We start from the raw sequence: 57,214 nt of genomic DNA, 5'->3' as shown, positions 1-57,214 counted from the left end.
CATTTGCATGGAGTAGCTGCAGTCGCTGATCAAGTACGGCTTTGCTGCCTGACAATAAAAAACAGGGAGTGAAGCGCTATGAAATATATCAATGCGGCCGCGGTTCTTCCCGCCTCGCTGGTGGAAGAGCTGCAGAATTACGTTCAGTCCGGATATCTTTATGTTCCGGCCAGGGAAGACCAGCACAGGGCCTGGGGCGAACGGAACGGAGGCCGGGAGGAACTGAGGAAACGCAACAAAGATATCCTTGATGCATGGCAGAATGGAGTGTCCATGGAGACGCTGGCGGACCAGTACTGCCTCTCTATACATGCCATACGGAAAATCATTTATCAGAAATAACGATTACTCGCACGCTCTGCGCACGAGTCACCGTGACAATCATGGAAGGACTGCGGAAAACAGTCCTTCTTTTTTTGTACAAAACAGTACAGAAGCGACTGGTAGATTGAGATTTCACGGAATTTCGGGTATCCTTAACAGAAAGGATAGAAAGAAAAAAACAGAAAGAAAAGAGGTTGTTACAGATGAACACTTACGAGACTGCGCGGATGGGATATGGGGAAGCCGATATCACACCGGATACTGTTGTTGAACTGGTCGGATTTTTCCGTCCGGACAATCACTCAAGGGGCATCCGCGACCCCTTGAAGCTCCAGACAATGGTCTGGGAATACGGGGGAGAAACGGCCTGTCTTATTACCCTGGACAGCCTTGGTTTTACCGTCCATTTGGCCAATGCCCTGCGGGGCCTCATTGCGGACCTGCTTCATACGGGAACCGATCACGTCATGACTGCATTTTCTCATACACATTCCGCCCCGAACGCCGCAGAGGAGCCTGAATACTTTGATTTCGTATGCCGCAGGGCGCAGAGTGCCGTAAAAGACGCTCTGAGCAGTCTGTCTCCTGCCTTGGCTTCATGGGGCATCGGAAAAAATACTGTGGGATTGAACCGCAGAACGGATTCCACCGACTTCGACAACCGGCTTGGAATCCTGTCTGTCACCGCACCGGAAAACGAATCTCACAGGGTGCTGCTGCTGCGGGTCACTGCCCATGCCAACATTCTCTCCAGCGACAATTATCTCATATCAGCCGACTACTTTGGCATTACAAGAGAGCAGTTGGAAGCGCGCTTCGGCTGCAAAATCATGATGATGCAGGGCGCCTCCGGAGACGTACGGCCTCGGTTTCATCAGGAAAACACAGAGTATCTGGAGATTCACGGCTTCGAGGCGGCGGCGAAGGGATTTTCAGAAGAGTATCAGAAAATATACCGGCTTCAGAGCCAAAAGGCCCTGGAGCAGACGGCAGAGGCTATCTGCCAGGCCGTGTCAGCCGTTCTTCCCACAATGGAAGCGGAGCCTGTCACTCATCTGACCATGAAGTCGGTTTTCAGCCATTTTACAGCGGATGTTCCCTCCCTGGCACAGGCGGAGCGGATTGCCGATGAGGCGCTTATGGAGGCCGGCATCGATGGAACCGACTGGCTCCGGGAAGTGAAACGCCTTAACGGCGAGGGTATTTCACAACAGTTTTCAGAGGTGGAAATACAGTACTTTTCCCTCAATGACGGCTGTCTGTGCGGGATTGCCAATGAAGCCATGTGCAGGATTTCCATTGACGCCATGGAGGCTGCCGGAACGCCGCTGCTCTTTTTAAACGGCTATACCAATGGCTGTAACAGCTACTTACCGACGGCCGGGGAGTATGAGAAAGGCGGCTATGAGGTGCTCTGGTCAAATCTCGTATATTTTCCATACCACGGCCGGGTCATGCCCTTTAACCGCGATACGGCCGGACAGCTTGTTGAGGAAGTGGTTCAGAACTGGAAAGATTAGCCTGTGATTATTCTGTATGTGGATAGAAACCGCTAAAATACTGATTCCATTCCCGCTGTTTCTGTAGTAGAATAAAGGATGGCGCCCTTGCGCACTACTGATACAAAACATTGATCAATGACTACGGAGCGGATTTACTATGGAAAAAAGCACGTCTTCGACCCTGATGACAGAGGGGTCCATCTGGAAAAAAATTATCGCATTTGCTGTTCCCTTATTTCTCGGGAACCTTTTTCAACAGCTTTACAATACAGCGGATTCACTGATTGTCGGCAATTTTCTGGGGAGCAATGCCCTCGCTGCCGTCAGTTCTTCCGGCAACTTAATCTTCCTCATGGTAGGTTTCTTCAATGGGATCGCAATTGGAGCCGGTGTGGTCATCGCCCGGTATTACGGCGCCGGGCGGCACGGTGACGTGCAGAAGGCCGTTCACACCACCATTGCCTTCGGCCTTGCCGCAGGGGTTGTGCTGACCGTGATCGGTGTGGTACTGGCGCCGATTATACTGGTGTGGATGGGAACTCCGGCCGATGTACTTCCGGAATCCACCGTCTATTTCCGAACGTATTTTGCAGGCTCACTGTCCTTCGTCATGTACAACGTGTTTGTCGGCATCCTGCAATCCGTGGGTGACAGCCACCATCCGCTGGTCTATCTCATTATATCGTCTCTCATCAACATCGTGCTGGATCTTGTGCTGGTGGGGATCTTTCACTTTGGAGTAGGGGCAGCGGCGTTTGCCACCATTATCTCCCAGTTTGTCAGCGCGTTTCTCTGTCTGCGCCGTCTCATGAGAAGTCCGGAGGAATACCGGGTCTGCTTAAAGAAAATCCGGTTTGACACAGGACTCTTGCGGCAGATCATCGCAAACGGTCTCCCGGCCGGTTTTCAGAACTCCGTTATTTCTCTGGCTAACGTGGTAGTCCAGTCCAATATCAACCGTTTCGGGAAAATGGCGATGGCGGGATGCGGCGCCTATTCGAAGATCGAAGGCTTCGGATTCCTGCCGATCACCTGCTTTGCCATGGCCCTGACCACGTTCGTGAGCCAGAATCTCGGCGCCGGACAGTATGAGCGGGCGAAAAAGGGAGCCAGTTTTGGCATTCTCTGCTCCATCATCACTGCAGAGCTCGTCGGCATTTTCATCTATGCCTTCTCGCCCCTGCTCATCTCCGCCTTTAACAATGATCCGCAGGTTATCATAAATGGAACGGCCCAGGCCCGCACGGTGACTCTGTTCTATTTTCTTCTGGCATTTTCCCACTGTATCGCGGGAATTCTCCGCGGCGCCGGAAAATCCACGGTTCCCATGCTGGTTATGATGGTCTGCTGGTGCATCATCCGGGTGACGTACATCACCGTAACCGTTCACTTTGTTCCGGATATCCGCGTGGTATTCTGGGCCTATCCGCTGACCTGGTTCTTAAGCTCGGTCGTCTTTCTCCGTTATTTCCTGAAGGGCAGCTGGGTGCATGGCTTTGAGCACTAGTGCCTCCCGGCGCGAATACCAGAGCGTGTCACATTTTTCGAAACACGGGTATGTACAGGATGAGTGTCACGGCCATGACCACGGCGCAGACAGCAATCAGTGCATTCGCCGCCGCGGCCGGGATATGTGGCACGAGAATGAGCACAAACATGACGACAAACAGCAGCGCCGTGCACACCTTTCCAAACCACATGGCGCCGTCAAGCTTCTTGCCCTCTCTCAGCTTCACCAGGCCCATAACCGCCATGAATCCCTCCTTGACGACAAAGAGTACCACCAGAACCGCCATATAAGGATAGCGGGTCCACAGGCATAAGAGAATGGCCCCGTGCGTCATCTTATCGGCAAACGGGTCCAGAAATTTGCCGAATTCCGTGATCATATTGAATTTTCGGGCAACCAGTCCGTCAAACATATCCGTGATGGACGATATTCCCATGACAGCCGCCGCGGCGTAATAGCCGCGGTCCGTCTCCGCATGGAGATAGAGATATACAAAGACCGGGATCATCAGAAGCCGGAAGTATCCCATAAGGTTTGGGATGGATAACAGTTCCTTTCTCGTATACTTTTTCATTTTGCATCACTCCTATCCGGCGATTTCGCATCGCCAGCCAGTAAATTTTGTAAAGATCTTCGGATCATGCACTCCATCTCACAGGGGCTTCTCTCCGGTTCCTCAAAAAGCCATTTCATTATAATATTCCATAAGCCTCCCATGTTAAAAAACAGACAGTACTCCAGCTCTTCTCCGCTCATGGTTTCTTTCCAGTACGATTGCAGCCGGCCGTAAATTTCGGGCCAGTACGTATTGGACACCTCGATGAGACAGCAGATCTTATCATCCCTGCATACAGACTGCAGAAATGTCTTATGCTCTTTCCAGAACGAAAAATACACCTCTGTGATATGCGCCGCAAAATAGGCGGTATCCCGTTCCAGATACCGGACATATTCCCTGCACAGGCGTTCGCAGCAGCTTCGAAACAGGTCTTCCTTTGAGGAATAATTTCTATAAAATGTCCGCCTTGATAAATCCGCCCGCCTGCATATTTCCACCACCGTGATCTCTTCGAATTTCTTTTCCTCCATCAGAGCCGCCAGCGCGTCCATCAGCCACGTCCTAGACTGCCAGACAACCGGATTGCTCGTCTCCTTCATCTCTCCACCTTCGTTTCTCTGATCCTTTTTACCGGATTATTTTCAGGGTGGCACACCGGCCCCCCTGATGTAGCACTTGCCCGCAGGGCCTTGACGCTGTCAGTTACCCGCATTATACTATGGAATACTTTCCGTTACAAGTACAGGAGGATGAATGACATGGAACCAATCCACGAAAATTTCTCGTACCGGCACGCGGTATCCGGTGGGGCAGACCCGGTCCCGGCCCTCATTTCCCACAGGAGGGAACGTCTGGCCGCGGACTGTTCCCGCTGCTGCGGCCTGTGCTGCACGGCGCTCTATTTTTCCAAAGCGGAGGGATTCCCTGACGATAAGGAAGCTGGGATTCCCTGCGCCCACTTATGTGAAGATTTCTCCTGCGAGGTTCACAGCTCTCTGTCCGGACGCCGCCTGAAGGGATGCATCAATTACGACTGCTTAGGGGCGGGGCAGACGGCCACAGAAATCGTATTTCAGGGGAAGAGCTGGCGGCAGCTTCCTGATCCGGAGGAAATGTTCCGCGTCTTCTTCCTTGAATTAAAGCTGCACGAGGCCATGTGGTATCTGGAGGAAGCCGCAATATTGCGCCCCGCATCCGCACTGCGCCCCCGTATCCATGCCGCGCTCACCGGCTTAGAGAAGCTGGCAGACGGTTCCCGGCAAGACCTCACGGAAGACGGGATCCGCGATAGGATCACTGCGGCCAACGATCTGTTGAAGGAGACGATCCGCCTGACGCTCGATTATGCGGCTTCTCAGAAGCTGCCTTCGAAAAAGGAAGGCATTTCGCGGTCTGCCCGCAGCCACACCGTCTCTTCCGGTAACTCTTCCCATAAAACTTCCGGGACGAATGGCGCGGGGCCCCTGCGCTTCCTCGGATATCATTTTCAGGGGGCAGACTTAAGTGCCATGGATTTTTCTTCTTCCTTTCTCATTGCGTCCGACTTGAGGGGATGCCGTCTCTTCGGAACGTGCTTTCTGGGAACCGACCTGCGGGATGCCGATCTTAAAGGCGCCGATTTAAGAGATGCCTTTTTCCTCACGCAGATGCAGATAAATGCCGCAAAAGGCAGCCGGGATACCCGTCTGCCTTCCTGGTTAAAGATGCCTGATCACTGGGAATCCGGCAGATAAATCGTAACATTTCCTGTTACAATAAGTCAGTCCTGTCCGCCGGAACATTTCGCCGCGTCAATGGCGAGTACGATCATCAGGCAGAGGAGCGCGTCCTCTTCCCTTACAATATCGAGAACGTACGTGTCTGAAAAGTGGAGAAATTCTTTACTGGCCGTCATGATCAGACTGCCTGCGCTGTCTTTTACACGATAGTCCCATTCCAGCCAGTCTCCGTCCACTGTCCAGCCGTTGCAGTCCAGCGTGAATTTGGGCTTTAAAAAGGTCAGTTCCTTGCGGATTTCTCCGATCTCCTGTCCGTTTATGTACATCAGAAATTTAGGCAGAAAGGTGAGCACTCTCTCCTGTACGGTTCCGATATGGTTATCGAAACGGTCATAGATTTCCAGCAAATGGCCCCAGCTTAATTTTCCCTTTACCGTATAGACCGTATTTCCACTCTCGTCATAGATGTCGTAACTGTCAAACCAGGAAAACAGCCGCTGTTTAAATAGTAATTGCATGATCGTTCCTCCCTGTTATGAGCACTCAGCGGTTTGGCCGCTTCGTGCAGTGCTGCTTTATGCCCCTTCATTCCGGGGGATAAATTTTGCCATGTAATACTCATCCGCGTAGGCGCCGCCGACACGCATGGAATTCTTTCTGAGCCCTTCGATTACAAAACCGCTCTTTTCATAGAGATGGACAGCGGCTTCATTGTCCTTTCTCACGGTCAGCTCCAGGCGGGTAATTTCCTGAGATACGGCCCATGCATCCAGGCGTTTGAACATCTCTGTGCCGATGCCCCGGCCGCGGTATCCGGCCCGGATTCCGACTACCACATATGCCGCATGGCGGATTCGGCGGCAGCGGCCCCGCTCGGCGGTCAGAACTCCCGCCATCGACTCCCCTTCCCTGGCAATCAGGAAGAAATCGCCTGCTGCCAAAGACTCCCTGATCATGGCCGCGGCGGCCTCCGGGTCATTTTTCCGTTCCCCCGGTTCCAGCATCATCATATCGGTCTCTAAATCCAGGGACCGCATCATTTCCACATATTCCCGGGCTCCTCCGGTCTGATCTGACGGTACTCCATCGATCCGTCCCCTCCATTTCCGCCATAAAGGCAGTTGTCCAATTCCTGTCTGTTTGTTCCCACAAGCAGTCGTCAGATGGACCCGTTAGCGAGCCATCTGACTCGTTGCCTGCGGATCCATCTGACGACTGCCGCGAGGGTCAAAAAGCCCGCTGCCTGCGGCGCTTTTTTGACTTGGCACGGGTCACAGCCACTCCGTCACCTTATCGACGAAGCAGACTCCGTCTAAATGATCCAGCTCGTGGCAGAAACATTTGGCCATCTCATCAATTCCGGTCAAAGTGACCTCTTCTCCATTTTCATCCAGCGCCTTCACGATTACGGTCTGGGGCCGAATGGTCCTTCCGTATTTCTCCGGAAAGCTTAAGCAGCCTTCGATGCAGTCCTGTTCCCCTGTCTGTTCCACAATCACGGGATTTACCAGCTTCATGAGCCCGGTTCCCATATCGATGACGACAAGGCGTTTTAAAATTCCTACCTGGTTCGCTGCGATTGCAGCTCCGTTAGGCGTCGCATGAAGCGTATCTGTCATATCGTTAAGGATTTCCCGGATCCGGTCATCCACCTCTTTCACTTCTTTGCATTTCTTTCTCAGTATCTCGTCTCCGTCGTAACGCATGTTTAATACTGCCATGATTCCACTCTCCTGCATTTATATTTTATTCGCTGCAGCGTCTGCCCATTTCAGAACGGCTTTCCCCATCGTTTCCCGGTCCATGGTGTCCACACGCAGTACGTCTGTATCGGAACGGTTTAAGAACCACTCCCGTTTCAGGGGAAGAAGATACTCCCGGTGAAAATCAAAAAATTCTCTGGACCGGCTCTTATCTCCCTCTTTCCGCGCCTTCAGAGTCTCCTCATCTGCGTCCAGGAACAGAATCCTGTCCGGCATACAGCGTCTCACCGCCTCCAGTTCCCTGCAGAGAGGTCCTTCGATATCCCAATTTTCGCCTATGGACTTCGGGTAATTCAGCGTGTAGAACTCGATCTCTTCCGCGCCGAAATCCATCAGTACCAGTTTATGCTCCTTTGCCGCTTTCCACCGCTCCACTTCATGATTCAGCCAAAGCCTCTGAATCTCCAGGTAATCCTCATAACAGTTCTTTATGAGGCCTCGGCGGTGTACCTCACTAATAACCGTTCCATTGTCCTCCCTGCTTAAAAAGATATCGGGACGGCGCTCCTTTACATACTGAACGGCCGTGGTTTTTCCCACGGCCATACAGCCCTGCAGCGATAGAATTACTGCCATATACCGTTCCTCCCTACAGCCAGATATCTCTTCCGTTCCATGTCACACTCTCTGCATCTCCGTCGTCGAGGCACCAGCCCAAAAGGCTGGCCACAAATCCAGGCGTAACAGGAAAATCTTCCATAACCGGCTCGTCGGCTTTCTCTGTATCCTGGCCTGCGTCAGGCTCCTTCCCGGCGCCCAGTTTCGGAATCCGGTACCGCTGCCAGCAGCCGCTCGTCGTTCTGTTCTTAAATACTCTTCCGATGGATACCAGATACCGCCGCTCCCCATGCTGTTCCGTGGGATAGAGCACAATCAGCCCTTTATCCTCCGACGCGATATGCAGTACGGGTCTGTCATAATCATCATCCCGCTTTACCCACCAGTAATAGGTGCTGTCCCCACAGACTAATGTTCTTTTATGCTTCTTTGCAATTGCCACAAAAAACCTCCCGGAATTTCTCCGCGCTATTCCAGCCGCTTTTCCTCCTGCTCCATCTAGTACTGCATTGCGTAAATAGCTGTGATATAGTGCCCGATATCTGCGTCAGGTGTGCGTCCGCGAAGCGACGGCGTAGTAGACCCTACGTCTAGCTTCGTGGGCGTGCTCCTGGCGCAGATAGCGGGTGCTATATCATAGGAATTTACGCAATGCAGTACTAGCGGCGGCACACAGCCAGGACAGGATACAGAATGACGGCCAGAACAAGGCCTCCAAGGCCCTGAATCAAATTCGACGGCACGCTGGCCAGGGCCGCTGCCATTCCATAAAAACAGGTTTCATAGAGCCAGTACCCGCATGCTACAAACACCATGTCAGTCAGCCCTCCGATCACCACACCGGCGGTCCGTTTTCCGGCCGTCGCTGAAAGTCTCCGAAATACAAGGCCGCAGCAAAAAGCGGTCAGCCCCTTAATCAGAAAGGTGGCCGGCACGTACAGCAGATATCCGCCCAGGAAATCCGCCAGCGCGGAACCAATTCCTGCGGCCAGGAGCCCCTGAACCGGTCCAAGAAAGATTCCCGAAAGAATCACCAGCGCATCTCCCGGATGGATATATCCGTTCGTACCCGGTGTCGGAATCCGGATCACCATCGTCGCTGTACATACCAACGCCATAAACAGCGCCGTCATCACCATTTTTCTGGTATTATTGTTCGTTTTCATACAAAGTCTCCCTTCCGGTTTTCAATGATAATGCACTTACTATAAACCGAAAATGGACTGTTTCAAATATCCAGTTTTTAACTTTTTAGCAATGCCAGTTTTATCTTCCAGCCACACGCCTGCTCCACCACTGTTTTATTGTATCATAAACATAAAATTCGTGAAAGACCTCATTCGGTGTTTCGATGTACTTTTGTCCTGAGTTGTTACAGTTCACGGCACTGGAAAAATTGCCTCTGTTCTGTGAATTTTATATATTTTTTGAAAAGGGGTTGAAGTATAAAAACACTTGCTACAATTAAGATAACGGCGCCGTAATAAAACGAAAAAGGACAAAAAAGCATGAACAATCTCATAGTAAAGCCTGTCGGCAAAGTTGTATTTCAGAATGAAATGCCACTCATTTTATTGGAAAAGCCTTATCGTTCCGCCCTGGAGGGACTGGATGGCTTCAGCCATATTCAGATCTTCTGGTGGTTCGATGCCTGTGACAATGAAGCTTCCCGCGGTGTGCTTAAGGTCAGCTCTCCCTACCGCAATTCGCCGGCGACGCTGGGCACCTTTGCCACCCGCTCCCCGGAACGCCCTAACCCTGTCGCGCTCTCAACGGCGCAGATTCTTCGAATCGATCCGGCGGCCGGCATCATCGGACTCAGCCATATCGACGCACGTGACAACACACCGGTCATCGACTTGAAGCCCTATACTCCCAGCCTCGACCGGGTGGCACAGCCCTGTGTGCCCGACTGGTGCGCTTCCTGGCCAAAAAGCCTGGAGGAATCGGCTGATTTCGACTGGTCTGGCGTATTTACATTCTGAGAGGTGGCGGCCATGAGTTTAAAAGACTATCTGATCAAAAAACCGGTTCTTGAAACAGAACGGCTGATTTTAAGGGAGCTCAGGCCGGAGGATACTGACGATTTGCGGGAGTGGCTGAGCGATCCCGGCCTGTACCTCTATTGGGGAAAGCGGCCCGGCAGACACGATTTAAACCCGGAACTGCTGTTCACAGCCGCCAATCAGAAACCAACGAAAAGCTTCCACTGGGGCATCGCGAACAAGAAAGACAATAAGGTAATTGGGGAATTCTGGGTCTACTTAATCGAGAACGACCGGATGGCCAAGGTCTCCTACCGACTCTCGCCTGCCTGTCAGGGAAATGGCCTCATGACGGAAGCCCTGAAAAGCGTGGTGGATTTCTGCTTCACTCGCACGGAGCTTCAGAGGCTCTGGACCGATGTGGACGTAAGAAACACCGCCTCCTGCAAAACGCTGGAAAAAGCCGGCTTCACACGGGAGGGCTGCATCCGGCAGGGAAAAATGGTCTCTTCCTGGTGCGACTACTATTTATACGGTCTGCTGAAAACAGACCTTCTCCCGGAACACGCCAGTCAGGCGTAACCCGATCTAAACAGATTACCGGACTCGCGCGCCGGGGCATGGCCGTTTCAGCAGCCATATCCCCTTAGGGCGTGGATTGCAGCAATTAACAGTACGGGCTTTCCTGTCAAACAAACAATGCCTGCGTCATACCTCCGCGATTCAACTCCGCGGTGCGGTATGATGCAGGCATATTCTATTCTTTGATTATGGAAAGCATGACGGAAATATCTTCAGCCGCCATTTCGGCCTTCGACTTTTCAATTAAAATATTTTGCCCGGTCATAATGTAGGAAGGCATAATCCGGATACCCTGATACCATATTTCACTCTTTCGTATCTTATAGGTGGACACCGACGGAATCACATTTTTCCCAGCGGCCTTTTTGCTTATCATGTTAAAGGCTTTTTTCGCCACATCACCCATCAGCATGATTACTTTCACATGGGGAAAGAGAGACAGCTCCCACTCCAGATACGGCAGACTTTTTTCGATGGTGCTTCTCTCAATGGCCGGGGCCGTCTTCGGCATTTTCACTGCATTTGTAAGGTAAATACCCTGCTCCAGCAGTTCTCCCGCATTGTTCACCTGTGCTCCGGCCTTCTGAAACAGCGGAATTGCCGTCGATAAATAGGCCGCCCCGTCACCGCCGTAAAAGTCATCAGCCGGGTTTGATGGCACCACTTCATTAATCAAAACCGCCCGGATTTGCTCGGGCTTCACCTCTAAATCCTGAAATACAAACGCCTCTTGATTACTATTTCTTTTTTCCATTTCTTCTCTGATATTCATCGTTTCTCCTCATAGTGATGCAGTGCAGACTTCAGTCTCTTTTCCACCTCTCGCTTCAAAGAAAGCGGACTCAACACGGTAACTTTATCTCCAAAGGACATCAGGAAGCCGTACAGCCACTCATTGTCCGGCATAACCGCCCGGACAGTAAGTTCCCCGTCACATTCCGTAACCACCCGGTCATCGAACACGTCATATACTCTGGAGGCCGCTTCCTTCGGGAAACGCAGAACCACAGAGACAGGCTCTCTTTCCTTCTCCCATCGTGTCAGATCCGGCTCTGTTCCTTCCGGTATGCGATCAAACAGGATCCCCGTCAGCACAATCTCCTTGATCCGCGATAAACGGAACAGCCGGAAATCTTCTCTGACCAGGCACCACGCATACAGATACCACGCCTTGTCCTTATAGATCAGCCTGTACGGATGGCAGTCTCGTTCACTGGCTATTCCATTGGAGCCATAGTACTTAAAATGGATCTGCCGTCTCGCCATAACCGCCTGTTTCAGCACGTTAAAATCCATCCGTTCCCTCTCCGGGTCGCTTCCCCAGCGGGAAACATCCACTTCGATCCAGCTCGTATCCGCCATCTGAAACGCAGCCCTCAGTTTCGATAAGACCGTCTCCATATCAGAATTCTGAACCGCCGCCAGACTCTGCAGGCCGAACAGAATATCCCTCATCTCCTCTTCCGAAAGCAGCGATCTCTCCAGCACAAATCGGTCCAGCAAACGAATTCCCCCGCTTCGCCCCGCCACCGAATAGACAGGCACCCCCGCCCCGCTGATCCTATCAATATCCCGGTAAATCGTCCGCACCGACACCTCAAACTTCTCCGCCAGCTCCGGTGCAGTGGCCTGTCCCTTTTCCATCAGATGGTAAATAATTTTGAACAGCCGGCTCTCTATCATTGCTATCACCTCGTTTTTCATCATATCAGACAAAACCTGACATGCTATGTCAGCAATATTATAACTGTACACTTTTAATTAATTATTTTATCTTTTGCTTTTATCTTTTGTTTTTTATCTTTTGTTTTTTATCTTTTGTTTTTTATCTTTTGCTTTTTATCTTTTGCTTTTTATCTTTTGCTTTTTATCTTTTACTTTTTATCTTTTCTAAATTCAAGATTTTTCTTAATCCGCAGTGTGTCCGTTCTGCCCCGGCAGACTCCGTTTTCTGTGACGTTTGCAGTCTGTTAGAAGCTGTAAATATGTGGGTTTTTTCGTTCTGCCGCAAAGTGCGGTTGTCTGAGCGCAGCGAGTTCCGAACTTTGCGGCAGGCTTTTAGAAAAATCCCACACATTTACAGCTTCTTACTGCCGAAACAGGAACAGAAAGCGGAGTCTGCCGGGCAGAACGGACACACCGCGGATTAAGAAAAATTACCTCTTGACCTTATCACAGTGGGAAGGTGTACAATACACTCAGAATCGGTTCTACACCTGACAACGCAATATCAGCACAACACTATTTCACTTTTGGGAGGTCCTATGTTTACCATTGGAGAATTTTCAAAATTCTGCTGCATTTCCGCGAGAATGCTGCGCCATTACGACCGCATCGGCCTGCTGCATCCGGCCGCCACGGACGAACAGAACGGGTACCGCTACTATGACAGCAGCCAGATCCCTACATTTCAGCGAATCGAAAAGCTGAAGCGATACGGCTTCTCACTGGCCGAAATCAAACGGCTGCTGACGCTTACGGAGGCAGAGTTAAATATCCAGATTCTGCTTCAGTACGAGCGCGTAAAAGAGCAGGCGGCCAGTCTGACGGAGACGCTCACCTGCATGGAACGGGATATCTCCCATTTTAAGGAGGGCATAACCATGAATCGGAACTATCACATCATTGTTATGAACACACCGGAGCAGCGCGTCTTCTCCGTTAAACGCACCATTGCCGTCAAGGCCCAGGACATTCACAGGCTCATCTCTGACCTCATGGCACAGGCAAAGGAACGCGGCCTGCACCGCGCGGGTCCCTGTCAGCTGGTCTACATGGGAAATGAATTCAACGAAGACAGGATGGAGGTGGAAGCACAGCTTCAGGTAGCGGAAGCTCATCCGGACACGAAGCTTCTGCCGGAATCCCTCTGTGTCACCGCGATCCATCAGGGGCCGCTGGAGGAGGTACACATCGGGTATCAGGCGATCTGTCAATATCTGGACCAGCATCCGGAATACCAGCTTACCGGAATCAGCATTGAGCGGTATCTAAAGGATGAGAATACGGTCTCTTCTGCGGAAGAACTGGAGACAGCGATCCTGTTTCCGGTAGAAAAAGCGTAGTCCAATTCCATCATCAATATAAAAATGCGGGCCGGAAAATATGACAGGATTTTCCGGCCCGCTTTCTTCTGTCCAGCAGATCTTATATTTTCGATTATTTTTTCAAATATTTAATACAGCACAGAATAAAACAGATCAGTGCAGCCAATTTTGCCAACTGCAGCACAGCAGTAAAAATAATTGAGATCAGGGGTAAAAACTGAGCGATTAACATGCCATCTCACCTCTCTTTTCCTAACTTTTATCGGTTGTCAGTTCTCATTTCCATGGCGGCCGGGCCTCGTGCCTTAAGCGTCCACTTTCCTGCTGTCAAAATAGACAAACCGGTCGATGGCCTCCAATATGTCCTTGAAATCCTCTCTCGGCGCCAGCTCCATGTACTTTCTCAGAATCTCCGTCTCCCGTTTCTTATACGGGCCATAAAAGATATCATAGAGGTTGTGGCCTCTCATATAGATCTTAAACTCTTCCATATGCGCCTTCAGTTCTTCCACAGATGAGAGTGTCCCTCCCAGAACCTCTGTCAGATGGCGGCCTGACTGCAGGCGGTATAAATACTCCTGCCATTTGGAAAAGAGCGTCTCATAGAATGCCTCCTCGCTCTTCACAATTCCAAGCTCTGCCATAATCTTTGGATTTAAGAAGTAATTTTCAAAGGAATAGTACTTGAGAATCAGCACATTTCTCCTCGTGACCTTCGGCAGCTTATCGACATCCTCCAGGCTCCGCTCGTCGTAGTACCGGCAGAGCTGGCCCGCCAGTTCCTCCGGGTTCTTTCCGTCGCCGTCGCGGATCATCAGAAACTGATCACGCAAATACACCTGATTCATGTATTTTAAGTTGGCGTACGTCTTGATATTGGTACAGCTGTTGGTGGTGATAATCGAAATCCGGGACAGATTGCCGTTAGCATCGTGAATCTCCGAATAATACTTCTCCAGCAGCAGCGGCAGCCGGCTCTTATCCTGTTTTCCTTCCACGATAAAGACGAAGCTCACGTTCAGGAAATCGTTGGCCCCATAACCGAGATCGTCTAAAATGGCGTCGATATCCGTGCGTTTGCGCACCACGGAATAGTCTTCCTCGTCCAGGACCACCTGACGGATCTGGCGGCTGGTGAAGTTAAACAGCATATTCGGCGAATGGGTCGTGAAAATCACCTGATTCTTCTTCGACAGCTGGTACAGGATCTCACTGGATATCTTCTGCAAATGAGGATGAAGGAAAATCTCGGGATCTTCCACAATGATCACACTGGGGATCCTCTTCTCATCGTCCGTGTACGTCTGAAGCAGCGACAGCATATAGATGCTCTTCATGCCCCCGCTTAGATTTTCGATGGGGTTCAGCCGCCCGTGCTCTTCGTGGTACGTCTCCGCCGTCACATGAAACATCTCATCCGGATTGCAGTTCAAGGTGAACTTGATTTCCTCGAATCCGCCGTTCTTTCTGTAATTAGCGTTGACCTTCTCCGTAAACTCTTTTAAATTAAGCTGATACATCTTATATTCCAGAAGCTTGGACGTCTCGTAAAGCTTCAATTCTTCCGGTTTTTTCTGATTGATCAGACCGATGCATTTGAAACACTGGTTGCACTCCTTTGCCGCATCGAACATGCAGACGTGGGCGCGCAGTCTGATCAGCTGCTCATCCTCCTGGAACATGAACAGATCATCCTGAAACTGTTTTAGCTGACGCTCGGTATCGATATAATAAATCCTGGGAAATACCTCCTGGATATACCGGTTGTTCTTCTTATATCCATCGAAAAAGCGGGACTCCCCCTTCCAGTTTACCACAAATGTAAATGACAGGGCTTCCTCCTCATACGACGGCAGCTTTGCACAGAAATCCCTGCGCCATGCGTCATACCGCTTGTACTGGCTCACGATTCCCGCCCGGTGGAACATATGAAGATCTTCCTCTGTAAAATTCAGGGTGATGGATATCTCAATATTCTGTTTTCTTTCATTAAAGTCGTTCTCCCGTATCTGGTAAGAACCGGCCACCGCACGGATGGCATCCAGCACTGAGGTCTTCCCCGTGTTGTTCTTTCCCACCAGAATCAGGGCATTTTCGATACCATGAATCTCCATCTCACGGATGGATTTAAAATTCCTGATGTGGACCGATGTGATCTGCATATGTGTTCTCCTTTAGGTTTAAGTATAGGAGATGCCAGGGCAAATTTCAAGCTTCCGCTGAAATTTTCGCAACTATTGAGCACTGGCTCTTCCCGCGCTTCATACTATGGATTATATTCTAAATTCAGGAGTGGTTCTTATGTTCGATTATGCCGTAGTGCTGACCCCTCTGCACTATGTTTATCTAATCGGTGTTCTTGTAATTCTCGCTGTCATGGTCCTGCGAAAAGACACCCCCGCCGTCTGTATCGGCTTTCTATTTCTCCTCGGAACCATCGGTCTTGGTTCCATAACAGGCGGAATCATGACCGTGTTTAATTCTATTCTGTTCGCCGCGAAAGAATTCATGGAAGTCATAGCCACCATCGCCCTGGTAACGGCTCTGTCCAAATGCTTAAAAGACTTAGGCAGCGACTACCTGATGATGGTCCCCATGTCGAAAATCATGAAGACCCCCTCCGTCACATGGTGGATTCTCGGAATCACCATGCTGCTCTTCTCCCTCTTCCTCTGGCCGTCACCTTCCGTGGCCTTAGTCGGCGCGATTATGCTGCCATTTGCAGTCAAGGCCGGTTTAAAACCGCTCGCCGCGGCCATGGCTATGAACCTTTTCGGTCACGGAATCGCTTTAAGCTATGATTTCGTCATCCAGGGTGCGCCTGCCATTTCCGCCGGTGCCGCCGGAATTTCCACTTCCGATATTCTCACCCAGGGCCGTCCTGTTTTCTGGGTCATGGGCATTGTCACCGTAACCGCCGCATATCTTTTAAACCGTAAGAGTATGGCAGCCACAGAGACCGTGTCCGCAGAGGCCCTGCCTGAGGAGCGGAAGAAAGTGACGAAAGCGGCCATCGCCATCGCGGTCCTCACTCCCACGGCCTTTCTCGCCGATATTCTTCTGATGCTGGCCTTTGACTTAAAGGGCGGAGACGCCACCAGCATGGTTTCCGGTACCGCCGTACTGGTGATGTGTGCCGGCGCAGTCGCCGGATTTGGCAGACAGTCGCTGGAAAAGGTGACCGATTACGTGACAGGCGGTTTCCTCTTCGCCATCAAGATCTTCGCCCCCGTTATTATCATCGGCGCATTCTTTTTCCTTGGCGGCAGCGGCATTACCACGATCATGGGCGATCAGTATCAGAGCGGCATCATGAATGACTGGGCCGTCTGGCTGGCTCACAATACGCCCTTAAACAAATATATGGCAGCCTTTATCCAGATGGTCGTAGGCAGTCTGACCGGTCTCGACGGCTCCGGTTTCTCCGGCCTTCCCTTGACAGGCTCCCTGGCACACACCTTCGGCACCGCCGTCGGCGCTTCGGTGCCAGTGCTGGCTTCTCTCGGGCAGCTTACCGCAATCTTCGTGGGAGGCGGTACCATCGTTCCCTGGGGACTTATCCCCGTGGCCGCCATCTGCAACGTCAGCCCCTTAGACCTGGCCCGTAAGAATCTTCCGCCGGTCTTAATCGGCTTTCTCTTTGCCTTTTTAACCGGCTGCCTTCTGCTGTAGCAGTAACAGTAACAGAAATACGTATCCTGAATCACGCTTTATCAAATTGCACTTTTTGAATCACGCATCTTAATGAAATGGAGGAATCTGCCATGTGTGGAATTGCAGGCTTTTATAACCCGCATAGCAATTACTTAGAAGAGGAGGCCCGTTACCGGGATATCTTAAAAGACATGGCCGCGGTGCAAAGGCACCGCGGCCCCGACGATTCCGGCGTTTACCTGAGCAGACATACCGGTCTCTCCCACGCCCGTCTGTCCATCATAGACCTGGTCAGCGGACATCAGCCCATGGAAAAGGAAGCCGGAGGCCGCATATATTCTATCGCCTACAACGGGGAGCTTTATAACACGGAGGAGCTGCGGACGGAACTGCGCGCGCAGGGACACTCCTTCGCCACCACCAGTGACACGGAGGTGATTCTCACCGGATGTATCGAATACGGCCCCGACTTTGTCAAGCGGCTGAACGGCATCTTCGCTATCGCCTTTTACGATGCCTTACACGACCGTGTCATCCTGTTCCGTGACCGTGCGGGTGTAAAGCCTCTCTTCTACACGGTTCGCGGCGACGAGATTCTGTTCGCATCGGAACTGAAAGGAATCCTGTCCGTTCCCGGCATCCGACCGGAACTGGACCGTAAGGGACTGAACGAGGTCTTCTCCATCGGTCCCGCCAGAACTTATGGCTGTGGTGTATTTGCCGGTATGGAGGAGGTTCTCCCCGGCCATTTTCTCATCTGTTCCCCCGAGGGCGTCTCTTCCCACTGTTACTGGAAATTAGTAAGCCTTCCTCATGAGGACAGCTACGAAAAGACCATTGAGAAGACGGCCTTTCTCGTTCAGGACTCTATCAAACGCCAGATGGTCTCCGATGTTCCCATCTGTACCTTCCTCTCCGGGGGAGTAGATTCCAGCCTGGTTTCCGCCGTCTGTGCCGCGGAGCTTAAAAAGCAGGGAAAAAAACTGACCACGTTTTCCTTTGATTTTGTGAACAATGATAAGTATTTCAAGGCCAATTCCTTCCAGCCCTCCCAGGACCGCCCGTTTGTGGACCGGATGGTGGAGTTTCTGGACTCCGACCACCACTATCTGGAGTGCGGCAACACTGATCAGGCCGACCGTCTCTGTGATTCGGTACTGGCCCACGATCTGCCTGCCATGGGAGACATCGATTCGTCCATGCTGCATTTCTGCTCTCTGGTCAAGGAGCATAACAAAGTAGCCCTGACCGGCGAATGCGCCGATGAAATATTCGGCGGCTATCCCTGGTTCCACAAGGAGGAATGCTTCCGAGCCCACACCTTCCCGTGGACGATGAACTTAGAAGCGAGAAAAATCCTTCTGAAAGATGATTTTCTCGATTACCTGCAGATGGACGAATACGTCAAAGAAACGTATGAGCGGTCTGTCGCAGAGACTCCCACCCTGTCCGAAGACTCGCCCACAGAGGCGCGCCGCCGGGAAATCTCTTACTTAAATCTTCGCTGGTTCATGCAGACCCTTTTAAACCGCATGGACCGCGCCAGCATGTATTCAAGCCTGGAAGCCAGGGTGCCGTTTGCCGACCACCGGATCATGGAATACGTCTGGAATGTACCCTGGGACATGAAGACGAGGGATGGCCTGGTCAAAAACCTTCTGCGTCAGTCCGGGAAAGGCCTTCTGCCCGACGATATCCTGTTCCGCAGGAAATCGCCCTATCCGAAGACTTACGACACGAATTACGAAAAACTCCTCACCAGCCGTGTCCTCGAAATCATGAACGATTCGTCCTCGCCTGTCATGCAGTTTCTGGACAGAAAAAAGCTGGAGACGTTTCTTAAAAATCCCTCCGATTACGGAAAACCATGGTACGGCCAGCTGATGGCCGGTCCGCAGATGCTGGCCTATATACTTCAGATCGATTACTGGATGAAGACCTATAAGATTTCCCTGGTTTAAGGATCTGGCCGCGCATACTTTATATACATTTAATAATTTTGGTGATTATTTTCCGACAAATTGTATTGTAAAATGAAATATTCATGTTATAATATTTTTAGACGTTTTTACACTTAGAAAAGGGGAATAATATGTTTGGTTCATCAAAAGGAGCAACAACAGAAGCATTAGAAAAACTGGTTCAGAAGGGCAAATGGGATAAGATTAAGAAAAGTTATTTAAATTCTGATTCAGAGACAAAGGTACATTTAGCAGAAGCATGTGCTTCAGCCGTGGGCGACGATTCCAGCAATGTATTGATGGCACTCCTCGACTCACCCGAAGATGAAGTGAAAGTGGCTGCACTTAAATCTCTCGCAAAGGTCGGCAACGATCACTGCGTGAGCCGTATTCAGCAGATGATCGCTTCCGTACCGACTGACAAAACCGCACTTCTCGGAGAAATCCAGAATACGCTTCAGGCACTTCGCGGAAAACAGTAGAGCAAATAACGGTAAAACTGGTAACGGCAAACAAGTAACAGTAAAACAGCGGCACACGATAAACGTGGCCGCTGTTTTCTATTACTATATTTAAGTGATATTTTAAAATTCATTACTTCCTGCCATGCTATTTCAGATATTTTACGCCTGCTCCATCTCCTCCGTCACGCTCTGCATCTCCTTTGTATCACCGATGAGAATCGCTCCGGTCAATCTGCCATTCGCATAATACCGGGTCTTATATATCTTCTTTTCCGGGTCTTCCTCGTGCTTCACCGTATACTCAATTTCGGAATTCTTTCCCACGTCGCCCACGGCAAAAAGGGAAGTTTCCATACCGTTAAAGGTAAGTGCTGCGGGTACGGTGTGGTAAACAAGGCCGTCGCCGGCCGCATTGGCGCCCGCTGTCCTGCCCATCTCCACCGCCTGCGGCCAGATCGCATAGTTGATTCCCTCATACTCGGCGCAGTCTCCGCATGCGTATACGGACGGAATGGTGGTCTCCATAAATGCGTTGACCTTGACGGCTCTTCCGATCTCCGCTCCCGCGTCTTTTGCCACACCGACATTTGCACGGACACCGGCAGATACTACCACCAACTCAGCCGGAATCACGGTGCCGTCGCCCAGGCGCACTCCCGTCACATCCGTCTCTCCCTCGATCGCTTCAATCTTCACATTTAAATGGATGGCGATTCCTACATTCTGAATCAGATCCTTCAGGAATTCACCGGCTCCCGCATCCAGCTGTCGGCCCATCAGCTGCGGTGCCAGTTCCAGAACCGTCACCTCCAGGCCCGCCTTTTTCAGTTCCCAGGCTGCTTCCAGTCCCAGAACACCACCGCCGATTACCACGGCGTGCTTCGTCTGAGAAAGAAGGGCGCCTGCTTTTTCCGTATCGGTGATTCTCCGGATCGCTATAACCTGCGGCTTCTCATGACCTGGAATTGGTGGAATAAAGCATTCCGAACCCAGGGCATAAACCAGTTTGTCATATTTTAAGCGGATTCCATCCGAAAAGGTCACTTCTCTGGCCTCCGGATCGATCTTCTCCGCCGTCTTTCCTGTCAGGGTTAAAATCCGGTTCTCCTCATACCACGGTGCGTCGTGAACCAGAAGCTGTTCCCTGTTGTTCTCTCCCAGCATGGATTTCGTCAGCATGGGGCGGCTGTAGGGCAGTATCTCCTCGTTCGTCGCCATCACGATAGAGGCTGTGGAATTCCTTTCTCGTATGGCCTCTGCCGCGTTTAACCCCGCCGCGCCGCCTCCCAGAATCAGAAATATCTCTTCCGTGTCTCTGTGGAAGGACTTTTCCTCCTCCGTAAACGGGACGAAGTTCTCCGGTCCCACTCCGCATACGGGACATACGCTTACCCCATCTTCAAATACCGCGCCGCATACCAGACATTTTACCAGTTTCTTTTTTGTTTCACCCATGTGAATACCCCTTTCCGACTCTCATATTATCATTTCCTATATTTGTCAAAATCAGTATTAATTACTATTATTGCAATAATATCACATTTGTCTTCCTTTTACAAGAACAACTTCGTTAAAATTTTGTAAACGTAGACAGAAAACTGTAAGGTCCCCTCCCGTGTTGTTTGTGCTAAAATATCAGGGTATGGAAGAAGGGATCATATTATGAAGCAGTATACGATTGGAGACGTGTCGAAAAGACTGGGCATCAGCCGCGACTCGCTCCGTTTTTATGAAAAAAAAGGCATTATCACTCCGCAGAAGCTGGAAAACGGCTACCGGTGCTACAGCTATGAGGATATGAGAAAGCTTCTCGACATCATGTTCTACCGGAGGCTGAACTTCAGCATTGAGGATATCAACCGAATTCTTCATCAGAGTTCCTTTGGTTCTTATTATACCATGATTCAGGAAAAAATAGCAGAGGAAGAACGGGAAGTGGAACGGCACCGGCGTTCTTTAATCCATCTAAAGTATCTTACTCAGCTTTATAAGAATATTGACGATTTTTTAAATGATTATGACATACGTCCGCTCCGCCGCTATTATAAGGTTGATGAGAGTCTCATTGACAAGCTGGCCGTTCATGATTTATGCTATATCTATCAGGAATATCAACTCAGGGAAGGCATGCCGGGCCAGGTAGATGAATACTACTTATTCGCCGCAGATACCGCTGCCATCATCGGACTGGAGGAACAGTTATCCGGCCGCCTCTTTATTCAGCATGAGCGGTGCGTCTATACGGTTATCGCATCCGCCAGCCGCATTCCGGACACCCGTTCCATCATGAAGGCGGTCTGCTGGGCCAGAGATCAGGGATATAAGCTGAAAGGTACGGCCTACGGCGGATTTCTGCTGAGCTGCGCGGTCGATGAGATGCAGACAGCTATGCCGGAGGAGGCCGACGTCAGCCAGCCGGTTTATTACATCGAACTGTATCTGCCGTTAAAGGAGTAACAGCCGCGAACCGGCGTCCTTTCCTCAGATGATTTTCCACGAAAGAGAAGGAGGATTTAATCATGAGTAAGGGAAAGGGAGTCATGCAGGAATTCAAGGCGTTTATTCTGAAAGGGAATATCATCGATATGGCGGTCGGCGTCATCATAGGCGGGGCGTTCAGTAAGATTGTTACCTCTCTGGTAAATGATATTCTGATGCCGCTTTTGGGCGCAGTCACGGGAGGCGCTGATTTCGATACCTTTAAAATTGTTCTCAGCCCGGCTGTAAAAGATGCGGCAGGCGAAATTATTAAGGCCGAAGCTGCCGTCCGTTACGGGCTTTTCTTTCAGAATATTCTGGATTTCCTGATTATCGGCGCCTGTATGTTCTTTATGATCAAAGCGGTAGCCATGATCAGTTCCCGTCTCCGTCACGAGGAAGAAAAAAAGGAAGAAGCTGCACCGGCTGGTCCGACACAGGAAGAACTGCTGGCGGAAATCCGCGATCTGTTGAAAGCACAGCAGAATGCCGAGTAGTATTGCCTGCAAGAGTCAAATGGACGCGCCAGCGTGTCCGTTTGGCTCGTTGCTCGCGGGAATAAAGACTGCCCGATCAGGGAATCGTAAGAAACAGCATCGGAAAGGAGGCTGCCGATTTGAATCAGCATAAAACCATTTACCTGGCAGGCGGTTGTTTCTGGGGCATGGAAGAATACATGTCCAGACTGGACGGCGTCTGCGAAACAGAGGTCGGATACGGAAACAGCCTGGTGGAATATCCCACTTACGAACAGGTCTGCACCGGCACTACCGGCGCCGCGGAGACGGTTAAACTCATTTACCGGCCGGAGGAGACGGAGCTTTCGACTCTGCTGGAGGCTTATTTCGCAGTCATCGACCCTACCATCTTAAACCGGCAGGGAAACGACCGCGGAACCCAGTACCGCACCGGAATCTATTACGAAGATCCGGCGGACCGGGAACCCATCTTAGCCGCCATTTCCAGACAGCAAAGAAAGTATACCGTCCCGGTCGTAACTGAGGTGCTTCCGCTTGACAATTTCTATCCCGCGGAGCAGTATCATCAGGATTATTTAAAGAAGAATCCGGGCGCCTACTGCCATATTGATGTCAGAAAAGCGGATGTATTTAACGAGGAGGAACGGCTTCGCAGGGATCACGATTCCGTCGAAAGCCCTGGAAAAAAGCGCAGCTATACGGTCCCCTCTCCGGAAGAGCTGAAAAGCAGGCTGACGCCGCTTCAATTTGAGGTTACACAGAATCAGGCGACAGAACACCCCTATCGGAATGAGTATTTCAATCATTTCGAGCGCGGACTGTACGTGGACATCGTTACGGGGGAACCTCTCTTCTCCTCCTCTGATAAGTTTGACTCCGGATGCGGCTGGCCCAGCTTCTCGAGACCCGTCAAATCCCTTTCGGTACAGGAGCTCAAAGATCAAAGCCATCACATGGAACGGACGGAAGTCCGAAGCCGGGCGGGAGACAGCCACCTGGGCCATGTCTTCGACGACGGCCCCATCGACAGGGGCGGACTGCGGTACTGTATCAACAGCGCGGCGCTTCGCTTCATTCCGTATGAGGAGATGGAAAAAGAGGGCTACCGGGATTATATGGATCTCGTCTGAGACCATCAGAGATGCCCCTGGCGTCAATAGCGAGTGCAGAATTCACTGGAACTTGCGCAACGCTGTACTAGGTAACCGAACTTAAAACGATTAGAATCATGTATGCATAAAGAAAAGAACCGGGAGCACCAGCCCGGCCTCCATAATTCGGACGGTCGGAAACAGGTGCTCCCGGTAAACTATGCTTCTTCCCGCAAAACGACTGCTCCGCAGCTCTTCAGACAAAGTGTGCCGTCATTCTCCAGGGTACTGAGTGTCCCCTCCGGAGCACTGTCATCATTCGTCAGGAGAACCGTGTAATTCTTCTCCGGAAGCTTAAACCTCTTCTCTTCTTTTCCGAAATTGGCGGCGATAAATATCCGCTCTCCGCTCTCGCTTTCCCGATAGAAAGCAAAGACATCCTCGTCCGCCTCAAATGCCGGGACGAATCTGCCAAAGATCAGCGTCTCCCGGTACGCTTCCGATTTTCTAAGGGCAATCAGCTTTTTATAGAAATGAAGGACTGAATCCTCGTCTTTTAACTGGTCCTCCACGTTGATCTCCGTATAATTGGGATTCACCTTCAGCCAGGGCTTTCCCGTCGTAAATCCGGCTTCCTTCCCATGGCTCCACTGCATCGGTGTCCTCGCGTTGTCGCGGCTGTAACGGATACAGGCGTCAAGTGCCTCTTCCTCTGTACAGCCAGCCTCCAGAGCCATCCGGTACTGGTCCTTCGTGTTGATATCGTCGTAATCTTCTATGGAATCCATGGGGCAGTTTCTCATTCCGATCTCCTGTCCCTGATAGAGAAACGGAAGGCCGCGAAGAAGGATATTAACAGCCGCCAGCATCTTGATGCCTCTGGGATTCATCGCATACTCCGGCAGATACGTGGACGCGCCGCGGGGCTCATCGTGATTTTCGATGATATTGGCCAGAAAACCCACGTTCTGAACCTCCAGCTGGGATTCGATTACGGTCTTCTTCCATTCGGAGAATTTGACTGGCTTTGCGTCGTACCAGCCGTGTTCCCCTCCCGTCAGCAGATGAGCAGAGAAATCGAACATCGTCGAAAAGTGACCATTTTCTCCCACAAATTCCTTCAGTTCCTCTTCCCTCATATTAAATACTTCCGCAACCGTAAATGCCTGATACGGATCGAAGGCCTTCTGCCGCAGCTCCTCCAGCAGCTCGCCGACCCCCTCGACCTCTTCCACCATTTTGGTGCAGGAAGCCAGCCCGTCGGGACCGTCTGCCGGGAAATCCGGGAAATTCGGATCCTTTTTAATATTGATGATGGCGTCGATCCGGAATCCGGCCACCCCTTTTTCCAGCCACCAGCGGATCATGGCAAACAGTTCTTCCTTCATCTTCGGATTATTCCAGTTTAAATCCGGCTGTTCCTTTGCAAACAGGTGCAGATAGTAGAGGTCGGTGCCTGGAACCGGCTCCCAGACGCTTCCTCCGAAATAAGACCGGTAATTGCTGGGAGCGCCGCCGTCCCTGCCCTTTTCAAAGTAAAAATAGTCCGCGTACTCGCCGTATGGATCGGCAAGCGCCTTCTGAAACCATTCATGCTGGTCGGAGCAGTGGTTGATCACCAGGTCCATAACGATCTCAATCCCTCTCTTCTTCGCCTCGGCCAGAAGCTCATCGAACTCCTCCATGGTGCCGAACTCCGGGGCAATCTTATAATAATCGGAAATATCGTACCCCTGGTCCACAAAGGGAGACTGGTAGATCGGCGATATCCATACAATATCAATACCCAGTTCCTTCAAATAATCGAGTTTCTCTATAATTCCTCTCAAATCACCGATTCCATCCCCATTGCCGTCGTTAAAGCTCTTGGGATAAATCTGATAGGCTATTTTCTCATGCCACCATTTTCTTTCCATGGTCTTCCTCCTGTTGTCTCAAATGTATTGTCATTATAATACGGAGCGTCTGACATTTCTTGCAGTATACTTCCCAATTCTAACACAATTCTGCTGTCTTCTCTGCCGCGCCACTGCAAAACCGTGCTTCAGGCCGGAGAAAGTACAAAAAATGCCGTATTTTGCTAAAAAACGTTTGTATATTTATGATTTTTCTTTTATAATAGATAGGCAGTCTTTTTCTAAACAGGGGAAAATGCGAAAGATAATGATAAGGAGAAATGATGACTATGGAAGAACGTTTGATAGGGACAATTTCAAGAGGCGTACGTGCACCGATTATTCGTGAAGGAGATGACCTTGCAAAAATCGTTGTAGATTCCGTTATAGATGCTGCCGCCAGCAGCCGCTACGGCTTTGAGATTCAGAATAAAGATATCGTTGCCGTTACGGAGGCCGTCGTTGCAAGAGCGCAGGGCAATTACGCCAGCATCGACAACATCGCAGCGGATGTAAAGGAGAAATTCGGTGATGAGGCAGTCGGAGTTATTTTCCCGATTTTAAGCCGTAACCGTTTCGCCATCTGCTTAAAGGGAATTGCCCGCGGCGTGAAAAAGGTCGTGCTTATGCTCTCCTATCCTTCCGATGAAGTCGGCAACCACTTAATCGACGAGGATGAGCTGGATGCAAAGGGCGTGAATCCATGGACTGATGTGCTGAGCGAAGAGAAATACAGAGAGCTGTTCGGCTATAAAAAGCACACCTTCACCGGTGTTGACTATATCGAGTACTACAAGGACGTGATCAAAGAGCAGGGCGCAGAGGTCGAGGTCGTTCTGGCCAATGACTGCCGCACCATCTTAAAGTATACGGACAACGTGATCTGCTGTGACATCCACACCAGAGCGAGAAGCAAACGCCGCCTTCTGGCTGCAGGAGCAAAAAAGGTCTGCTGTCTCGATGACATCATGACCGCGTCCATCGACGGAAGCGGATACAATGAGAACTACGGACTCCTCGGTTCCAACAAGGCAACGGAAGAGACTGTCAAGCTGTTCCCGCGCGACTGCCAGCCATTCGTTGACAGAGTTCATCAGATGATGATGGAGCGCACCGGCAAGCACGTGGAAGTGATGATCTACGGCGACGGCGCATTCAAGGATCCGGTCGGAAAAATCTGGGAACTTGCTGATCCGGTCGTTTCACCGGCTTACACGGAAGGTCTGGAAGGACAGCCCAACGAGCTTAAGTTAAAATACCTGGCAGATAACGATTTCGCCGATTTAAGCGGTGAGGAGTTAAAGAAGGCCATCTCTGAGAGAATCCGTACAAAGGATGACAATCTGGTGGGCGATATGGCTTCCCAGGGTACCACCCCAAGACGTTTAACGGATTTAATCGGTTCCTTATGTGACTTAACCTCCGGTTCCGGAGATAAGGGAACACCGATTATCTTCATTCAGGGATATTTTGATAATTACACGAAGTAAGGAACTGTCTTAACGCCTGCATGTGTTGTGCATGTGTTTTGACTTCCACGTCAGTTGCCGGAGGGACATACCCGCTTGTCCGTCCAGCTCGATGCTCTCGGGAATAAAAAGGAACCGGCGTCCGGCCAATGTATATTGGCGGACGCCGGTTCCTTTTTGCTGCCGGCTCATTAAAAGCACCTGGTTCCTTTCCAGCACCCCTCGCTCATATATTTTTCACCACCACTACCGCTATGGCCGATCCAAAGACAAGCACGAACCAGATGGCCGTCAGCCACAATGGCCATTGGATTTCCAGCATTCGGTTGAATGGGATTACGAAGAGGCTGGCGAGACAGATCTGATTCAGTCCCACGATCTGTTTTTCATACCGCAGGCGTCTGTTTTCGGCGCGCTTCACCAGCATCTCTCCCCGCTTTCTCTTTTCTGTCTCCTCCTCCCCATGTCCGGCTGCTGCAGCCTGCAATACAGAGGCCGCCAGAGCCAGCACAGTGACGGACAGTGTCCAGACGGTTATGACTGTCTCGGAAACCGGTATTCTTAAGACCGAGTTCACCGGGAAAAATACCAGCGACGCGATTCCGCACATGGCAAAAAACCAGACGATCCGTCTCAGCTTTATCACAGGTTCTGTTCTGTCTTTCTTCATACGTTCCGCACCTCTCCTCTCTAAAACCTTCATCTGCAGATCAAATAGTCCCGTATCGAGCGTCTGAAAATCCCAGTCCCTCTTCTTTAATTCCAGGCACACCAGTTTCATCCGGTTCAATGCGGCCTCCTCCTCTTTCAGCTGGTATTCCCGCTCCTTAAGGAGCTGTGAAAGAGACCGCTTCCCCTGCTGAAACTGCCGGATATCGGAAACCGTGACTCCCAGCATCCGGAGATACTTGATTTTCTCCAGCACCTCCCTGTCTTCCTCAGTATATTCCCGGTAATTATTCTCACCGCGTGCCGGTGACAAAAGCCCTTCTTTTTCGTAAAAGCGGATGTTCGCCTTCGTAACTCCCACCTGCCGCTCCATATCCTTAATCGTCATTGTCTTTCGCCTCCTTCTTTCCCTCATTATAAGGGTTCAACAAGGTTTAATGTCAATAGAAAAATGAAATTCTACATTTCAGAGGTCCCGCCAGAAAAGAAAGAAACGCTGAGAGCAGCAGGAGGCCCGGCCCTCTCCGGGCGTCCTATTTCTCTCAGCGTTTCTTTAAGCAGACTGCCAGATCTTCCGGCAGATACTTCCTCCGGTATGCACCTTTAGAATTTACCACCACTTAATCAGATCCGTCACTTCATTTCTCAAATCCACAAAATCCTTCGCCGCAATATCCCGCGGCCTCGGCAGATCATTTCGAATCTCTTTCTTAATACTGGTAGGCTTATTGGTAAGCACCAGAATACGCTCCCCTAAATAAACCGCCTCTTCAATATTATGGGTAATAAAGATAACCGTAGTCCCGTTCCTCTTCCAGAGATTTAAGAGTTCGTCCTCCAGCTTGAATCTCAGTTCGATATCCAGCTGTCCGTACGGCTCATCCATCAGCAGCAGCTCCGGCTCCGTGGCAAACGCCCTGGCGATTACCACCCTCTGCAGCATGCTGGCAGAGAGCTGATCCGGATAGTACTTCCGGTATTTTGTAAGGCCTACCACCTCTAAATACTCGTTTACCTTTCGGTCCGTGGTTTCCTGATCCGTGTGCTTAATCTCCAGACCAAACCGCACATTCTCCTCCACCGTCAGCCATGGCATGGTGGAATACTCCTGAAAAATGTATGCGACGCTGTGTTTGTTCAAATCCACAGGCTCATTGTTAATCAGGATCTCTCCGCTTGTTGGCTGGTAAAGCTTCGTCAGGCTGTTTAAAAAAGTCGTCTTGCCACAGCCGGTAGGACCGACAATACACAGGAACTCCCCTTTCTTCACATCGAAAGAGATATGATCCAGCACGAGGAGATCATCGAACTTCTTCGTCAAATTCATTACCTTTACTTTTGTTTCCCTTTTTTCTTCCATGAGCGCCTCCTTTACAGCGATTTATCCATATTTTCCGTAATCTCCTGGCGGAGGCGGAGAAATTCAGGGTCCACGTAGCTTCTCGGATGCGGCATATCGATGATGTATTCCTTCTTAATGGTGGATGGACAGTTTGTCATCAGAATAATCCGGTCTGCCAGAAATAAGGCCTCCTCGATGTTATTTGTGACAAAGATAACCGTGCGCTTTTCCTTCTGCCAGATCCTCTGCAGCTCTTCTTCCATCATATAACGGGTCTGAGCATCGAGATGGCCGAAGGGCTCATCCATGAGCATCAGGTCGGGATTGTTGCTGTAGGCCCTGGCAATTCCAACACGCTGACGCATGCCTCCGGACAATTGGGAGGGATAGCTCTTTTCAAATCCCTTTAATCCAACCAGGTCGATATAATGGTCCGCTTTTCTTTTCCGCTCGTCCTTGCTTAAGCCACGCACCCTGGGTCCAAACTCTACATTTCCCATAACGGTAAGCCACGGAAAGAGCGCCGTCTTCTGGTACACAACGCCGCGTTCCGGCGCCGGTTTTTCCACTTTTTTGCCGTGATCGATGACCTCACCGGAGGTAGGGGTGTCGAGGCCTGCCAGAATATTGAGCAGTGTAGTCTTCCCGCACTGTCCCGGTCCGAAAAGCACCAGGAATTCATTTTCACGGACAGAAAAGTCAACATCCCTCAGCACGTGGTTCTTTCCGGAGCCATCGTAGCTGTCAAACTCCTTAGAAACGTGGCCGCACCGAAGCACCTCATTTACAGTCCCTGCTGCTGATTCCATATGCACAACCTCCCTTCCAGTTTTGCCATGGCCGTTGCCAGAACGTATCCAACAATGCCGATGGCCAGCATTCCTACCATGATCTGAACGGTGTTTCCGTTTGTCATTCCCATGACGATGAGCCAGCCAACGCCCTCATCCGAACGCACCATTTCCGCACCGACGACGGCCGACCAGCCTGCCGTGATGGCGATCTGAAGTCCTGCGAAAATGTAAGGAATCGACGAGGGCAGAACTACCCGGAAGAATACCTGACGTTCCGAGGCTCCCAGCATTCTGGCGGCTCCTAAAAGGACAGAGTCCACATTTTTCGTTCCGTCATACGTATTGACCGTAATGAAGCAGAAGCAGCCCAGGAAAATGATGAAAAACTTACTCTGATCGCCCAGTCCGAACCACAGGATGGACATGGGAATCCATGCCAGAGGCGGAATGGGGCGGATAAATTCAAAGATTGGTTTGATGATGGCTTCCACAGTTTTCGAATACCCCATGGACACGCCTAACGCAATGCCGGCAATTGTCGCAAAGAAGAATGCAACACCTACGCGGTAGAGGCTTACGCCGATATGCACCAGCATGGTATGCCTTCCGATTGGTACCGTAAAGCTCTCGAAGAATTTCCACAGAATTTCCGATGCAGGAGGGAGAAACATCTTTGCATTGGTAAACCGGGCCACGGCTTCCCATACGATAAGCAGGGATGCAAATGCCACAACCGTCATGACGGCGGCCATATTTTTCTTTAAAAAACGGTTGGATGCGCTTTCCATTCTATTTTCCTCCCTTGACGAATTTATTCTGCAGCTTTTCCAGGATAAAGGAAAGCAGATAACCAATCACACCGATGGTGATCATTCCCACGATGATGACATCGGGGCGTCCCAGCATTCTTGCCACCTGAATCATGTAGCCTAACCCTCTCGTCGCTGCTAAGAGCTCAGCTGCCACCAGAGCTACCCAGGAAGAACCGAGTGCCAGCCTTAAGCCGGTAAAAATCATGGGAAGAGCCGTCGGTATTGCAACCTTAAACAGCATCTGCCTGTTGGATGCACCGAACGTCCTGGCTACCCATAAATGAACCTGGCTCGTTCTCTTGATTCCGGCGTAGGAGTTAATGGTTGCGCTGATAAACGCCGCAAAAAAGATAATTCCTACCTTTGACCAGTAACCGATTCCCAGCCAGAGAATCATCAGCGGAATCCACGCAAGCGCCGGAATCGGCCGGATTACATCGAACAGCGGTTTGGCAAACATCTCGAATTTACGGCTCCAGGCCATGGCAATTCCCAGCGGCACTCCGATCAACACTCCCACCACGTATCCTCCAAGAGCAATCTTCATACTGGCCGCGATATGCTGGAGAAGGGTCGCTCCATCTGGATTGACCCCTCCTGTCAGCTTGTAGATAAACGTGTCCAGTACCTTTGCCGGGCTTGGAAGCATCATGGGAGAAATCAGATGCAGAATATCGGTTGCCATTTCCCAGATAAACAGGACGGTGAGAACCGAGCACACCGACAGAATCCGGTACTTATACTTTGCAGCAATTTCTTTCATCTGCGTTCCCTCACTTTCTCTAATTTACCCCTTTGACAAACTCCGGATCGATGTTGCTGTCAAACTTGTCCATCAGCTCCGGTTCCAGCTGTCCTAAGCCTATGTAGAATTCTCCCAGTTCCCTTGCGAAATTGCCTAAAGTACGGTCTTTCCAGTCAGCCGCGGTGATAAACTGCACACGTCCCAAGTCGCTGACACAGCTCTCCCTGCTGGCCTCTGCTCCCGCATCCTTTAAGAAATCCACCATCAGATCAGCCGCCATGTCGGGATCTTCATTTAACGCCTTGCAGGCTTCCACAACACAGTCCATATATTTCTGAACCAGCTCCGATTTTCCTTCCACTGCTTTTCGATTGCCTACAACCATGTCCACGTAGCGGGTTCCTAAATCGGCGAGATTTCCTACCTGTACCATGCCGTCATTCACGGCTTCAAAGAACGTCGGTACATTTAAGGCTACCGCGTCACACTGGTTTGCTAAAAGTGCCTGGTAAGCCTGTGCCGTATCCATATTTACAATATTCACATCGGTGATACCCAGTCCCAGTTTTTCCAGCCATTTTAATGTGGTAAAATGCTGAGCCGTGCCGATCGGAAGAAGAATCGTCATTCCCTTCACCGTCTCCGGGCTTCCAAGGACATTGGGATACGATGGATTGTAGCCTTTTTCCTGCGCTGCCGGTGAATCCGGTTTTACGAAGACTCCCAGGCCGTCTGTCGACTCCAGGACTTCCCCGATAATCATCATGTCATAGTTTGCCACACCGGTGACGGCCGCGGCGCCCATGGAGCCCACATCCCACAAGTCGGCGGCCAGCGCCTCATTCATGGGAGCACCTGTTGCAAACATGATGGTATCCATTTTAAATCCGGCCTTTTCGTCCAGCTTATTTTTCCTGATGTACTCTGTCGGAAGGCTTGTGATAAACGGCATCATTGCCACACGAAGCACTGGCAGATCCCCTGACGCCTCCACCTTTGCATCCTTTCCTCCAGCAGTGCTGCTCTGGCTGCTGCCCGCGCTTCCACAGGCTGTCAGTGCAAGTGCAAGGCCGAGGGCCATAGTTGAACGTAATACTTTTTTCCATTGTCTCATATCGATTCCTCCTGGTATTTCACGAGCTTAGTACAGCGACTCGTTATAATAGGTCCTTACTGTCAATTGGAAAACACATGAACACTCGACTTGCCGCAACCAACTCATAAGTTATCCGTGTTTTCCTCTTATGAGCCCATTATAGCCCGGCTGCCAGGGGCTGATTTTTCTATTATTTTACTTTTCTTTTGCATTTCAGATCAAACGAGCATACGGACCGAAAATCACTTTTTAAATTCTTACTTTTGTTTCTATATTTTGACTTTTTACGCGAGGCACAGAAAAACGGGTAAAGAGAATGACATTCTTTACCCGTTTTTCTGTGAATGGATATTACTTTTATTTATTTCACAACCAGATTCACGATCTTGTTAGGAACGTAAATCTCTTTAACTATCGTCTTTCCTTCCAGCAGCGGCACAATCTTCTCGTCCTTCACCGCAATGGCAAATGCCTCTTCCTTATCACAGTTCGCAGGCAGTGCCACCACGCTTCTGAGCTTTCCGTTCACCTGCACGCCGACTTCCACGGTTGAATCCATGGTCTTTGCCTCGTCGTATACCGGCCATTTCGCCATGGAGAGGAATCCCGTTCCGCCCAGGCTTTCCCAGATCTCCTCGCACACATGCGGAGCGATCGGGCATAACAGCTTGATATAGATGATAAGCTCATCCTTGGTGATCTGCCCCTTCGCATAAATGTCGTTCAGCAGGCCCATGAGTGCAGCTATCGCTGTGTTAAACTTCATTTCCTCCAGGTCGTTCGACACCTTCTTGATCGTCTTGTGGAACGCGGTCTCCAGTTCCGGTGTCACGCCCTCTCCGCTGGCCATCTCACACAGTCCGGCAACACGCTCCAGGAAACGCTTACAGCCCTTTACGGAGCTGTCGCTCCACGGTGTGGCCGCGCCGTAATCGCCCATGAACAGGACATACGTTCGCAGAACGTCCGCACCGAACTCTTCCACAACGTCCAGCGGATCCACGACATTGCCCTTGGATTTGCTCATCTTGTCCCCATCCGGACCGAGGATCAGGCCCTGAGCGGTACGCTTCGCATAAGGCTCTTCCGTGTTCACCACTCCCATATCGTACAGGAAATGGTGCCAGAAACGGGAATAGATCATATGGCGTGTTACGTGCTCCATGCCTCCGTTGTACCAGTCAACAGGCATCCAGTATTTTAATTTCTCAGGATCAGCCAGCGCTTCCTGATTATGAGGGTCGATATATCTTAAGAAGTACCAGGAAGATCCGGCCCACTGAGGCATGGTATCCGTCTCACGCTTCGCGGCTCCCTTACATTTCGGGCAGGTGCAGTTTACGAAGGATTCGATTCCGGCAAGCGGCGACTCTCCCTCCTGACCCGGCTCGAAATTATCCACCTTCGGCAGGCAGAGCGGCAGTTCCTCATAAGGAACCGGAACGACGCCGCAGTCAGGGCAGTGAACGATCGGAATAGGCTCTCCCCAGTATCTCTGACGGTTAAACGCCCAGTCCTTCATCTTATACTGAACACCGGCTTCACCGACACCCAGCTTCTCCAGCTCCTTCACCATGCGGGCGATGGAGTCCTTTTTATTCGTCAGGCCATTTAAGAAATCGGAATTGATCATCTTGCCGTCGCCGGCGTACGCGGCCTCGGTAATATCGCCGCCCTCGATTACCTGCACGATGTCGATGCCGAACTTCCTGGCAAATTCATAGTCACGGTCGTCATGGGCCGGTACAGCCATAATCGCACCGGTGCCGTATCCCATCATAACATAGTCCGCAATATAGATCGGAATCTTCTTGCCGGTCAGCGGATGAACCGCGTTTAGTCCATCGATACAGACTCCCGTCTTCTCTTTTACCAGCTGGGTACGCTCGAACTCCGTCTTCTTCGCACACTCTTCTCTGTACGCCTTAATCGCCTCCATATTGGCGATCTCATCCGCGTACTTGTCGATCATCGGATGCTCCGGCGCAATGACCATGAAGGTGACGCCAAACAGCGTGTCCGGACGTGTCGTATAGATGCGGAAGGATTCGTCCTTGTCTGCAAGGCTGAAATCCACGAATGCGCCTTCCGACTTGCCGATCCAGTTTACCTGCTGCTGCTTGATATTCGGCAGGTAATCCACGGTATCCAGGCCATTTAAGAGCTTGTCCGCGTACTCCGTGATTCTTAAGAACCACACCGATTTAGACTTCTGAACGATGTCGCTGTGGCAGATATCGCACTTTCCGCCCTGGCTGTCCTCATTGGATAAAACGACCTTACAGGAAGGACAGTAGTTGACAAGAGCCGTGTCACGGAACACGAGGCCCTTTTCAAACATCTTTAAGAAAATCCACTGGGTCCATTTATAATAATCTTCATCCGTCGTGTCGACAACTCTCGACCAGTCGAAGGAGAATCCCACTTTTTTCAGCTGATTGGAAAATCTGGCAATGTTGTCATCTGTAATCTTTCTCGGGTGCACGCCTGTCTTGATCGCGTAGTTCTCTGTCGGGAGTCCAAAGGCGTCGAATCCAATTGGGAATAAGACGTTATATCCCTCCATTCTGCGCTTTCTCGAAATGACTTCCAGGCTTGAGTACGCCTTGATGTGGCCGACATGCATACCGGCTCCGCTCGGGTACGGAAATTCTACCAGACCGTAAAATTTCGGCCTCTCATCGTTGTCCACAGCCTGAAAGATACCGGCCTTGTCCCATTTTTTCTGCCATTTGGGTTCTATCTTTTTAAAATCGTGCTTCATAATCTGCCTCCATTTTTTTGCTGATACGACCATTATATAGATTCCTTCCATAAAATGCAAGGTTTTACTTTTTTAAGCCGTATCTCATAAAAATTTCCTCCGGGCAGCCGTTTTCCTTCATCCGTTCCGCCATAAGCGCTGCCATATACCGCTCTGCCTCCTCATCGTGTATCGGATGCTCCTGGCCGGGATCATTCTCCAGATCAAACAGCATGGTATCGTACTTCGCCTGGCCAACTTCCTTCCCATATGGAATTCTTAAGACCGGAAGCCCCTTGGTAAAGGACAGGCCTTCTGACAGCGTCATCTTCTCCAGTTCCCCGTTTTCGATAAACGCTCTGCGGCCGCCATGGCGGGTCGGCATCAGCGTGTACTGATAAATCCCGGTATCTGTATCCACAGGACTCCTCATATAGACATATCTCCCATCGGTACAGTTGATCTGCCCTCCGAAAATGCCGTACAGCGCCGCTTTTCTCACCGCTTTCCCACTGTCTGCAAGCACCGGCTGGAGCGGAACTCCCTCCATGTCCTCCGGCAGCCGGAGCCCGAACTGAGCGAGAATCGTCGCCGGCAGATCGATGGTCTGAACCAGGCTGTCCGCGTGAATTCCCCTGGCCCCCGTCACCGGATCCCAGATAAACAGCGGAATTCTGGCCACTTCATTGTAGAAAGGGCAGTGGCATTTGGCCCACTGACCGTGCTCAGCCAGTAGAAAACCGTGATCTGTGTTTACAATGACCATGGTGTCCTTCCACATGCCGTACTCGTCCAGCAGGTCCAGCACCTCTCCCAGCTTCTCGTCACACATGGTCAGCAGCGCCGCGTATTCCGCCCTCAGGTGAAGAATCTCTTCCGGCGTGTCCCGCTCATCCACCTTCCGGTAATCCGGCCAGTCATAGACGCCGCCGTTATAGGGATCCGGAAACAGCTTCTTAAACTTTTCCTGGGAGAAAAACGGCTCATGAGGATCGAAGGTCTCAATCTGTAAATACCACTGATCCGCCCCGTGATTTGTCCGGATAAAACTGCATCCGGCTTCAAACGTCAGGCTCTGCGGCTGTTTTTCCTCGGTCTCCATATAAGAACGGTTGACAAAATCCTGCGGAACCCAATTGTGTTCCCAGTTATCTGCCACCCCGTCACAGCGGTTTCTGTATCCTTCCGGAATCTGATCCGGGGAAACAACGCCCTTCCAGGCATCCCCCTCCTGCCCCCGAAAGCCTTCCCACGTCCGGTATCTCGTATGGTAGGTGGCGCCCCCATCCTCAAAATAGTGGTAATGGTCCGTCACCATATGGGAATGTATTCCGCTGTGATTTAAAATCTCCGGCATGGAATCATCGAATGGTTCCAGCGGCCCCCAGCTCCGGTGCAGAAAATTATACCGCCCCGTGTGAAGCTCCCGCCTGGCCGGCATACAGGGAAGACTCCCCGCGTAGCAGTTGTCAAATGTGACGGAATGCTCCGCCAGCCTGTTGAAGTTGGGCGTGGCCGCCAGGTTCCCTCCATAAGGATTCAGCATATTCCGGTTCAATGAATCAAACATTACCATGATTACCCGCATCTTTTTCTTCTCCTCTCCTGTATTCATAGGGATTGACCCCGTAGCGTTTCTTAAAAGTCGTCGAGAAATAACTGACATTCGGATATCCCACCGATTCCGCGATCTTCTGGACGCGCTCCGGCGTATGGGACAGCAGATAAGCCGCCTTCTGAAGCCTTGTCTCAGAGAGAAATGCGCTGTAGGTACAGCCTGTCTCCTCCTTAAAAATTCTCGACAAATACTCCGTATTTAAATGAACCTCCCTGGACACACTCTCCAGGCTGATCGGTTCGCTGTAATGATGTCTCACGTAGTCCACAGCTGCAGCCACCCCCTTTGACAGATTTCTCTCATCCATCTCCTGATAGGCCAGCGCGTTCCGGATAAATTCCCTCACCTTTCCACAGCTTTCCGCATAGCTGACAGACTCGGTTACCGCCCGCTTCTCCTCCAGAAGCATGTGGTGCATCAGCTTTGCATCCTCGCCGGCAAAGCGCATATAGGCCATCTCCATGGCGTCGCAGCAGAAAGCGGCAAACATGCAGACTGGAAATACACCCTCCTGCTTCGCATGGTCCAGCACCGCCTCCATGGTCTGGTAGAATTCCTGGCCGGACACCTCGTAGAGCTCGCGCCGCGTCTTCCGGTATCCGCTCTCCCAGCGCTTCACGAGGCTGCGAATCTCGCTTCCCGCCATCTCCGCCGGCCAGACCTTCTCTTTTTCCATATAATAACCGCGGCTTAAGCTGCAGGCTGCCTCGATAATCGCGTCCGCCACATGGGCCAGACTGCCCGTCACCGTGCTGATTCCCGCCATACAACGGTTTTTCTGTACAATAGCTGTCCCATACTCTTGCAGCAGCTGGATTTTCTGCAGTTCCGTCCTGTCCCGCTCCAGATTCCCCACAATCACGTACGTAAGCCTGTCGTATTCGAATCCCACCACATGGTGAACCTCCGGATTCTCCGGAAGGATGAATTCCTCCAGCACCTCTTTTTTCCACACAGCCACGGCAAACAGCCCCTCATCACGCCACCGGATATTGCATTCTCTAAGTTTCTTTACATCCTCTTCCCCCAGAGTCCTTCCCTCCCGTAAAATATCGCCGATAATGGAATGCTGGCGGCCGGTGCTCTCCGTCTCTGCCCCGCCTCTGGATACCTCGTGCTTAGTCACCCGTTTTTTTAACCGTTCCAGAACCTCCTTAAACGACTGGTTGTTCATCTCCGTCTTAAGCAGGTAGTCGTCTCCGCCCTGCCGTATGGCCTCCCTGGCCAGATCGAATTCGGCAAAGGCGGTCAAAAGGACCACAACCGTCTCCGGAGAAATCTCCTTAATCCGCTTTAAAAGCTCAAGACCTCCCATAACCGGCATCTTGATATCCGTAAAAACCACGTCCGGTTCATTTTCCTGAAACAGGGCGAGTGCCTGCTCTCCGTTATGGGCGCAGCCGGTCAGCTGGCACTCTGGGTTCTGCCCGATACAGAACTGAAGCCACTCGCATATCATTCTCTCGTCATCTACTATCAGTATTTTCATGATTTACCCCTTGCATCTCCTTAAGCACTACGGGAAGCCTCATGGTAACCGAGGTGCCGATTCCCGGCTCGCTTTCCAACGTTAGCCCATACTCTTCTCCAAAATTAATCTTGATCCGGTTTAACACATTGAGAATTCCGATGGATCTTTCGGACTGGTATTCCCGTTCACCAAACTGCGCCGTCATCCGGGCAAGCTCCTTCTCGTCAAGCCCCACGCCGTCATCGGAGACGGTGATCAGCAGGGCTCCCTCCGAAACAACGGATTCCACGATAATAAGCCCCGCCTCCTCCTTTGCCTCGATTCCATGAAAGATGGCATTCTCTACAATCGGCTGTATGATCAGCGCAGGAACGAGGCACCGCTCCGTCTCCGCCCCCATCTCACACTCATAATGAATCTTGTCCCCATACCGGATCTGCTGCAGCACCAGGTATTTTTCCGTGCTTTCAAACTCCTCCTTCAGGGTGATGAAATCCGTGTCCACAGACAGCGTCTTCTTCAGAAGGTCGGTAAAGGCCGCCATCATCAGAACTGCCTGGTCATTCTTTTTCAGTTCGATCATGCACTGGATTGAAAACAGCGTATTATAGAGGAAATGCGGATTGATCTGCGCTCTTAAGAAATCCATCTCTGACTTGCGCTTCTGCATCTCATTGTCCCGAATGTCCTCCAAAAGCTTCTTAATCTCAGCCGCCATCTCGTTAAAGCTATCCTTCAGCTGATTGACCTCCTCGTATCCCCGGATGTCGCTGATCACATCAAAATCCCCCTGCTTCACCCGGTCCATCAGGCGGCAGAGCTTCAGGATCGGCTTCGATATCCGTTCCGACATATAGCAGGCCGCTCCCGTCCCGGCCAGAAGACAGCCGCTTACAATCGCCAAGAGAAGCACCAGCGCCTGGTTTAAAGGCTGCAGTATAACGGCACACGGCATCTCTTCCACAATCGTCCAGCCGGTCTGGGGATCATAATAGTTGGACAGCAGATAGTCCTGTCCCAGCTTTTTGATAATGTGGTACTCATTCTCCCCGTAAAGCCGTCTGAAATTATCAACTCCGATAAAGTTCTTTCCAAGCAGGGATTTCTCCCGGCTGGAGACAATGTTGCCCTTCTTATCGAAAATATAGAGGTTGCTCCGGTCTTCGGCCGTTCCGTATAAGTCTTCCAGATATTTTTCATCCACATTGACGAGAATCGTTCCCGTTTCCCCGCCTTCCGTTCCGGCCACCCGGCGAAAGGCTGCGAATACGTACCGCTCTTCCCTGCTCGATAAATCAAACTTCTCCCGGAAGCTGCTGATAAACACGATATCATTTTCCGCGTCGTAGCTCCGCTTATACCAGAGCTGGCTCTCCAGCCCGTCAAAATCGTAGTGGTCCCGCCCTCTGGAGGCGTAACGGAATCCATTATCTCCCAGGATCACCACGTCGTAGGCCACCCCCACATCGTGAAATACCCTGTCGTAGTTCTCCTTCACCCCGTCTAAGTAGCGTCCGGCCTGCTCCATCTCTTCCTCCGAGAGGCCGTTCTCATTTAAGCATCTCTGCACCTCTTCATCATACCGGTACAGATTGGATATGGTGATGGTGCTGTTTTTTATGGTGTTGGAACGCTCTGAAATCTGTTTTAATACATCCAGACGGCTCTGGCCGATCTGGTCCATCATCAGCTGTTTTACTCCCAGAAACAGAAAGCTGATAATCAGGATGGAAAGGACGGCAAAGGTAACGCCGTATCCTAAATACAACTGAGTCTTCAGTTTCCCGAACGCCTGTTTAAACTTCTCCCAATACTTTTTTATCTCGCTCACCCACTCATTCTTTTAACTTTTCTTTGATGTAATCGTCGCAGCTGTGAGATACCTCCCCCTTGCTCCAGAGTCCGGCAAGGCCGATCTGGCCGGAGCCGAACACGGGCTCCTTAGCCCCGTCGATTTCCGGATTGACGTAATTGATAAACCACTGTTCCAGCTGGTAATTCATCGTTCTTCCGATCTCCTCATCCTTCTCGTTCCCCGCCAGAAGCAGGTTTCTCCGCTCTCCCGGATCCTCCTGCAGATCGTACAGCTCATTGGGGCCGTAAGGATACCGTTTTATAAACTTATATCTGGTCCCGCGGATCATACGGTTGGGACCGTACTCATCCATCACCACAATGGATTCTCCCTGATGAAATTCCTGCCCCAGCAGCGCCGGAAGGAAGCTTTTCCCCGGAAGCTTCTCCCCACTTTTTCCCTCGATACCAACATAATCGAGCAGTGTCGGCATAAAGTCATATGCAGACAGAAGCGAGGAATTCACCGTCCCCGGCTCGATCCCCCCTGGCTGGCTCATAATCATCGGAACCTTAACGGAAGATTCGTACATATTAATTGGGAAGGTACCGTTTCCCTTTCCCCAGAAGCCGTGATGGCCGCAGCTGAACCCATTATCGCTGCCAAAGATCACCAGGGTCTCTTCCCGGATCCCCAGTTCATCAAGCTGCTCCAGGATTCGTCCAATATTATAGTCCATGGCGGTAGCAGCGGCATAATATCCGATCTGATTCGCCCGCAAGTCCTGTAAGACTTCCTTCGTCAGATAAATACTGTCGGGATGCTCTTTCTCCATGGGACAGGACAAAAAACGGCAATTCTCATATAAATCAGTGTATTCTTTCGGATGGTTGTTAAGCCAGGGCGCATGAGGCGCCGTATAGCCCACATGAAGATAGAAAGGCTGCTTTCCCGCATGCTCTTTCAGAAAAGAAATGGCATCATCCGTGATGACATCCGTGACATAACCAGGTTCATAGACCAGACGGCCCTCTCTGTAAAAAGGAGCACCATAATAAGGGCCTCCGCCAGATTTGTGCGCAAACCAGTGTGTAAAACTCTTTTGAGGTACAGAACTCTTCCCCAGGTGCCATTTGCCGGACAGGCCGCACACGTATCCTTCCTGTGCCAGGATGTCGGTATAGGCAGTCTGACCTGCAAGATATTCTATATCCTCCTGCTTTTTATTATCGTCGCGAATCCAGTCGTGAACGCCGTGCTGAGACGGAATTCTCCCCGTCAGAAGTGACGCCCGCGCCGGAGAGCATACCGGCGATGCGCAGAAGAAGTTCTCGAAACGCATGCCTTCCGCTGCCAGCTTATCCAGGTTCGGTGTGATAATCTCCTCATTGCCGGAGCAGCCCATGGCCCATGCTCCCTGATCGTCAGATAATATAAAAACAATATTTGGTTTTTTTGTACTCATTTTTGTTCTCCTTACTATTACTTGTGGTAATAGCTGCGGCAAGTCGAACATTTATCTTTAGTATAGCGAATTGTTTTTTAAATGTAAAGCAAAACAGGAGCAGAAAAATCGCTGTCAGCCATTTTTCTGCTCCCATTCCTGTTATTCTCTTATTTAAAATACTTCACACCGGATTCGAATATCTTCAAATCCTGCTCCCCATAAATATTCATGGCAACTGCCTCGCCCCGCCTCTCGGAGTGAGCCATCTTGCCCAAAATTCTGCCATCCGGGCTTGTGATGCCCTCGATCGCCATATAGGAACCGTTCGGGTTCCAGAACTCGTCCATTGTCGGATTCCCGTTCTCGTCCACGTACTGCGTCGCTACCTGGCCGTTCTCGAACAGCTTTTTAATCCAATCATCATTGGCCACAAAACGGCCCTCGCCGTGAGATGCCGGATTGCAGTATACGCCGCCAAGCTCGGCTCCCTGTAACCACGGAGACTTGTTCGTCACTACTTTCGTATAAACCATCTTGGAAATGTGGCGTCCGATGGTGTTCATAGCCAGAGTCGGAGAATCATTTCTCTGCGCCGTGATGGTTCCTTCCGGCACCAGCCCCAGCTTGATCAGCGCCTGGAAGCCGTTGCAGATGCCCAGCATCAGGCCGTCGCGCTCATTTAACAGCTTTTCGATCTCTTCCCTGATCACCGCGTTGCGGAATACGGTTGCGAAGAATTTCGCTGACCCCTCTGGCTCGTCGCCAGCGGAGAAGCCGCCCGGGAACATGACGATCTGGGCTTTTGCAATCTCTTCTCTGTACGCTTCCACGGAATCTCTGATGTCATCGGCACTCATATTCTTAAATACCTTTGTCACCACATTTGCACCGGCCCGCTCAAATGCCTTTCGGCTGTCGTACTCGCAGTTGGTACCCGGAAATACCGGAATAAATACGTTCGGTTTTGCAACCTTATTTCTGCAGACATAGATGTCCTTTGTATCGTAGAGCGCTTCCGTCACAGGCGTATCTGCCACACCCGATCTGGTCGGGAACACATTTTCCAGCGTCTCTGTCCATGCGTTCAGCGCCTCGTCCATGGTGATGGCCGCGCTGCCGTATTCCAGGACTCCGCAGTCCGTCACTTCGCCGATTACTGTGTAGGAAATAGACAACTCACCCAGTTTACCGTCCGGAACCTCGCAGACGATGGAGCCCCAGTCCGGAGCGAAGAAATCTCTCGGGTCCACATTGTGCTCGATCTTAACGCCCAGCTTGTTGCCGAACGCCATCTTTGCCACGGATTCAGCCAAACCATGGCCTTCCACCGCATACGCGGAAATGACTCTGCCCGCAGTAATCTCATGATAAAGCTTCTCATACCCATCCATGAGCTGCTCATAAACCGGCAGATCATACTGGTCTTTCTCTATATGGAACACAACAATCTTACTGCCTGCCTTCCTAAACTCCGGAGTGATGATGTGCTTCTGATCGGCAATATCCACGGCAAAGGATACCAGTGTCGGCGGAACGTCAATCTCACCAAAGGTTCCGGACATGCTGTCCTTTCCGCCGATGGATGGAAGTCCGAAGCCCAGCTGAGCCTCGTATGCTCCAAGCAGAGCGGAGAACGGCTGGCTCCAGCGGGAGGCCTCCTCCGTCATCCGGCGGAAGTACTCCTGGAAGGTAAAACGGATCTTCTTATAATCACCGCCTGCGGCCACGATCTTGGCTACAGAGGAAACAACCGCATAAACAGCGCCGTGATATGGGCTCCAGCTGGATAAATACGGATCAAAGCCGTAGCTCATCATCGTCACCGTATCTGTCTTTCCGGAAAGTACCGGAAGCTTCGCCACCATTACTTGCGTCTCTGTCAGCTGGTATTTACCGCCGTAAGGCATGAACACGCTGCCCGCGCCGATGGAACCGTCGAACATCTCTACCAGCCCCTTCTGGGAGCAGACATTTAAGTCGGAAAGCACTGACAGCCACTCACCCCGGACGTCAGAAATCTCCTTCCTGTCAAACGCTCTGCCTTCCTTTCCTTCCGCCAAACCGGAGTTGGAAGCGCTTACCCTGTTCGGGACCTCCACAACGACGGAAGCCTCCTGATGAGCACCGTTCGTATCCAGGAACGCGCGGCTGATATCCACGATATTTCTACCTCTCCAGTTCATCACCAGACGCGGCTCCTCGGTCACCACGGCAACCTCGATAGCCTCTAAGTTCTCCTCCGCAGCGTAGGCTAAAAACTGCTCTACGTCCTTCGGATCGATGACGACAGCCATACGCTCCTGGCTCTCGGAGATGGCGATCTCTGTTCCATCCAGACCGGCATACTTCTTCGGAACCTTGTCTAAATCAATCTGTAAGCCGTCAGCAAGCTCGCCGATGGCAACGGATACTCCGCCTGCGCCGAAATCGTTGCATTTCTTAATGATGCTGCTGACTTCCGCACGGCGGAACAGTCTCTGAATCTTTCGCTCGGTAGGCGCATTTCCCTTCTGAACCTCGGCGCCGCAGGTCTCGATGGACGCCTCCGTATGTACCTTGGAGGAGCCGGTAGCGCCGCCGCAGCCGTCACGTCCGGTACGTCCGCCCAGCAAAATGATGATATCACCCGGATCAGAGGTCTCGCGGATTACATTTTTACGTGGAGCTGCACCCATGACGGCGCCGATCTCCATGCGCTTTGCCACGTAGTTGGGATGGTAAATTTCTTTTACATATCCGGTGGCAAGACCGATCTGGTTACCGTAGGAGCTGTATCCGCTGGCCGCGCCGGTCACGATCTTTCTCTGAGGAAGCTTGCCCTTTAACGTCTCATTTAACGGCTTTGTCGGATCAGCAGCCCCTGTCACACGCATAGCCTGGTATACATACGTACGCCCGGACAGCGGATCACGGATAGCTCCGCCAAGACAGGTGGCAGCGCCGCCGAACGGCTCGATCTCCGTCGGATGGTTGTGTGTCTCATTCTTGAAATTGACGAGCCACTCCTCCTCTTTTCCATCGATTTCCACAGGCACCACGATGCTGCAGGCGTTGATCTCGTCGGATACTTCCAGATCATCCAGTTTGCCCTCCATGCGCAGCTTCTTCATGGCCATCAGCGCCAGATCCATCAGACAGACGAACTTGCCGCTCTTTCCCTTTAACACCACCTCACGGTCGGCTAAGTACTTCTGGTACGTCGTTTCGATCGGAACCCGGTAATCGCCCTCTGTAAATGTCACATCCTTCAGTTCTGTCTGGAATGTGGTATGGCGGCAGTGATCGGACCAGTACGTATCCAGGACGCGGATCTCCGTCATGGACGGGTCTCTCTTCTCCTCGTCCCTGAAATAGTTCTGAATATGCTTAAAATCCTTAAAGGTCATAGCAAGGTTCAGGGAATCGTACAACTCCTTTAACGCGCCTTCCTGGGAGCTCTGGAACCCGTCGAATATGATAACGTCGGCCGGTGTCTCAAACACGGTTAAAAGCGTCTCCGGCTTTGTCTCATCCGTTTCTCTGGAATCCACCGGATTGATGCAGAAGGACTTGATATCCGCAGCTTCCGCCTCTGTCACGGTTCCGGAAATCACATAGGTCGTGGCCGATTTGATCACCGGCTCCTCGTCTTCCTTCAAAAGCTTCACACACTGCTCCGCAGAATCGGCCCTCTGATCGAACTGGCCCGGCAGGTACTCCACTGCAAACACCACATCATTTTCATTTCTCGGAAATGTCTCCTCGTAGACCTCGTCCACCGGCGGCTCGGAAAAAATTGTCTCAAGCGCTGTCTTATAAGTCTCCTCGGATAAATTCTCGATGTCATAGCGAATCAGAACACGTACATCCGTCACGGTTTCTATCCCAAGATAGCTGGCAATCTCCTCCTTAAGCTCATGGGCCTTTACGGCATAGGCCGGTTTCTTCTCTACATACACTCTTCTTACGCTCATAATTTCCTCCTTGGAAAATATCATTAAGTTCCAATCTTTATGTTTCATCGGGACGCACTGCACCCTTTACTTCTCGTTGATATAATAATACCACAAGATATATCAATTAGAAAAATTAATATATCTTATGGTATTAATTATTGCATCTTATATTTATACAGTCTATAGAAGGAAAGAAATCAGCCAGGTGATCGCCCACTGCAGCACCAGGCTCGCTGCCCACAGAATGACCAGCCCTTTTATACTGGTCCCTCCGGCTTTCTGAAGGGAATCCATGAGTGCATCCTTCTGGACAGCATGTCTTCCACGGCATCCCTGTTCATCGAGAACGACGCTTATATGGCGGCAGTAGAGCCAGTCGCCCAGCAGCCCGAACACGATCATGGACAGGACAAACAGACCGGCCGCCGCACTCATGAACACCAGCGCGTTGTCCGCCGTCAACATCGTATTCTCCAGGACGGACAACACCATCGTATAAATCACATTGAAGCCCATAACAGCCGCCGCTGCCTTCCACATTTTGCGGTAGGCAAACCATAACGCGGTAAACAGCGCCGCACACCAGTTAAAGCTCCAGCCTTTCTCATGAACCCGCTCGAACTTTCTCAGATAAACGGCGCTCTTTTTTCCGACACACGTCATGATATCTGAGGCGAGATACTCACCGATCCTTACGTCGGTCATGCGTTCCCCATTCACTTCTGTCTTCATCTCTCCTTACGTCCGCCGCATCACTCAAACGGCATTTTCCATAATCTGTTTTATTATAGCATGCTTTGTGGAAAATGGTTTACTTTTTTTACATTTGAAGTTACCGGACAAGCATAGTATAATATAGAAACAGGAATGGCTGAAATCTGCAACCAGAATTTAGAAAACAGAAAACAAAATCGCATAATAACAGAAAGGCATAACCGCTCATGACTTCTCAGAATAAAATGCTCTCTCAGAACACCGCAGAAAACATCCGCTCAATGATCACAATCGAAAAACGTTTTGCCCCCGGGGACCGGCTCCCCAACGAACAAGATCTGGCGGACGAGCTTCATGTCAGCAGGACCACCCTGCGTGAAGCCGTAAAGATTCTGGCCGCGTACCGCGTTCTGGAGATCCGCCGGGGGATCGGCACCTTTGTCACGGAGGAAGCATTAAATGAAACACAGGATTTTGAACAGCTGGCCGATGTGAAAGCCAATGCAAAGGACTTGTATGAGATGCGGCTCATCTTCGAGCCGGAAGCCGCCGCCCTTGCCGCCCTGCGCGGAACAGAAGGCGAGATCAGACGGATTCTGGAGATCGGGGAACATATCGAACAGGAGATTCTCTCAAACCGGGACCGGACTGACGATGAACACGCATTCTACCGCGCAATTGCCCAGGCCACACACAATGAATTTATGAATAAGCTGATGCCTGTCCTCTATCAGGCCATCTCAAAGGGCGTCGTCCTGTCCGAAAAAAATAAGCAGGTAAAAAATCACACCATGGAGGACCACCGCATGATCATGGAATTTCTGGAACAGAGAAATCCGGAAGGCGCCAGAAATGCAATGAAAATCCACATACTTCACGCAATAAAAGAACTGAATATAGAGTAAAAATAAAAATCAGATACCCGCGCATCTATCCGCCGGACATCTGATTTTTTATTTTACCCTTCAGTCATATCATGTCTAATTGACATCACATCTCTTTCGGTCTATAATCACATTAACCCCTGCATTTACGCAGGAGACCCGCAGCTATATCTCATATCAATCACTCAAAACAAAAGGAGGAAAACCATGATGGAACTCATCGACTTAACCACCTGGGACCGGGCCCTTCACTACCAGATTTTCCGAAACAGCGCCCAGCCGCAATACTGTGTCAGCTTTGAACTGGATATCACCAATTTTCTCACCGCTATCCGGGAAAAGGGGTATTCCTTTACCTTTTCCTTCGTCTATGCCGTTGCGGACTGTGCCAACCGAATCAAAGAATTCCGCTGCCGCTTTGTGGACGGCCAGCCCGTTGTGTTTGACCGGATCCACACGTCCTTCACGTATCTGAATCCGGATACGGAGCTTTTTAAGGTTGTAAATGTCGGGATGAAAGATACCCTGGAGGAATACGTCGCCCTGGCGAAGCGCACGGAGCAGAATCAGAAGGAATATTTCACCGGCCCCATGGGGAATGATATCTTCCAGTTCTCCGCATTTCCATGGGTATCCTTTACCCACATTTCCCACACCGATTCCGGCAGCAGGGACAATGCCACACCGCTGTTCGACTGGGGAAGGTATTTCGAACGGGACGGAAGGACACTGCTTCCTTTCTCGGTACAGGTGCACCACTCCTTTGTGGATGGCGTTCACATCGGAAAGCTGGCAAAGCTTCTGCAGGACTACCTGGACTGTTTTTGTTCCACGTCTGTGTAATACAGATGCCTTGGCAGCCCATCTACCATGATCGGCGTCAGCTCCGCCTGAATGAGCGGCTTGATATAGCTTACGAACTCCTCGGTCACGTAGTCGCCCGCCTCATTGATCCACTCCCTCGGCACCTTTTTCTCCACATTTGCCACCTTATGGACGTCGTAGATATCGGTCACACAGATATACGGGTCGTCCGAGACGCGCTTTAAGATAATCATCTTGCCTGTCTCCCCTTCGAACGCCGCTTTGACGGCTGCGCCGCCCACCTGGAACGCCTCGGTAATATCAACCCGTGACACGATATGGGAGGCGCAGCGCTGGAGGGAGTTAAACTCGATGGCCCTCGTCTTGCATCCGACTTCCCGTGAAATCTTCTCGGCAAGATAACGTGCGGTCCCGGTCAGCTGCCTGTGGCCAAAGGCATCCACGTAATCGATGGTGTCGGTCAGCTCACAGACGTAGCGTCCATCCGCCATCTTCACACCCTCTGAAATCGCAACCACCACGGATTTTTTCCGCTTGTGCAGCTCTTCCACCTTTTTCATGAAGTTCTCCACATCAAAGGGAATCTCAGGGAGAAAGATCATATCCGGCCCCTCGCAGTCCTCACACTTGGCAAGGGCGGCCGCGCCTGTGAGCCAGCCGGCGTTGCGGCCCATGATTTCCAAAAGCGTCACGTTCTGCTGGTCATACACCAGGCCGTCACGGATTACCTCCTTTGTGATGGAACCTATGTATTTTGCGGCGCTGCCATATCCCGGCGTATGGTCCGTCGCGGCTAAATCATTGTCAATGGTCTTCGGCACGCCCATAAACCGGATCCTGCTGCCGTTTAAGATGGAGTAATCGGAGAGTTTTTTTATCGTATCCATGGAGTCATTGCCGCCGATATAGAAGAAGTATTCCACTTCCAGTTTATCCAGAATGGAAAAGATCTTTTTATAGATCTCCTGGTCTTCACAGATCTCCGGCAGTTTGTAACGGCAGGAGCCTAAATAGGCGGAGGGAGTTCTCTTTAACAGTTCAATATCCAGATCATTTTTGATGTGTTCCGACAGATCCACGTACCGTTCTTCCAGCAGTCCCTGAATACCGTGCAGCATCCCGAAAACCTTTTTTGCTCCCCTGTCCTTTGCTGTCTTATAGACACCTGCAAGACTGGAATTAATGACCGCCGTGGGTCCGCCTGACTGGCCGACAATTACATTTCCTCTTACTTCTTTCATCTCCGCAATCCTCCATGACCATGATTATTTTTTGTTTTTGTAAGTACTTACAATTCCTACGTTCCTATCATAATATAGAGAAATTGTAAAAGTCAACTGTAGATATTTTATTCACAAATTTTCATTGTTTTACAATGAATACAAGCCATTTTTCGACCTCACGCAAAGAAAAAAGCAGGGCGTTTTACGCGCTCTGCTCTTCCACTGCGGTCACATTCGACTCCAGCATTTCTTTCAATTCTTCCATTCCGATTCCCTGTTCTGTGAGCAGGCCGCGGATTGTTTTAAACTCCTCCAGTTCGATCTGTTCGTTTAATGCTTTTTCCTTTTCTTTTAAGGTAACGAGGCAGTTCTCATACTGTTTGATGCTCTCTCTTACCTCATTTAACTGATCCTGTAATTTTTCCACCGGTGATTTTCTTACGCCTCTCGCCATATTGAAAACGCTCCTTTTCTTTCCTGTTATAGGTTGTATCATTCTTTTTTAGTATATGTAAAAAAGTGGGAACATATTCCATAAATAACAAATATCCATTACTTCTCCGTTCCAATATGATATAATGAAAAAACAAACAAAAAAGGAGATCTCTATGGAAAAAAAACGATCCATAAGAACTGCGCTGGCATTCAGTCTTGTTTTTCTGTTAGCCGGATGTTTCGGGAAACAGGACGGCGCCATGACAATTCAGAAGGCTGAGCTGACGGAAAAGGAACAGCAGACTGTCGCCTTAATTGAGACCGGACGCAGTGTAAAATTCTATGATTATAAAACGGAACCCGGGATTTCTTCTCTTCTCTTTTCCGTCGAAACGCTGAACGAACAGGGGCAGTGGGAAACCGCCGCTTCCTCGGTTTTCAGCCAGTCCGGCCAGGAAGAAGACCGCGTCGCCATTCTGTTTTCCGATGACTCCATTACCTTTTCCTGCGGGGAGGGTCGGTACGAAGTCATGCTCGGTTCCAACCATTATAAAAATACTGCGGATTCCTGGCTGGCAGGGTCTTCCCCCATCCGGACAGATGAAAAAATCCCCCTCGGTATTGTGGCATACACTGACTCCGATTCCGTCATCTTTCCAAATACAGACGACTACGAGGAACCGAAAAAGCTGGCTGGCAGACAGTATAAAGAAGTCAAAGCCGTCACCCTCCAGTTCTCCGGTGAGACACTCCCCGTAACCGAAAAAGAAAGGAACACACCATGAATATGAAAAAAACAGCATTTAAAACCCTCGCGCTGATCTTTACCGTGCTGACCCTTTTAGGCTCTCTCTACGTCCTGCTGCAGAGAGGCCAGGTAAGCCCCGGATATGCGGTGATTCCCATGCTGTTTGCAATACTCTTTATCCAATTATCCCATTCCGTGCCCTGGTAAACGTACAGAGTGCCGCTACCTCTTACAGAGATGCGCGGTGTCGTTCACCTCCAGCAGCATATAATCCTGCGTGATGGGATTGTAATTCACGGTAGTAATGCTGGCGTTATCTACTATAATCTCCGCTTCTTCCGGATGGTTTCTCATTAAATAGGCGACAATATAAGCCATGGTCGCACCGTGGGACACGACCGCGATATCTTCCCTGCCGTTTGTCATCTCCATGACGGCTTCTATGGCCCCTGCTACCCGTTCCATGGCCTCCATCTGGGTTTCACCGCCGGGCGGTGCCACATCCACCGGATTGATGGACCAGCGCTCATACTCTGCCGGATACTGTTCCTTTATCTCATCCCAGGTCATGCCTTCCCATTTTCCGAATTCCACCTCGATGAGTCCCGGGACCAGATAAGTCTCCACCTGCTGGCGGTCGCCGATCATCCGTGCCGTCTCCACCGCCCGCATCAGCGTGCTGGAAAATATCTTTGTCACCGGCCGGCTGTCCATCCCCTCCGCCACAAGCTTCGCCTGGGCTCTTCCCGTGTCATTTAAGGGTATGTCGTGACTGCCCTGAATCTTTCCCTGTATATTCCAGTCCGTCTGTCCATGGCGTATCAGATATAGTTTCATTCCTCTTCTTCCTCCGCAGCCTCGGTAATTTCTATTCCTTCCACTTCTGCCAGTTCTTCCAGATCCGCGTTTTCCGCATTCATGCTCATGGCATCCATGGCCATCTTCATGATGTCCTTCACTTCATCTACAGTCATCTTCATCTTATCCGCCAGCTCTTCCACCGCAGCCTCACGCCCCAGCTCCCTGGCAAGCGCCTGGGATACGGTCTGCAGTACGTTGACTCTGGCAGCCAGTTCCTCTCCGGTCTGCTCCGCGGACTCTTCCTCCTCCACAGCCAGATCAAGTGCTTCCTTCATCCGCGCCGTCAAAAAGCCCTCGAAATCACCGTCTCCCGGATTGGTTAGGAATTCCGTCACGGCCATAGTAAGCGCCATGTTCGCCTCGGCGACCAGGTCCGTCAAAAGTACTCCCTTTCCGTCATACGCTTTCGCACAGGTTAAGGCGGCTTCCAGATTCCCCTCGATGAGGCGCTTCTTCGCCCCCTCATTCCCGGCCGCGGCATCATTTAACAGCTGCGTGTTCTCCTCCTGCGTACAGGGAGTGATCGCTTTCATTTCTTCCAGGTACATCTGATAAAAATCGTCATGCATAAATCTTACTCTCCTTCTGACTGCTAAGTTGTAACAGTTCAGACAGCTCATCTTCTTGACCGATAAACCGGCCAAGAAGCATCGGATATCCATCCGATGTAAAAATCAGTGCAAAAACGGTCTTATAAGCAAGCTTAACGCCCGCCTTTGCACTGATTTTTCCGCCGTCTGAACTGTTACACCAAGTTACCATAATCTGGTATTTTTGTCAATTTCCTTTACAAATCCATCGCATTCGTGATAGAATGTCCTTAGATTTATAAGGAGGACTAATAATGGATATTAATTATGAATTGTATAAAGTATTTTACCATGTTGCTGCCACACTGAGCTTCTCCGAAGCGTCGAAACAGCTGTTTATTTCACAGTCGGCGGTCAGCCAGTCCATCAAAGTGCTGGAGAAAAAGCTGAATCAGACGCTCTTCATCCGGAGCACAAAAAAAGTCCAACTTACCCCGGAAGGCGAGATTCTCTTAAAACACGTGGAACCCGCCATCAATTTGATTCAAAAAGGGGAAAATCAGCTTCTGGAGGCCAACACCCTAAACGGCGGCCAGCTGCGCATCGGCGCCAGCGATACCATCTGCCGTTACTACCTGATTCCGTACTTAAACCGCTTCCACAAGGCTTACCCCAATGTTCATATAAAAGTCACCAACCAGACCTCCATCGAGTGCGCCCACTTACTGGAGAACGGACAGGTTGATTTCATCATCACCAACTATCCTAACTCGGGCCTCTCCAATTCACAGAACGTCCGGGTGATCAATGAATTTCACGACGTCTTCGTCGCCAATCAGGAGTATTTCTCGCTGAAGGGCGAGACGGTCAGCCTGCAAAAGCTGCAGACATACCCCATCCTGATGCTGGACAGGAAGAGCACCACCAGCGAATTCCTGCACCATATGTTCCAGCGGGAACAGCTGGACCTGGTTCCGGAGATCGAGCTGAGCAGCAACGATCTGCTGATCGATCTGGCACGAATCGGCCTGGGAATCGCCTTTGTTCCCGATTTCTGCATCCCGGAAAATGACAAAGACTTATTCATCGTCAAGCTCACGGAAAAGATGCCCGCACGCCAGATGATCGTCGCCTATAATGAAAGCCTTCCCGTTTCCCAGGCTTCCAAACAGTTTATGGACATGATGTAAGCGCCCCGGCGGAGCGTGTCGGAAAGTGATTTTCACACACGCTTCGGCAGGGACCGCCCGGTCAGCGCCGGTTGTATGCCATCAGAGAATTCCCCCACATCTCCTCCCGGTAAGGAAAGTCTTCCTTTCGATACTCCTCTTCCCGGAATCCCACCTTTTCGTAGCAGTGCTTCGCGCCTGGATTGCAGTCGAATACCTTGAGCGTCACCCGCTTCATACCTAGAAGCTCCACGGCGTACGTTACGGCCATGGACACCATCTGCTGCCCCACGCCGCGTCCTCTCACCTCCGGCGCCAGGACAATGTATCCCATATGGACGCTGTCCGCCTCATAATCCGCCGCAGCCATCTTAAAGCTTCCCACCGGTTTCCCGTCTTCATCCAGGGCCGTAAAGCCCCATGCACGGGGATCGCGCTCCAGCTCCGCGTAATAGGCGTCCATCTGCCCGTCCGTCAGCGGAAAGGTAAATCCGTCGCGGCACCACATGCGCATCTGCCTCTCATCGGAGAACCATTTCATTACTTCCCTGCCGTCTTCCCTCTTGCAGGGCCGAAGTCTCAGTTTCATCATAGCCTTTGTCTCTCCCTTTCTTCCCAGAATTCTGTCACAATCCCGGACACGCTGTTTAAGTTCACGGCGTAATAGCCATCCCATTCCCTGGGGAACAGTGCCTGATAGTCCGGTTTTAAAAAACGGTCATCCAGCAGGGCGATCACGCCCTCATCGGACACGGTTCGGATCACCCGCCCGGCCGCCTGCATCACCTTGTTCATGCCGGGATACTGATACGCGTAGTCGAAGCCCTTCTGCTCCTTCTCATCGAAATATCCCTTAAGTATCTCCTGCTCCGTGCACACCATGGGAAGCCCCGTCCCCACAATAATCGCCCCGATGAGCCGTCCTTCCTTTAAATCGATCCCCTCCGAAAACACGCCGCCCATCACACACAGGCCCACGAAGGAATCCTCCCTGTCCTCTTTAAACTCCTCCAGAAAAACCTCCCGCTCCTGTTCTGTCATGTGGGACGACTGGGCGAGCCATGCGAACTCCTTCCCACCCTCATCCAGCCCGGCAAGCAGCTGTTCCACCTCCCGCATATACTGATAGGACGGCAGAAATACCATATAGTTACCCGCATGGGCCGAGACAATCCTCCGGATATACTCGACGATCTTCTTGAATTCCCGCTCATTTCTTCTCGTGTAGCGGCTGCTAACGTCGTTTGCCGCCAGCAGGAGCCGTTTGTCCCGGTCGAAGGGGGATTCCGCGTACACGGCGTATTCCTCCTGATTCCCGCTCAGCAGCTCCTTGTAATACTGGACAGGCAGCAATGTGGCAGAAAAAAACACGGTGCTGTTACCCTTATCCAGGCACTCTTTCAAATTCTTCGCCGGATTCATATTGAACAGCCGGAGCATAAAGCGTCCATCCGATAAAAATTCCGTATAGATCCGATAATTCTCATCCACCCGGTCATAGGTGTTCAGCAGATCCCGGAGCGCAAAGTAAAAATCCAGCACCAGATCACGGTCCTCGAATTCCGGAAAGCTGTCCATGAATTTCTCCATCTCACCGAACAGCGACATGACGGCAGTCATAAACAGCTTGATATCCGTCAGGATCGTGTAGCCCTCGCATTCCCGCTTCATCTCCAGCAGCTGCTTGTTGCACCGGTCTAAAAGCCCGGCCAGCTTCTGGTCCTTCGGTTTCACGATCTTTTTAATAAGAAGAAAGTCCTCCTTATACACCACCGCGCTGTACATCTCCCTCGCCCTGGGCACGAGATTGTGCGCCTCATCTACAAGGAACAGATAGTCTCCCGATATTCCCTCGGAAAAATACCGTTTCAGCCTGATATTGGGGTCAAATACATAGTTGTAGTCGCAGATGATACCGTCGACCCAGTTGCTGATATCGAGGCAGAATTCGAAAGGACATACCCGGTGCTGCTCCGCATACTTTAAGACCGTCTCCCTGGTGATCCCCGCTTCCTGGTGAATCACGTCAAACACCGCATCCCCCACCCGGTCGAAATGGCCTTTGGCATAGGGACAGGCGTCCGGATTGCACTCCGGCTTCTCCAGGAAGCAGAGCTTCTCCTTTGCCGTAATCGTGACTGTGCTGAAGTACAGGCCGCCTTTCCGCAGGATCTCATACGTCTCCTCCGCCACACCGCGCGTAATGGTCTTCGCCGTCAGATAAAACAGCTTGTCCCCAAGGCCCTCGCCGATGGCTTTTAACGCCGGATAGACGGTGGACAGCGTCTTTCCGATACCGGTGGGCGCCTGAATAAACAGATTCTTCTTACGCGCAATGCTGCGGTAGACCGATACTGCCAGCTCCTTCTGCCCCTTCCGGTAAGGATAGGGAAATTCCAGATCCTTAATGGACTCATCCCGCCGCAGGCCGTGGTGGTATAAGTAATCGGCCCACTTCACGTACTCGTGGATCAGTCCGGCAAACCAGTTTTCCAGCTCCTCAAAGCTTTTTTCCGACTGGAAACGCTTGATCTCTTCTGTCTCGATATTGCAGTAGGTCAGCTGCATCACGGCCCCGGTCAGCTGATGATCGAAGCAGTAGAAGTAGCCGTAGCACATGGCCTGAGCCATGTGGACCTCGATGGGTTCGTTCAGATAATATAGATCCATGTAGACGCCCTTGATCTCGTCGATGGTGACGCCCGATGGCGCCTCTATAATGCCGTCGGCCCGGCCCTCCACCAGGATCTCAAACTGCTCTTCCTCCACCAGATGCTTTAATACCACCTCCGCGTGGTAATCCGCCCCCATGCGCCGCTGGATCTTCCGGTGTATCCGGCTTCCCTCCTGCATGGCCGTCTTCTCTGCCCCTGCAGTCCGCCTGTTGTCCAGGTCACCGGAACGCATCACGAATTCCACCAGGTTACGGACCGATATTTTAATTACTTTCTTTTCCCCGTCAGCCATTCCGGTACCCTCCTTTCCTGAACGAAGTTCTTAAACCAACCTGTGACAGCCATCATAACCACTGCCGCTGCTGCCAGCCCCACCCCGCATCGCTGCCAGCAGACAGAAAAAGGGAACTGTGTCCCCATGGATCACAATTCCCTTTCCTGTCGCTTGTCGAGTGTTCTGCTGCTTATGCCGCATGAATCCTGCTCGGTGCTTTTTCCAATAAGTATGTTTCGAATTCTACATTCTCTCCGTTGAACTCCACGGTAAGAGCCTTCGTTAAATCAAGGCTTAACACACCTAATATAGACTTTGCGTCGATGGTCACTCTATTGTAATATACGTCTATATCGAAATCACATTTTGTAGCAGCAGCAACAAACTCTTTTGCTTCGGCAACGCCTGGTAACATAATCTTATACTGTTTCATAATCATGACTCCTTCTCAAAATAAACAGTTAAAAAGTTGTTGAAACATTTATATCACTTCTGACGCAATTTGTCAAATTACGTTTCATGAAGAGAAATGTCACCTTTTCTTGTGCATTTTGCTTTGTTTGAAGGATGTCTGTGATTTACCACTATGCACTTTTGCAATCACCAAATACTAATGTCGGGAATGATTCTCATTTATAACTTTGAACGTCATCTATTTTTACAGAAATACCCTATTATTTTCATATAAAACGACCAGAGGGTTCGTGCCTCCCCGCACAACTGTCCGCATTACAAGGACATGCCGGTAAAAAACACTCCTCTACCTGTTTTGATCCCGAATCGCCTGCTTCACCGATTCGAAGGGGACAGGCGCGTAACCAATCCGCTCCACACAGGCGCAGAAGCTCCTGGCGGATACGTCCTGGTACATGGGATTCCCATGAACATGACCGAAGATATTGGCGTAAGGGCTGTTGATATTCACATACACAGGCTCATGGGACAGGATGTAAAAATCCTCCAGCACAGCAGGAAGAAAATACACCTCATCGAAGCCAAAGTCCAGCCAGTCCCTGGTCGTGAACATCCGGTCATGATTACCGGCAATTAGTATCTTTCTCCCGTTTAAGCGGTTCGCAATCTCCTTAATCTCTTCCCTGCTTAAGTAGCAGGCAAAATCCCCAAGATGGTACACCGTGTCCTCCGCTCCGGCCACACGGTTCCAGTTCTCGATCATCTGTTCATTCATTTCTCTTCCATCCTGAAAGGGTCTTCCCTCATATCTGAGGATGGCCCCCGAATCACCAAAATGTGTGTCAGAAATCAGATAGATATCTCCCATAGTTCCTCCCGGCTGTTTTGTACAAATACGAATTCATTTAGTATATTATATTCCCCAGGGGGATTAACAGCAACCGATTCCGGGCGCT

General features: G+C 50.9%; 55 protein-coding genes. 19 read left to right on the top strand and 36 right to left on the bottom strand.

The annotated features are described in order from the left end of the window. Positions 1–78 precede the first annotated feature (78 nt). From M1L66_RS11080 to M1L66_RS11070, 3 genes are all read left to right on the top strand, one after another. Positions 79–342 carry a CD3324 family protein gene (locus tag M1L66_RS11080; protein WP_002600397.1) on the top strand — a complete coding sequence of 88 codons (264 nt, stop codon included), beginning with the start codon at positions 79–81 and terminating at the stop codon, positions 340–342. A 185-nt stretch (positions 343–527) separates the two neighbouring features. Beyond that, the gene (locus M1L66_RS11075; RefSeq protein ID WP_434692926.1) at positions 528–1,844 is read left to right on the top strand and encodes a hypothetical protein; all 1,317 of its coding nucleotides are present in this window, start codon (positions 528–530) and stop codon (positions 1,842–1,844) included. Positions 1,845–1,983: 139 nt separating this feature from the next. Next, complete coding sequence (locus M1L66_RS11070) at positions 1,984–3,333, top strand: MATE family efflux transporter (RefSeq protein WP_434692924.1); 1,350 nt, start codon at positions 1,984–1,986, stop codon at positions 3,331–3,333. Positions 3,334–3,361: 28 nt separating this feature from the next. Here the strand turns inward: M1L66_RS11070 and M1L66_RS11065 are convergent, their stop codons facing one another. Both M1L66_RS11065 and M1L66_RS11060 read right to left on the bottom strand, forming a co-directional pair. Next, a complete protein-coding gene (locus tag M1L66_RS11065) occupies positions 3,362–3,910 on the bottom strand; it encodes a CDP-alcohol phosphatidyltransferase family protein (protein ID WP_434692922.1) in 549 nt (182 codons plus the stop codon). Then, complete coding sequence (locus M1L66_RS11060; protein WP_434692920.1) at positions 3,907–4,494, bottom strand: TetR/AcrR family transcriptional regulator; 588 nt, start codon at positions 4,492–4,494, stop codon at positions 3,907–3,909. The genes M1L66_RS11065 and M1L66_RS11060 overlap by 4 nt, the downstream gene beginning before the upstream one ends. A gap of 159 nt (positions 4,495–4,653) precedes the next feature. Here M1L66_RS11060 and M1L66_RS11055 point away from each other — a divergent pair, with 159 nt between their 5' ends. Then, the gene (locus tag M1L66_RS11055) at positions 4,654–5,628 is read left to right on the top strand and encodes a pentapeptide repeat-containing protein (RefSeq protein ID WP_434692917.1); all 975 of its coding nucleotides are present in this window, start codon (positions 4,654–4,656) and stop codon (positions 5,626–5,628) included. 26 nt (positions 5,629–5,654) lie between these two features. On the opposite strand, the gene M1L66_RS11050 is transcribed toward M1L66_RS11055, so the two are convergent. From M1L66_RS11050 to M1L66_RS11025, 6 genes are all read right to left on the bottom strand, one after another. Then, positions 5,655–6,131 carry an LURP-one-related/scramblase family protein gene (locus M1L66_RS11050; protein WP_002600403.1) on the bottom strand — a complete coding sequence of 159 codons (477 nt, stop codon included), beginning with the start codon at positions 6,129–6,131 and terminating at the stop codon, positions 5,655–5,657. 57 nt (positions 6,132–6,188) lie between these two features. Continuing rightward, on the bottom strand, positions 6,189–6,653 hold the full coding sequence (locus tag M1L66_RS11045; RefSeq protein WP_434694238.1) for a GNAT family N-acetyltransferase: 465 nt from the start codon (positions 6,651–6,653) through the stop codon (positions 6,189–6,191). Positions 6,654–6,884: 231 nt separating this feature from the next. Then, positions 6,885–7,334, bottom strand: a complete 450-nt coding sequence (gene def, locus M1L66_RS11040) for a peptide deformylase (RefSeq protein WP_022030196.1) — start codon at positions 7,332–7,334, stop codon at positions 6,885–6,887. 18 nt (positions 7,335–7,352) lie between these two features. Continuing rightward, positions 7,353–7,952: an AAA family ATPase gene (locus M1L66_RS11035; RefSeq protein WP_025531709.1), complete on the bottom strand. Its 600-nt coding sequence runs from the start codon at positions 7,950–7,952 to the stop codon at positions 7,353–7,355. Between the two features lie 13 nt (positions 7,953–7,965). Then, positions 7,966–8,376: a hypothetical protein gene (locus tag M1L66_RS11030; RefSeq protein WP_187021342.1), complete on the bottom strand. Its 411-nt coding sequence runs from the start codon at positions 8,374–8,376 to the stop codon at positions 7,966–7,968. A 217-nt stretch (positions 8,377–8,593) separates the two neighbouring features. After that, positions 8,594–9,100: an ECF transporter S component gene (locus M1L66_RS11025; protein WP_117630190.1), complete on the bottom strand. Its 507-nt coding sequence runs from the start codon at positions 9,098–9,100 to the stop codon at positions 8,594–8,596. Positions 9,101–9,442: 342 nt separating this feature from the next. Here M1L66_RS11025 and M1L66_RS11020 point away from each other — a divergent pair, with 342 nt between their 5' ends. Together M1L66_RS11020 and M1L66_RS11015 are read left to right on the top strand one after the other, a co-directional pair. Then, positions 9,443–9,919 (top strand): SAM-dependent methyltransferase, encoded by a 477-nt coding sequence (locus tag M1L66_RS11020; RefSeq protein WP_187021391.1) that lies wholly within the window; start codon positions 9,443–9,445, stop codon positions 9,917–9,919. A 12-nt stretch (positions 9,920–9,931) separates the two neighbouring features. After that, on the top strand, positions 9,932–10,501 hold the full coding sequence (locus M1L66_RS11015; RefSeq protein WP_002600410.1) for a GNAT family N-acetyltransferase: 570 nt from the start codon (positions 9,932–9,934) through the stop codon (positions 10,499–10,501). A 175-nt stretch (positions 10,502–10,676) separates the two neighbouring features. On the opposite strand, the gene M1L66_RS11010 is transcribed toward M1L66_RS11015, so the two are convergent. Continuing rightward, the gene (locus tag M1L66_RS11010) at positions 10,677–11,273 is read right to left on the bottom strand and encodes a uracil-DNA glycosylase family protein (protein WP_187021393.1); all 597 of its coding nucleotides are present in this window, start codon (positions 11,271–11,273) and stop codon (positions 10,677–10,679) included. After that, on the bottom strand, positions 11,270–12,208 hold the full coding sequence (locus tag M1L66_RS11005) for a helix-turn-helix transcriptional regulator (RefSeq protein ID WP_243270238.1): 939 nt from the start codon (positions 12,206–12,208) through the stop codon (positions 11,270–11,272). Before M1L66_RS11005 ends, M1L66_RS11010 begins: the two co-directional genes overlap by 4 nt. A 557-nt stretch (positions 12,209–12,765) precedes the next feature. On the opposite strand from M1L66_RS11005, the gene M1L66_RS11000 reads away from it, so the two are divergent. Beyond that, the gene (locus tag M1L66_RS11000) at positions 12,766–13,566 is read left to right on the top strand and encodes a MerR family transcriptional regulator (RefSeq protein WP_434692911.1); all 801 of its coding nucleotides are present in this window, start codon (positions 12,766–12,768) and stop codon (positions 13,564–13,566) included. A 287-nt stretch (positions 13,567–13,853) separates the two neighbouring features. Here M1L66_RS11000 and M1L66_RS10995 read toward each other — a convergent pair whose 3' ends face one another. Beyond that, positions 13,854–15,710, bottom strand: a complete 1,857-nt coding sequence (locus M1L66_RS10995) for an ATP-dependent nuclease (RefSeq protein ID WP_434692908.1) — start codon at positions 15,708–15,710, stop codon at positions 13,854–13,856. 139 nt (positions 15,711–15,849) lie between these two features. Between M1L66_RS10995 and M1L66_RS10990 the strand changes: the two genes are divergently transcribed. The 3 genes from M1L66_RS10990 (at position 15,850) to M1L66_RS10980 (ending at position 19,645) form a co-directional block, all read left to right on the top strand. Beyond that, entirely contained in the window at positions 15,850–17,220 is a 1,371-nt protein-coding gene (locus M1L66_RS10990; protein WP_434692905.1) for a citrate transporter, read from the top strand. Between the two features lie 92 nt (positions 17,221–17,312). Then, positions 17,313–19,163, top strand: coding sequence for an asparagine synthase (glutamine-hydrolyzing) (gene asnB, locus M1L66_RS10985; protein ID WP_434692902.1), 1,851 nt, complete (start codon positions 17,313–17,315; stop codon positions 19,161–19,163). Positions 19,164–19,294: 131 nt separating this feature from the next. Then, positions 19,295–19,645 carry a hypothetical protein gene (locus M1L66_RS10980; protein ID WP_187021403.1) on the top strand — a complete coding sequence of 117 codons (351 nt, stop codon included), beginning with the start codon at positions 19,295–19,297 and terminating at the stop codon, positions 19,643–19,645. A 141-nt stretch (positions 19,646–19,786) separates the two neighbouring features. Here the strand turns inward: M1L66_RS10980 and M1L66_RS10975 are convergent, their stop codons facing one another. Beyond that, positions 19,787–21,082 carry an FAD-dependent oxidoreductase gene (locus tag M1L66_RS10975; protein ID WP_187021406.1) on the bottom strand — a complete coding sequence of 432 codons (1,296 nt, stop codon included), beginning with the start codon at positions 21,080–21,082 and terminating at the stop codon, positions 19,787–19,789. 207 nt (positions 21,083–21,289) lie between these two features. Between M1L66_RS10975 and M1L66_RS10970 the strand changes: the two genes are divergently transcribed. The 3 genes from M1L66_RS10970 to msrB all read left to right on the top strand — a co-directional run bounded on the left by M1L66_RS10970 (position 21,290) and on the right by msrB (position 23,714). Further along, the gene (locus M1L66_RS10970) at positions 21,290–22,084 is read left to right on the top strand and encodes a MerR family transcriptional regulator (RefSeq protein ID WP_434692899.1); all 795 of its coding nucleotides are present in this window, start codon (positions 21,290–21,292) and stop codon (positions 22,082–22,084) included. Between the two features lie 62 nt (positions 22,085–22,146). After that, entirely contained in the window at positions 22,147–22,602 is a 456-nt protein-coding gene (mscL, locus tag M1L66_RS10965) for a large-conductance mechanosensitive channel protein MscL (protein WP_055655536.1), read from the top strand. A gap of 167 nt (positions 22,603–22,769) precedes the next feature. After that, the gene (msrB, locus tag M1L66_RS10960; protein WP_434694237.1) at positions 22,770–23,714 is read left to right on the top strand and encodes a peptide-methionine (R)-S-oxide reductase MsrB; all 945 of its coding nucleotides are present in this window, start codon (positions 22,770–22,772) and stop codon (positions 23,712–23,714) included. Positions 23,715–23,893: 179 nt separating this feature from the next. Here the strand turns inward: msrB and M1L66_RS10955 are convergent, their stop codons facing one another. After that, positions 23,894–25,591 (bottom strand): alpha-glucosidase, encoded by a 1,698-nt coding sequence (locus tag M1L66_RS10955; RefSeq protein WP_434692895.1) that lies wholly within the window; start codon positions 25,589–25,591, stop codon positions 23,894–23,896. Between the two features lie 269 nt (positions 25,592–25,860). Between M1L66_RS10955 and M1L66_RS10950 the strand changes: the two genes are divergently transcribed. After that, a complete protein-coding gene (locus M1L66_RS10950; protein ID WP_434692893.1) occupies positions 25,861–27,060 on the top strand; it encodes a coenzyme F420-0:L-glutamate ligase in 1,200 nt (399 codons plus the stop codon). Between the two features lie 205 nt (positions 27,061–27,265). Here the strand turns inward: M1L66_RS10950 and M1L66_RS10945 are convergent, their stop codons facing one another. The 13 genes from M1L66_RS10945 to M1L66_RS10885 all read right to left on the bottom strand — a co-directional run bounded on the left by M1L66_RS10945 (position 27,266) and on the right by M1L66_RS10885 (position 46,238). After that, the gene (locus M1L66_RS10945) at positions 27,266–28,096 is read right to left on the bottom strand and encodes a MerR family transcriptional regulator (RefSeq protein WP_187021424.1); all 831 of its coding nucleotides are present in this window, start codon (positions 28,094–28,096) and stop codon (positions 27,266–27,268) included. Between the two features lie 222 nt (positions 28,097–28,318). Continuing rightward, positions 28,319–29,068 carry an ABC transporter ATP-binding protein gene (locus M1L66_RS10940; RefSeq protein ID WP_110325894.1) on the bottom strand — a complete coding sequence of 250 codons (750 nt, stop codon included), beginning with the start codon at positions 29,066–29,068 and terminating at the stop codon, positions 28,319–28,321. A gap of 11 nt (positions 29,069–29,079) precedes the next feature. Further along, positions 29,080–29,859 (bottom strand): ABC transporter ATP-binding protein, encoded by a 780-nt coding sequence (locus M1L66_RS10935; RefSeq protein ID WP_187021426.1) that lies wholly within the window; start codon positions 29,857–29,859, stop codon positions 29,080–29,082. After that, positions 29,835–30,632, bottom strand: a complete 798-nt coding sequence (locus M1L66_RS10930; RefSeq protein WP_187021428.1) for an ABC transporter permease — start codon at positions 30,630–30,632, stop codon at positions 29,835–29,837. Before M1L66_RS10930 ends, M1L66_RS10935 begins: the two co-directional genes overlap by 25 nt. A gap of 1 nt (position 30,633) precedes the next feature. Beyond that, positions 30,634–31,419 (bottom strand): ABC transporter permease, encoded by a 786-nt coding sequence (locus tag M1L66_RS10925; RefSeq protein ID WP_434692889.1) that lies wholly within the window; start codon positions 31,417–31,419, stop codon positions 30,634–30,636. Between the two features lie 19 nt (positions 31,420–31,438). Then, positions 31,439–32,515, bottom strand: a complete 1,077-nt coding sequence (locus M1L66_RS10920) for an ABC transporter substrate-binding protein (protein ID WP_187021432.1) — start codon at positions 32,513–32,515, stop codon at positions 31,439–31,441. Between the two features lie 343 nt (positions 32,516–32,858). Next, complete coding sequence (gene leuS / locus M1L66_RS10915) at positions 32,859–35,261, bottom strand: leucine--tRNA ligase (RefSeq protein ID WP_434692886.1); 2,403 nt, start codon at positions 35,259–35,261, stop codon at positions 32,859–32,861. A 64-nt stretch (positions 35,262–35,325) separates the two neighbouring features. After that, positions 35,326–36,828: a sulfatase gene (locus M1L66_RS10910; RefSeq protein WP_434692885.1), complete on the bottom strand. Its 1,503-nt coding sequence runs from the start codon at positions 36,826–36,828 to the stop codon at positions 35,326–35,328. Then, positions 36,803–38,347, bottom strand: a complete 1,545-nt coding sequence (locus M1L66_RS10905) for a response regulator transcription factor (RefSeq protein ID WP_434692883.1) — start codon at positions 38,345–38,347, stop codon at positions 36,803–36,805. Before M1L66_RS10905 ends, M1L66_RS10910 begins: the two co-directional genes overlap by 26 nt. Further along, a complete protein-coding gene (locus M1L66_RS10900; protein ID WP_434692881.1) occupies positions 38,325–40,160 on the bottom strand; it encodes a sensor histidine kinase in 1,836 nt (611 codons plus the stop codon). The genes M1L66_RS10905 and M1L66_RS10900 overlap by 23 nt, the downstream gene beginning before the upstream one ends. A 4-nt stretch (positions 40,161–40,164) precedes the next feature. After that, on the bottom strand, positions 40,165–41,589 hold the full coding sequence (locus M1L66_RS10895) for a sulfatase-like hydrolase/transferase (RefSeq protein WP_187021450.1): 1,425 nt from the start codon (positions 41,587–41,589) through the stop codon (positions 40,165–40,167). Between the two features lie 149 nt (positions 41,590–41,738). Then, positions 41,739–45,524: a phosphoribosylformylglycinamidine synthase gene (locus M1L66_RS10890; protein ID WP_434692878.1), complete on the bottom strand. Its 3,786-nt coding sequence runs from the start codon at positions 45,522–45,524 to the stop codon at positions 41,739–41,741. A gap of 162 nt (positions 45,525–45,686) precedes the next feature. Beyond that, the gene (locus M1L66_RS10885) at positions 45,687–46,238 is read right to left on the bottom strand and encodes a DUF2628 domain-containing protein (protein WP_434692875.1); all 552 of its coding nucleotides are present in this window, start codon (positions 46,236–46,238) and stop codon (positions 45,687–45,689) included. Between the two features lie 263 nt (positions 46,239–46,501). Here M1L66_RS10885 and M1L66_RS10880 point away from each other — a divergent pair, with 263 nt between their 5' ends. Together M1L66_RS10880 and M1L66_RS10875 are read left to right on the top strand one after the other, a co-directional pair. Next, positions 46,502–47,125, top strand: coding sequence for a FadR/GntR family transcriptional regulator (locus M1L66_RS10880; RefSeq protein ID WP_434692873.1), 624 nt, complete (start codon positions 46,502–46,504; stop codon positions 47,123–47,125). Positions 47,126–47,314: 189 nt separating this feature from the next. Continuing rightward, positions 47,315–47,947: a CatA-like O-acetyltransferase gene (locus M1L66_RS10875; RefSeq protein ID WP_434694236.1), complete on the top strand. Its 633-nt coding sequence runs from the start codon at positions 47,315–47,317 to the stop codon at positions 47,945–47,947. Here the strand turns inward: M1L66_RS10875 and M1L66_RS10870 are convergent. Together M1L66_RS10870 and M1L66_RS10865 are read right to left on the bottom strand one after the other, a co-directional pair. Beyond that, entirely contained in the window at positions 47,914–49,170 is a 1,257-nt protein-coding gene (locus M1L66_RS10870; RefSeq protein ID WP_002600443.1) for a 6-phosphofructokinase, read from the bottom strand. The two genes, M1L66_RS10875 and M1L66_RS10870, sit on opposite strands and share 34 nt — an antisense overlap. Positions 49,171–49,354: 184 nt before the next feature. Next, positions 49,355–49,606, bottom strand: a complete 252-nt coding sequence (locus M1L66_RS10865) for a hypothetical protein (protein ID WP_002600444.1) — start codon at positions 49,604–49,606, stop codon at positions 49,355–49,357. Between the two features lie 154 nt (positions 49,607–49,760). Between M1L66_RS10865 and M1L66_RS10860 the strand changes: the two genes are divergently transcribed. Next, a complete protein-coding gene (locus M1L66_RS10860; RefSeq protein ID WP_434692870.1) occupies positions 49,761–50,372 on the top strand; it encodes a hypothetical protein in 612 nt (203 codons plus the stop codon). Continuing rightward, entirely contained in the window at positions 50,369–50,542 is a 174-nt protein-coding gene (locus tag M1L66_RS10855; protein WP_187021456.1) for a hypothetical protein, read from the top strand. Before M1L66_RS10860 ends, M1L66_RS10855 begins: the two co-directional genes overlap by 4 nt. 15 nt (positions 50,543–50,557) lie before the next feature. Here the strand turns inward: M1L66_RS10855 and M1L66_RS10850 are convergent, their stop codons facing one another. From M1L66_RS10850 to M1L66_RS10840, 3 genes are read right to left on the bottom strand one after another with little or no spacing between them, the layout of a single operon-like run. After that, positions 50,558–51,172, bottom strand: a complete 615-nt coding sequence (locus tag M1L66_RS10850) for a histidine phosphatase family protein (RefSeq protein ID WP_002600447.1) — start codon at positions 51,170–51,172, stop codon at positions 50,558–50,560. Continuing rightward, positions 51,169–51,765: a sigma-70 domain-containing protein gene (locus tag M1L66_RS10845; RefSeq protein WP_434692866.1), complete on the bottom strand. Its 597-nt coding sequence runs from the start codon at positions 51,763–51,765 to the stop codon at positions 51,169–51,171. Before M1L66_RS10845 ends, M1L66_RS10850 begins: the two co-directional genes overlap by 4 nt. Then, positions 51,758–51,958 (bottom strand): hypothetical protein, encoded by a 201-nt coding sequence (locus tag M1L66_RS10840; protein ID WP_434692865.1) that lies wholly within the window; start codon positions 51,956–51,958, stop codon positions 51,758–51,760. The genes M1L66_RS10845 and M1L66_RS10840 overlap by 8 nt, the downstream gene beginning before the upstream one ends. 82 nt (positions 51,959–52,040) lie before the next feature. Between M1L66_RS10840 and M1L66_RS10835 the strand changes: the two genes are divergently transcribed. Beyond that, positions 52,041–52,916, top strand: coding sequence for a LysR family transcriptional regulator (locus M1L66_RS10835; RefSeq protein WP_434692863.1), 876 nt, complete (start codon positions 52,041–52,043; stop codon positions 52,914–52,916). Positions 52,917–52,977: 61 nt separating this feature from the next. Here M1L66_RS10835 and M1L66_RS10830 read toward each other — a convergent pair whose 3' ends face one another. The 5 genes from M1L66_RS10830 to M1L66_RS10810 all read right to left on the bottom strand — a co-directional run bounded on the left by M1L66_RS10830 (position 52,978) and on the right by M1L66_RS10810 (position 57,126). Beyond that, the gene (locus M1L66_RS10830) at positions 52,978–53,487 is read right to left on the bottom strand and encodes a GNAT family N-acetyltransferase (protein ID WP_002600450.1); all 510 of its coding nucleotides are present in this window, start codon (positions 53,485–53,487) and stop codon (positions 52,978–52,980) included. Further along, on the bottom strand, positions 53,484–55,862 hold the full coding sequence (locus M1L66_RS10825) for an ATP-dependent DNA helicase (RefSeq protein WP_187021464.1): 2,379 nt from the start codon (positions 55,860–55,862) through the stop codon (positions 53,484–53,486). Before M1L66_RS10825 ends, M1L66_RS10830 begins: the two co-directional genes overlap by 4 nt. Continuing rightward, positions 55,838–55,990, bottom strand: a complete 153-nt coding sequence (locus tag M1L66_RS10820; RefSeq protein WP_187021466.1) for a hypothetical protein — start codon at positions 55,988–55,990, stop codon at positions 55,838–55,840. Before M1L66_RS10820 ends, M1L66_RS10825 begins: the two co-directional genes overlap by 25 nt. A gap of 44 nt (positions 55,991–56,034) precedes the next feature. Continuing rightward, complete coding sequence (locus tag M1L66_RS10815; protein WP_002600452.1) at positions 56,035–56,277, bottom strand: HPr family phosphocarrier protein; 243 nt, start codon at positions 56,275–56,277, stop codon at positions 56,035–56,037. Positions 56,278–56,604: 327 nt separating this feature from the next. Continuing rightward, complete coding sequence (locus M1L66_RS10810) at positions 56,605–57,126, bottom strand: metallophosphoesterase (protein WP_187021468.1); 522 nt, start codon at positions 57,124–57,126, stop codon at positions 56,605–56,607. Between the last annotated feature and the right edge of the window lie 88 nt (positions 57,127–57,214).

It is taken from the genome of Hungatella sp. SB206, assembly GCF_051132295.1.
Lineage (GTDB): Bacteria > Bacillota > Clostridia > Lachnospirales > Lachnospiraceae > Hungatella > Hungatella effluvii.
The sequence above is the reverse complement of the archived record's forward strand: the minus strand, read 5'-3'. Positions and strand labels throughout refer to the sequence as shown.

Excerpts from the sequence above, each read along its gene's own strand:
- M1L66_RS11080 (WP_002600397.1), top strand. The coding sequence starts at position 79 with ATGAAATATATCAATGCGGCCGCGGTTCTTCCCGCCTCGCTGGTGGAA.
- M1L66_RS11075 (WP_434692926.1), top strand. The coding sequence starts at position 528 with ATGAACACTTACGAGACTGCGCGGATGGGATATGGGGAAGCCGATATC.
- M1L66_RS11070 (WP_434692924.1), top strand. The coding sequence starts at position 1,984 with ATGGAAAAAAGCACGTCTTCGACCCTGATGACAGAGGGGTCCATCTGG.
- M1L66_RS11065 (WP_434692922.1), bottom strand. The coding sequence starts at position 3,910 with ATGAAAAAGTATACGAGAAAGGAACTGTTATCCATCCCAAACCTTATG.
- M1L66_RS11060 (WP_434692920.1), bottom strand. The coding sequence starts at position 4,494 with ATGAAGGAGACGAGCAATCCGGTTGTCTGGCAGTCTAGGACGTGGCTG.
- M1L66_RS11055 (WP_434692917.1), top strand. The coding sequence starts at position 4,654 with ATGGAACCAATCCACGAAAATTTCTCGTACCGGCACGCGGTATCCGGT.
- M1L66_RS11050 (WP_002600403.1), bottom strand. The coding sequence starts at position 6,131 with ATGCAATTACTATTTAAACAGCGGCTGTTTTCCTGGTTTGACAGTTAC.
- M1L66_RS11045 (WP_434694238.1), bottom strand. The coding sequence starts at position 6,653 with ATGATGCGGTCCCTGGATTTAGAGACCGATATGATGATGCTGGAACCG.
- def (WP_022030196.1), bottom strand. The coding sequence starts at position 7,334 with ATGGCAGTATTAAACATGCGTTACGACGGAGACGAGATACTGAGAAAG.
- M1L66_RS11035 (WP_025531709.1), bottom strand. The coding sequence starts at position 7,952 with ATGGCAGTAATTCTATCGCTGCAGGGCTGTATGGCCGTGGGAAAAACC.
- M1L66_RS11025 (WP_117630190.1), bottom strand. The coding sequence starts at position 9,100 with ATGAAAACGAACAATAATACCAGAAAAATGGTGATGACGGCGCTGTTT.
- M1L66_RS11020 (WP_187021391.1), top strand. The coding sequence starts at position 9,443 with ATGAACAATCTCATAGTAAAGCCTGTCGGCAAAGTTGTATTTCAGAAT.
- M1L66_RS11015 (WP_002600410.1), top strand. The coding sequence starts at position 9,932 with ATGAGTTTAAAAGACTATCTGATCAAAAAACCGGTTCTTGAAACAGAA.
- M1L66_RS11010 (WP_187021393.1), bottom strand. The coding sequence starts at position 11,273 with ATGAATATCAGAGAAGAAATGGAAAAAAGAAATAGTAATCAAGAGGCG.
- M1L66_RS11005 (WP_243270238.1), bottom strand. The coding sequence starts at position 12,208 with ATGATGAAAAACGAGGTGATAGCAATGATAGAGAGCCGGCTGTTCAAA.
- M1L66_RS11000 (WP_434692911.1), top strand. The coding sequence starts at position 12,766 with ATGTTTACCATTGGAGAATTTTCAAAATTCTGCTGCATTTCCGCGAGA.
- M1L66_RS10995 (WP_434692908.1), bottom strand. The coding sequence starts at position 15,710 with ATGCAGATCACATCGGTCCACATCAGGAATTTTAAATCCATCCGTGAG.
- M1L66_RS10990 (WP_434692905.1), top strand. The coding sequence starts at position 15,850 with ATGTTCGATTATGCCGTAGTGCTGACCCCTCTGCACTATGTTTATCTA.
- asnB (WP_434692902.1), top strand. The coding sequence starts at position 17,313 with ATGTGTGGAATTGCAGGCTTTTATAACCCGCATAGCAATTACTTAGAA.
- M1L66_RS10980 (WP_187021403.1), top strand. The coding sequence starts at position 19,295 with ATGTTTGGTTCATCAAAAGGAGCAACAACAGAAGCATTAGAAAAACTG.
- M1L66_RS10975 (WP_187021406.1), bottom strand. The coding sequence starts at position 21,082 with ATGGGTGAAACAAAAAAGAAACTGGTAAAATGTCTGGTATGCGGCGCG.
- M1L66_RS10970 (WP_434692899.1), top strand. The coding sequence starts at position 21,290 with ATGAAGCAGTATACGATTGGAGACGTGTCGAAAAGACTGGGCATCAGC.
- mscL (WP_055655536.1), top strand. The coding sequence starts at position 22,147 with ATGAGTAAGGGAAAGGGAGTCATGCAGGAATTCAAGGCGTTTATTCTG.
- msrB (WP_434694237.1), top strand. The coding sequence starts at position 22,770 with ATGGAAGAATACATGTCCAGACTGGACGGCGTCTGCGAAACAGAGGTC.
- M1L66_RS10955 (WP_434692895.1), bottom strand. The coding sequence starts at position 25,591 with ATGGAAAGAAAATGGTGGCATGAGAAAATAGCCTATCAGATTTATCCC.
- M1L66_RS10950 (WP_434692893.1), top strand. The coding sequence starts at position 25,861 with ATGGAAGAACGTTTGATAGGGACAATTTCAAGAGGCGTACGTGCACCG.
- M1L66_RS10945 (WP_187021424.1), bottom strand. The coding sequence starts at position 28,096 with ATGACGATTAAGGATATGGAGCGGCAGGTGGGAGTTACGAAGGCGAAC.
- M1L66_RS10940 (WP_110325894.1), bottom strand. The coding sequence starts at position 29,068 with ATGGAAGAAAAAAGGGAAACAAAAGTAAAGGTAATGAATTTGACGAAG.
- M1L66_RS10935 (WP_187021426.1), bottom strand. The coding sequence starts at position 29,859 with ATGGAATCAGCAGCAGGGACTGTAAATGAGGTGCTTCGGTGCGGCCAC.
- M1L66_RS10930 (WP_187021428.1), bottom strand. The coding sequence starts at position 30,632 with ATGGAAAGCGCATCCAACCGTTTTTTAAAGAAAAATATGGCCGCCGTC.
- M1L66_RS10925 (WP_434692889.1), bottom strand. The coding sequence starts at position 31,419 with ATGAAAGAAATTGCTGCAAAGTATAAGTACCGGATTCTGTCGGTGTGC.
- M1L66_RS10920 (WP_187021432.1), bottom strand. The coding sequence starts at position 32,515 with ATGAGACAATGGAAAAAAGTATTACGTTCAACTATGGCCCTCGGCCTT.
- leuS (WP_434692886.1), bottom strand. The coding sequence starts at position 35,261 with ATGAAGCACGATTTTAAAAAGATAGAACCCAAATGGCAGAAAAAATGG.
- M1L66_RS10910 (WP_434692885.1), bottom strand. The coding sequence starts at position 36,828 with ATGCGGGTAATCATGGTAATGTTTGATTCATTGAACCGGAATATGCTG.
- M1L66_RS10905 (WP_434692883.1), bottom strand. The coding sequence starts at position 38,347 with ATGAAAATACTGATAGTAGATGACGAGAGAATGATATGCGAGTGGCTT.
- M1L66_RS10895 (WP_187021450.1), bottom strand. The coding sequence starts at position 41,589 with ATGAGTACAAAAAAACCAAATATTGTTTTTATATTATCTGACGATCAG.
- M1L66_RS10890 (WP_434692878.1), bottom strand. The coding sequence starts at position 45,524 with ATGAGCGTAAGAAGAGTGTATGTAGAGAAGAAACCGGCCTATGCCGTA.
- M1L66_RS10885 (WP_434692875.1), bottom strand. The coding sequence starts at position 46,238 with ATGAAGACAGAAGTGAATGGGGAACGCATGACCGACGTAAGGATCGGT.
- M1L66_RS10880 (WP_434692873.1), top strand. The coding sequence starts at position 46,502 with ATGATCACAATCGAAAAACGTTTTGCCCCCGGGGACCGGCTCCCCAAC.
- M1L66_RS10875 (WP_434694236.1), top strand. The coding sequence starts at position 47,315 with ATGGAACTCATCGACTTAACCACCTGGGACCGGGCCCTTCACTACCAG.
- M1L66_RS10870 (WP_002600443.1), bottom strand. The coding sequence starts at position 49,170 with ATGAAAGAAGTAAGAGGAAATGTAATTGTCGGCCAGTCAGGCGGACCC.
- M1L66_RS10865 (WP_002600444.1), bottom strand. The coding sequence starts at position 49,606 with ATGGCGAGAGGCGTAAGAAAATCACCGGTGGAAAAATTACAGGATCAG.
- M1L66_RS10860 (WP_434692870.1), top strand. The coding sequence starts at position 49,761 with ATGGAAAAAAAACGATCCATAAGAACTGCGCTGGCATTCAGTCTTGTT.
- M1L66_RS10855 (WP_187021456.1), top strand. The coding sequence starts at position 50,369 with ATGAATATGAAAAAAACAGCATTTAAAACCCTCGCGCTGATCTTTACC.
- M1L66_RS10850 (WP_002600447.1), bottom strand. The coding sequence starts at position 51,172 with ATGAAACTATATCTGATACGCCATGGACAGACGGACTGGAATATACAG.
- M1L66_RS10845 (WP_434692866.1), bottom strand. The coding sequence starts at position 51,765 with ATGCATGACGATTTTTATCAGATGTACCTGGAAGAAATGAAAGCGATC.
- M1L66_RS10840 (WP_434692865.1), bottom strand. The coding sequence starts at position 51,958 with ATGGTAACTTGGTGTAACAGTTCAGACGGCGGAAAAATCAGTGCAAAG.
- M1L66_RS10835 (WP_434692863.1), top strand. The coding sequence starts at position 52,041 with ATGGATATTAATTATGAATTGTATAAAGTATTTTACCATGTTGCTGCC.
- M1L66_RS10830 (WP_002600450.1), bottom strand. The coding sequence starts at position 53,487 with ATGATGAAACTGAGACTTCGGCCCTGCAAGAGGGAAGACGGCAGGGAA.
- M1L66_RS10825 (WP_187021464.1), bottom strand. The coding sequence starts at position 55,862 with ATGGCTGACGGGGAAAAGAAAGTAATTAAAATATCGGTCCGTAACCTG.
- M1L66_RS10820 (WP_187021466.1), bottom strand. The coding sequence starts at position 55,990 with ATGGGGACACAGTTCCCTTTTTCTGTCTGCTGGCAGCGATGCGGGGTG.
- M1L66_RS10815 (WP_002600452.1), bottom strand. The coding sequence starts at position 56,277 with ATGAAACAGTATAAGATTATGTTACCAGGCGTTGCCGAAGCAAAAGAG.
- M1L66_RS10810 (WP_187021468.1), bottom strand. The coding sequence starts at position 57,126 with ATGGGAGATATCTATCTGATTTCTGACACACATTTTGGTGATTCGGGG.